Source organism: Rhizobium tibeticum (assembly GCF_900110205.1).
Taxonomy (GTDB): Bacteria; Pseudomonadota; Alphaproteobacteria; order Rhizobiales; family Rhizobiaceae; genus Rhizobium; species Rhizobium tibeticum.
Genome location: NZ_FOCV01000014.1, coordinates 1 through 57,671 on the forward strand (window position 1 = coordinate 1; position 57,671 = coordinate 57,671).

The 57,671-nt window shown below is 60.6% G+C and carries 47 protein-coding genes and 1 riboswitch (1 of these 48 running past the window's edge); of the genes, 18 read left to right on the forward strand and 29 right to left on the reverse strand.

Annotated features, from left to right (window positions below; all coding sequences use genetic code 11):
- Positions 1–187: 187 nt before the first annotated feature.
- From BSG20_RS16570 to BSG20_RS16615, 10 genes are all read right to left on the reverse strand, one after another.
- The gene (locus BSG20_RS16570; protein WP_072376975.1) at positions 188–1,012 is read right to left on the reverse strand and encodes an inositol monophosphatase family protein; all 825 of its coding nucleotides are present in this window, start codon (positions 1,010–1,012) and stop codon (positions 188–190) included.
- Positions 1,013–1,040: 28 nt separating this feature from the next.
- A complete protein-coding gene (ttcA, locus tag BSG20_RS16575) occupies positions 1,041–1,925 on the reverse strand; it encodes a tRNA 2-thiocytidine(32) synthetase TtcA (protein ID WP_072376973.1) in 885 nt (294 codons plus the stop codon).
- 58 nt (positions 1,926–1,983) lie between these two features.
- The gene (locus BSG20_RS16580) at positions 1,984–2,913 is read right to left on the reverse strand and encodes a glutaminase (RefSeq protein WP_072377009.1); all 930 of its coding nucleotides are present in this window, start codon (positions 2,911–2,913) and stop codon (positions 1,984–1,986) included.
- A 75-nt stretch (positions 2,914–2,988) separates the two neighbouring features.
- Entirely contained in the window at positions 2,989–3,606 is a 618-nt protein-coding gene (gene rpsD, locus BSG20_RS16585) for a 30S ribosomal protein S4 (protein WP_024312755.1), read from the reverse strand.
- Between the two features lie 273 nt (positions 3,607–3,879).
- A complete protein-coding gene (locus BSG20_RS16590) occupies positions 3,880–5,394 on the reverse strand; it encodes a helicase HerA domain-containing protein (protein WP_072377007.1) in 1,515 nt (504 codons plus the stop codon).
- A gap of 91 nt (positions 5,395–5,485) precedes the next feature.
- Positions 5,486–6,613 (reverse strand): MFS transporter, encoded by a 1,128-nt coding sequence (locus tag BSG20_RS16595; protein ID WP_072377005.1) that lies wholly within the window; start codon positions 6,611–6,613, stop codon positions 5,486–5,488.
- A 114-nt stretch (positions 6,614–6,727) separates the two neighbouring features.
- Positions 6,728–7,528 carry a glutamate racemase gene (murI, locus tag BSG20_RS16600; RefSeq protein ID WP_072376971.1) on the reverse strand — a complete coding sequence of 267 codons (801 nt, stop codon included), beginning with the start codon at positions 7,526–7,528 and terminating at the stop codon, positions 6,728–6,730.
- Positions 7,509–8,339, reverse strand: coding sequence for an RNA methyltransferase (locus BSG20_RS16605; protein WP_072376969.1), 831 nt, complete (start codon positions 8,337–8,339; stop codon positions 7,509–7,511). Before BSG20_RS16605 ends, murI begins: the two co-directional genes overlap by 20 nt.
- 57 nt (positions 8,340–8,396) lie before the next feature.
- A complete protein-coding gene (locus tag BSG20_RS16610; protein WP_083539928.1) occupies positions 8,397–10,382 on the reverse strand; it encodes an FUSC family protein in 1,986 nt (661 codons plus the stop codon).
- 149 nt (positions 10,383–10,531) lie between these two features.
- On the reverse strand, positions 10,532–11,062 hold the full coding sequence (locus BSG20_RS16615) for a hypothetical protein (protein ID WP_072376967.1): 531 nt from the start codon (positions 11,060–11,062) through the stop codon (positions 10,532–10,534).
- Between the two features lie 189 nt (positions 11,063–11,251).
- Here BSG20_RS16615 and BSG20_RS16620 point away from each other — a divergent pair, with 189 nt between their 5' ends.
- The 3 genes from BSG20_RS16620 (at position 11,252) to BSG20_RS16630 (ending at position 13,718) form a co-directional block, all read left to right on the forward strand.
- Entirely contained in the window at positions 11,252–12,463 is a 1,212-nt protein-coding gene (locus BSG20_RS16620; protein WP_072376965.1) for an NADP-dependent isocitrate dehydrogenase, read from the forward strand.
- Between the two features lie 80 nt (positions 12,464–12,543).
- Entirely contained in the window at positions 12,544–12,990 is a 447-nt protein-coding gene (locus tag BSG20_RS16625) for a GNAT family N-acetyltransferase (RefSeq protein ID WP_072376963.1), read from the forward strand.
- Positions 12,991–13,097: 107 nt separating this feature from the next.
- Positions 13,098–13,718, forward strand: a complete 621-nt coding sequence (locus BSG20_RS16630) for a glutathione S-transferase family protein (protein WP_072376961.1) — start codon at positions 13,098–13,100, stop codon at positions 13,716–13,718.
- An 11-nt stretch (positions 13,719–13,729) separates the two neighbouring features.
- Here BSG20_RS16630 and BSG20_RS16635 read toward each other — a convergent pair whose 3' ends face one another.
- The 3 genes from BSG20_RS16635 to recA form a co-directional block, all read right to left on the reverse strand.
- Complete coding sequence (locus tag BSG20_RS16635; protein WP_072376959.1) at positions 13,730–14,581, reverse strand: AraC family transcriptional regulator; 852 nt, start codon at positions 14,579–14,581, stop codon at positions 13,730–13,732.
- A gap of 140 nt (positions 14,582–14,721) precedes the next feature.
- A complete protein-coding gene (gene alaS / locus BSG20_RS16640) occupies positions 14,722–17,382 on the reverse strand; it encodes an alanine--tRNA ligase (protein WP_072376957.1) in 2,661 nt (886 codons plus the stop codon).
- A 153-nt stretch (positions 17,383–17,535) separates the two neighbouring features.
- Entirely contained in the window at positions 17,536–18,621 is a 1,086-nt protein-coding gene (gene recA / locus BSG20_RS16645) for a recombinase RecA (RefSeq protein WP_024312766.1), read from the reverse strand.
- A gap of 241 nt (positions 18,622–18,862) precedes the next feature.
- On the opposite strand from recA, the gene BSG20_RS16650 reads away from it, so the two are divergent.
- Positions 18,863–19,807, forward strand: coding sequence for a carbohydrate kinase family protein (locus BSG20_RS16650; protein WP_072377002.1), 945 nt, complete (start codon positions 18,863–18,865; stop codon positions 19,805–19,807).
- A 28-nt stretch (positions 19,808–19,835) separates the two neighbouring features.
- Complete coding sequence (locus tag BSG20_RS16655; RefSeq protein ID WP_072376955.1) at positions 19,836–20,762, forward strand: pseudouridine-5'-phosphate glycosidase; 927 nt, start codon at positions 19,836–19,838, stop codon at positions 20,760–20,762.
- 30 nt (positions 20,763–20,792) lie between these two features.
- On the opposite strand, the gene cckA is transcribed toward BSG20_RS16655, so the two are convergent.
- The gene (gene cckA / locus BSG20_RS16660; protein WP_072376953.1) at positions 20,793–23,393 is read right to left on the reverse strand and encodes a cell cycle histidine kinase CckA; all 2,601 of its coding nucleotides are present in this window, start codon (positions 23,391–23,393) and stop codon (positions 20,793–20,795) included.
- A gap of 287 nt (positions 23,394–23,680) precedes the next feature.
- On the opposite strand from cckA, the gene BSG20_RS16665 reads away from it, so the two are divergent.
- A complete protein-coding gene (locus tag BSG20_RS16665) occupies positions 23,681–24,694 on the forward strand; it encodes a flagellar biosynthetic protein FliO (RefSeq protein WP_072376951.1) in 1,014 nt (337 codons plus the stop codon).
- A gap of 71 nt (positions 24,695–24,765) precedes the next feature.
- Here BSG20_RS16665 and dksA read toward each other — a convergent pair whose 3' ends face one another.
- Positions 24,766–25,185: an RNA polymerase-binding protein DksA gene (gene dksA, locus BSG20_RS16670; RefSeq protein ID WP_024312771.1), complete on the reverse strand. Its 420-nt coding sequence runs from the start codon at positions 25,183–25,185 to the stop codon at positions 24,766–24,768.
- A 272-nt stretch (positions 25,186–25,457) separates the two neighbouring features.
- Between dksA and BSG20_RS16675 the strand changes: the two genes are divergently transcribed.
- From BSG20_RS16675 to BSG20_RS16690, 4 genes are all read left to right on the forward strand, one after another.
- Complete coding sequence (locus tag BSG20_RS16675) at positions 25,458–25,955, forward strand: SixA phosphatase family protein (RefSeq protein ID WP_072376949.1); 498 nt, start codon at positions 25,458–25,460, stop codon at positions 25,953–25,955.
- A gap of 78 nt (positions 25,956–26,033) precedes the next feature.
- The gene (locus BSG20_RS16680) at positions 26,034–27,509 is read left to right on the forward strand and encodes a YcjX family GTP-binding protein (protein WP_072376947.1); all 1,476 of its coding nucleotides are present in this window, start codon (positions 26,034–26,036) and stop codon (positions 27,507–27,509) included.
- Positions 27,506–28,585, forward strand: a complete 1,080-nt coding sequence (locus BSG20_RS16685) for a YcjF family protein (RefSeq protein ID WP_072376945.1) — start codon at positions 27,506–27,508, stop codon at positions 28,583–28,585. Before BSG20_RS16680 ends, BSG20_RS16685 begins: the two co-directional genes overlap by 4 nt.
- A 209-nt stretch (positions 28,586–28,794) precedes the next feature.
- Complete coding sequence (locus BSG20_RS16690; protein WP_024312775.1) at positions 28,795–29,346, forward strand: hypothetical protein; 552 nt, start codon at positions 28,795–28,797, stop codon at positions 29,344–29,346.
- 52 nt (positions 29,347–29,398) lie between these two features.
- Here the strand turns inward: BSG20_RS16690 and folK are convergent, their stop codons facing one another.
- From folK to folP, 3 genes are read right to left on the reverse strand one after another with little or no spacing between them, the layout of a single operon-like run.
- Complete coding sequence (gene folK / locus BSG20_RS16695; RefSeq protein ID WP_072376943.1) at positions 29,399–29,917, reverse strand: 2-amino-4-hydroxy-6-hydroxymethyldihydropteridine diphosphokinase; 519 nt, start codon at positions 29,915–29,917, stop codon at positions 29,399–29,401.
- Positions 29,910–30,278, reverse strand: coding sequence for a dihydroneopterin aldolase (folB, locus tag BSG20_RS16700; RefSeq protein WP_024312777.1), 369 nt, complete (start codon positions 30,276–30,278; stop codon positions 29,910–29,912). The genes folK and folB overlap by 8 nt, the downstream gene beginning before the upstream one ends.
- Positions 30,275–31,141, reverse strand: coding sequence for a dihydropteroate synthase (gene folP / locus BSG20_RS16705; RefSeq protein ID WP_072376941.1), 867 nt, complete (start codon positions 31,139–31,141; stop codon positions 30,275–30,277). Before folP ends, folB begins: the two co-directional genes overlap by 4 nt.
- A 98-nt stretch (positions 31,142–31,239) precedes the next feature.
- On the opposite strand from folP, the gene BSG20_RS16710 reads away from it, so the two are divergent.
- A complete protein-coding gene (locus BSG20_RS16710; RefSeq protein WP_072376939.1) occupies positions 31,240–31,866 on the forward strand; it encodes a DUF922 domain-containing Zn-dependent protease in 627 nt (208 codons plus the stop codon).
- Between the two features lie 292 nt (positions 31,867–32,158).
- Here the strand turns inward: BSG20_RS16710 and BSG20_RS16715 are convergent, their stop codons facing one another.
- Both BSG20_RS16715 and BSG20_RS16720 read right to left on the reverse strand, forming a co-directional pair.
- Positions 32,159–32,479, reverse strand: a complete 321-nt coding sequence (locus tag BSG20_RS16715; RefSeq protein WP_024312780.1) for a 2Fe-2S iron-sulfur cluster-binding protein — start codon at positions 32,477–32,479, stop codon at positions 32,159–32,161.
- A gap of 197 nt (positions 32,480–32,676) precedes the next feature.
- A complete protein-coding gene (locus BSG20_RS16720; RefSeq protein ID WP_024312781.1) occupies positions 32,677–33,045 on the reverse strand; it encodes an Hpt domain-containing protein in 369 nt (122 codons plus the stop codon).
- 466 nt (positions 33,046–33,511) lie between these two features.
- Between BSG20_RS16720 and BSG20_RS16725 the strand changes: the two genes are divergently transcribed.
- Positions 33,512–40,000 (forward strand): apolipoprotein A-IV repeat region-like domain-containing protein, encoded by a 6,489-nt coding sequence (locus BSG20_RS16725; RefSeq protein ID WP_072376937.1) that lies wholly within the window; start codon positions 33,512–33,514, stop codon positions 39,998–40,000.
- A gap of 165 nt (positions 40,001–40,165) precedes the next feature.
- Here the strand turns inward: BSG20_RS16725 and BSG20_RS16730 are convergent, their stop codons facing one another.
- The 4 genes from BSG20_RS16730 to BSG20_RS16745 are packed head-to-tail and all read right to left on the reverse strand — an operon-like array spanning position 40,166 to position 44,201.
- Positions 40,166–40,774 (reverse strand): ABC-type transport auxiliary lipoprotein family protein, encoded by a 609-nt coding sequence (locus tag BSG20_RS16730; protein ID WP_072376935.1) that lies wholly within the window; start codon positions 40,772–40,774, stop codon positions 40,166–40,168.
- A 22-nt stretch (positions 40,775–40,796) separates the two neighbouring features.
- Positions 40,797–42,167 carry an MlaD family protein gene (locus BSG20_RS16735; protein ID WP_072376933.1) on the reverse strand — a complete coding sequence of 457 codons (1,371 nt, stop codon included), beginning with the start codon at positions 42,165–42,167 and terminating at the stop codon, positions 40,797–40,799.
- 9 nt (positions 42,168–42,176) lie between these two features.
- Positions 42,177–43,022, reverse strand: a complete 846-nt coding sequence (locus BSG20_RS16740; RefSeq protein WP_024312785.1) for an ABC transporter ATP-binding protein — start codon at positions 43,020–43,022, stop codon at positions 42,177–42,179.
- Between the two features lie 9 nt (positions 43,023–43,031).
- Positions 43,032–44,201, reverse strand: coding sequence for an MlaE family lipid ABC transporter permease subunit (locus BSG20_RS16745; protein ID WP_177309850.1), 1,170 nt, complete (start codon positions 44,199–44,201; stop codon positions 43,032–43,034).
- A gap of 99 nt (positions 44,202–44,300) precedes the next feature.
- On the opposite strand from BSG20_RS16745, the gene dgcA reads away from it, so the two are divergent.
- A complete protein-coding gene (gene dgcA, locus BSG20_RS16750) occupies positions 44,301–45,284 on the forward strand; it encodes an N-acetyl-D-Glu racemase DgcA (RefSeq protein ID WP_072376929.1) in 984 nt (327 codons plus the stop codon).
- Here the strand turns inward: dgcA and BSG20_RS16755 are convergent.
- Together BSG20_RS16755 and BSG20_RS16760 are read right to left on the reverse strand one after the other, a co-directional pair.
- Positions 45,236–46,456, reverse strand: a complete 1,221-nt coding sequence (locus tag BSG20_RS16755) for an MFS transporter (protein WP_072376927.1) — start codon at positions 46,454–46,456, stop codon at positions 45,236–45,238. The genes dgcA and BSG20_RS16755 overlap by 49 nt on opposite strands.
- Before the next feature lie 161 nt (positions 46,457–46,617).
- Complete coding sequence (locus BSG20_RS16760; protein ID WP_072376925.1) at positions 46,618–47,424, reverse strand: UDP-2,3-diacylglucosamine diphosphatase; 807 nt, start codon at positions 47,422–47,424, stop codon at positions 46,618–46,620.
- A gap of 245 nt (positions 47,425–47,669) precedes the next feature.
- On the opposite strand from BSG20_RS16760, the gene BSG20_RS16765 reads away from it, so the two are divergent.
- Positions 47,670–49,982 carry an NADP-dependent malic enzyme gene (locus BSG20_RS16765; RefSeq protein WP_072376923.1) on the forward strand — a complete coding sequence of 771 codons (2,313 nt, stop codon included), beginning with the start codon at positions 47,670–47,672 and terminating at the stop codon, positions 49,980–49,982.
- A gap of 130 nt (positions 49,983–50,112) precedes the next feature.
- The gene (locus tag BSG20_RS16770) at positions 50,113–51,198 is read left to right on the forward strand and encodes a DUF2865 domain-containing protein (RefSeq protein ID WP_072377000.1); all 1,086 of its coding nucleotides are present in this window, start codon (positions 50,113–50,115) and stop codon (positions 51,196–51,198) included.
- 6 nt (positions 51,199–51,204) lie between these two features.
- On the opposite strand, the gene bluB is transcribed toward BSG20_RS16770, so the two are convergent.
- Positions 51,205–51,894, reverse strand: coding sequence for a 5,6-dimethylbenzimidazole synthase (bluB, locus tag BSG20_RS16775; protein ID WP_072376921.1), 690 nt, complete (start codon positions 51,892–51,894; stop codon positions 51,205–51,207).
- A 40-nt stretch (positions 51,895–51,934) separates the two neighbouring features.
- Positions 51,935–52,116, reverse strand: a riboswitch (cobalamin riboswitch).
- Between the two features lie 25 nt (positions 52,117–52,141).
- The gene (locus tag BSG20_RS16780; protein ID WP_072376919.1) at positions 52,142–52,975 is read right to left on the reverse strand and encodes a TolB family protein; all 834 of its coding nucleotides are present in this window, start codon (positions 52,973–52,975) and stop codon (positions 52,142–52,144) included.
- 214 nt (positions 52,976–53,189) lie between these two features.
- Here BSG20_RS16780 and BSG20_RS16785 point away from each other — a divergent pair, with 214 nt between their 5' ends.
- The 3 genes from BSG20_RS16785 to BSG20_RS16795 all read left to right on the forward strand — a co-directional run bounded on the left by BSG20_RS16785 (position 53,190) and on the right by BSG20_RS16795 (position 56,731).
- On the forward strand, positions 53,190–55,118 hold the full coding sequence (locus tag BSG20_RS16785; RefSeq protein WP_072376917.1) for an LTA synthase family protein: 1,929 nt from the start codon (positions 53,190–53,192) through the stop codon (positions 55,116–55,118).
- Positions 55,119–55,199: 81 nt separating this feature from the next.
- Positions 55,200–55,724, forward strand: a complete 525-nt coding sequence (locus tag BSG20_RS16790) for a DUF1003 domain-containing protein (RefSeq protein WP_072376915.1) — start codon at positions 55,200–55,202, stop codon at positions 55,722–55,724.
- 131 nt (positions 55,725–55,855) lie between these two features.
- The gene (locus BSG20_RS16795) at positions 55,856–56,731 is read left to right on the forward strand and encodes a hypothetical protein (protein WP_072376913.1); all 876 of its coding nucleotides are present in this window, start codon (positions 55,856–55,858) and stop codon (positions 56,729–56,731) included.
- Between the two features lie 149 nt (positions 56,732–56,880).
- On the opposite strand, the gene BSG20_RS16800 is transcribed toward BSG20_RS16795, so the two are convergent.
- A protein-coding gene (locus BSG20_RS16800; RefSeq protein WP_072376998.1) for a class II 3-deoxy-7-phosphoheptulonate synthase crosses the window boundary here: on the reverse strand, positions 56,881–57,671 show its 3' portion. 583 nt of this gene lie beyond the right edge of the window; only the last 791 of its 1,374 coding nucleotides appear in the window; the start codon falls outside the window, past its right edge; the stop codon is at positions 56,881–56,883.

Genomic DNA, 57,671 nt, shown 5'->3' on the forward strand with positions numbered 1-57,671 from the left:
TACATCAACATGGACGATCTACGGGAGCACAAAAAGCTCGCTATGCGCCAAGCCGCATGACCGCTCAATTTGCTGAACTTGACGCACATAACCTGAGTGCCTCAGGCGGAAACCGAGGCGCGAGGTGAGCGGCCCGCGCGAAGACCTATTCCCCATTCAGGAGCCCGATTGTTCGGCGGGCTTTTTGTCAGACTGTGAAGACCTCACGCCGCAGGAGTTCCCAGCTCGCCCTGTCAGGCGTAATCAGCAAGCCCCCGGTGATGTGATGCGGCAGATACGGCGAACCGTCAAAACGGGCCGCATAGGCCCCGGCCTCGATACTGAGAAGCGTGCCAGCAAGATGATCCCAGGGCATCAGCTTGTTATACATGAGATAGTGCACGTGGCCGCCTGCAAAGGCTCGATATTCGTGGGCTGCGCAACGGTAGTTGGCGAGGAACCGGACCTTCGCCAGATTGGCAAGGATTTGGCCACGTTTGGGCTTTGGCAGGAAGCCGGTCGACGCCATGCCGACCATCTGGTCCAGCGCGACGGGCGCAGCGACAGAGAGTCGTTCTGTTTCGCCGCCGGGACGCCGAAGCCATGCGCCGCCGCCCTTCTCTGCGATCGCCCAATCGTCACCCATCGGGTCGTAGATGATGCCGGCGACCGTTTCGCCCCTGGCCACGACCGACGCCATGACGCCAAAGGCCGGAATCCCGGATGCGAAGTTGAACGTCCCATCGACGGGGTCCACGACAACAGCAAGGTCGGCGCCTTCGAGCTTGCCGAGTAGCGCGGGATCGGCAGCAACTGACTCCTCGCCGACGAACACAGCGTCCGGCCAAAGCGCGGCCGCCTCCGCCTTGATCATCCGCTCCGCCTGCAGATCGGCCTCCGTGACCAGATCGGTTGCCTCGCTCTTGGCGCGGACGTCATCGCTCCCAAGTCGGCGGAAACGCGGCACGATCTCCGCCTTCGCCGCCCGCCGGAGGAGATCGGCAAGCGTCGTGGTATCTATCGTGGAACTCATGGAATTTCCTTCTTGACGTGAGCGCCGATTACGAACTTTTCGGCGCGGTCTGCCCGGCCATCAGGCCGGCGAAATCGAAAAGTTTGGGATCGAGCAGATGCGACGGGTTCACATGGGCAAGTGCTCGCAGCATGGTATCCTTGCGGCCCGGCATCCGGCGTTCGATATCGGCCAGCATATCCTTCATCGCATTGCGCTGTAGCCCGTCTTGCGAGCCACAGAGGTCACAAGGAATGATCGGAAACTGCATTGCCGCGGCAAACTTCGCCATGTCGTCTTCGGCGCAGTAGGCGAGCGGGCGCAGAACCATCAGGTTGCCCTCGTCGTTGAGCAGTTTGGCTGGCATCGAGGCCAGCCGCCCACCATGGAAGAAATTCATGAAGAAGGTTTCGAGGATATCCTCGCGGTGGTGGCCGAGCACCAATGCGTCGCACCCCTCCTCCTTGGCGATCCGGTAGAGATTGCCGCGGCGCAGGCGCGAACAGAGCGAGCAATAGGTCGCCCCTTCTGGAACCTTCTCCTTCACGATCGAATAGGTGTCGCGATACTCGATACGGTGCTTGACGCCGATCCTCGTGAGATAGTCGGGCAGGATATGCTTTGGAAAGTTCGGCTGCCCCTGATCGAGATTGCAGGCGATCAACTCAACCGGCAACAGGCCGCGCCATTGCAGGTCGAGCAGCAGCGCCAGCAGCCCATAGGAATCCTTGCCGCCAGAAAGACCGATCAGCCAGCGCTGTTGGCCTCTGAGCATGCCGAAGTCGACGAACGCCTGCCTGATCTGGCGCAGCAGACGCTTCCGCAGCTTGTTGAACGAGACCGAGACCGGCGCATCGGCAAACAGCGCATGCACGATGCCGCCCTCGTCTGCCGCTGTCTCCAGCTCGTCTGCAATATTGGCTGCGATGTTCATATCTTCGTCCAATCAGAGTCTGATCTGCTCTAGCAGAAAGCCACGACGCAACACAGCATCAATCGCCGAAAACCGACCATCCGGTGCGAGCCGCAAGCATCTCAAGCGCAACAGCGCCGAGCTGCGAGTTCCCAACCTTGTTCAGCCCCGGAGACCAGACCGCCATCGATGCAATCCCGGGAGCAACGGCGAAGATGCCGCCGCCAACGCCGCTCTTGCCGGGCAGACCAACGTGATAGGCGAAGTCGCCCGATCCGTCGTAGTGACCGCAGGTGAGCATCAGGGCGTTAATACGCCGCGCACGCTTCGGCGACACCACCGACAGACCCGCCACGGGGTTGCTGCCGCGTGCCGCCAGAAAGAGGCCCGCCTTGGCAAGCTGCTCGCACGTCATCGACAGCGCGCATTGGTGAAAATACACACCGAGCACGTGTTCGACCGGGTGCTCGAGATTGCCATAGGCTTTCATGAAATTGGCGAGCGCGAAGTTCCGGAAGCCCGTATGCGTTTCCGATTTCGCAACCCGACCGTCGATGGTGACCCCGTCGTCGTCCGAGAGGTAGCGCACAAAGCGCAGCAGCTCGCCGATCGCCTCGCGTGGCGCATGCCCTGATATGACCACATCGGTCACCGCGATCGCGCCGGCGTTGATGAAGGGATTGCGCGGAATGCCGGATTCCTCCTCGAGCTGTACGATCGAGTTGAACGCCGAACCAGAAGGCTCGCGGCCGACGCGCTTCCACAGCTGCTCGCCAACCTTGCCCAGCGCCAGCGTCAGCATGAAAACCTTGGATATGCTCTGGATCGAAAACGGAACGGCGCTATCGCCGACACTGTAGATCTTGCCGTCGACCGTCGTCACGGTCAGCCCGAACTGGTTCGGATCAACCTTGGCCAGATCGGGAATGTAATCCGCCACCCTGCCCTCGCCGATCCTCGGCTTGAGTTCGGTATAGATCCCGTCGAGGATCGCCTGCAAATCCGTCATGATCATCCCGCTCCAGATAACAAAAAAGCCGCCCCGAGAGGCGGCTTTTCCGTATGCGAAAACGCCTCTCGCTGATTAGCGAGAATAGAATTCGACCACCAGATGCGGTTCCATGACGACCGGATACGGTACGTCGCCGAGAGCCGGAACACGAGCGAAGGTAGCAACCATCTTGTTGTGGTCGGCTTCGATGTAGTCCGGAACGTCGCGCTCAGCCAGGCCAACCGATTCCAGAACGGAAACGAGCTGCTTCGACTTCTGACGAACTTCGATGACGTCGCCAGCCTTGCAACGGTAAGAACCGATGTTGACGCGGACGCCGTTCACGGTCACGTGGCCGTGGTTCACGAACTGGCGGGCAGCGAAAACGGTCGGAACGAACTTGGCGCGATAGACGATCGCGTCCAGACGGGACTCCAGAAGACCGATCAGGTTTTCAGAGGTGTCACCCTTGCGGCGGGCGGCTTCAGCGAAGATTGCACGGAACTGCTTTTCGCGCAGGTCACCGTAGTAGCCCTTGAGCTTCTGCTTGGCGCGCAGCTGCACACCGAAGTCAGACAGCTTGCCCTTGCGGCGCTGACCATGCTGGCCCGGGCCGTATTCGCGGCGGTTCACCGGGGACTTCGGACGGCCCCAGATGTTTTCGCCCATACGGCGGTCAATCTTGTACTTAGACGATTCGCGCTTGCTCATCGTATTTCCTTTCAGAAAGTTAGAACGGTCTGTTGCCAAACCGCGTGAAGGAAACACGCCCTCCTTTGATCTTCTTTCGAGGATCCGACAGGATCATCCCATTACGCGAACAGGACAAATCCACGGGACATGTCAAATGAAACACCGGACATCTCTGCCCGGTGCTGGCCCGGTCTTTAGGGGGAAGTCGCTGGAATGTCAATCACAATTCACGTCTGGCCCGACCCAAGCGTTCGCTCTTCGCCGCAGAACGGCTCTGCCTCGATCGCAGCGTTATTCTGCAGCAGAGGGAACGTCGTCCATATCAGCCGCATTTGCAACGCCTGGCGCCGTCTGGCAGTTGATGTCGGGAAACGCGACGATACGCTTGCCCGAAAAGTCGGTATGCACGACGACGATGCCCTGCTCTTCAAAATATCCGAGTAGGCGTCTGGCCCGCCGTGCCGAATGGGTGCCGTAGGCGCGTGCAATCCGGGCGTCCGAGGGGCACGATTCGCCGCAGACGGCGGCCTTCGCCAGCATCAGGAAGACGCCCTGGAGATCATCGGTAACACCGGTAGAGAGCGACAGCGCCGTCGCCCACGCCTCCGTCTCCGCCGTTGCCGCGTCCACGCCGGAGCGCGAAATCGCAACTCGACGCCTGAACTCCGGCAAGGACATCGGCGGACCGGGAACCCGGCGCATACGAAGTCGCACGAGGAACTCCTGGTAAAGCACGGAATCCGTTCGGAATCCCGAGTCCGGATCGTCCAGAATCTCGTGAAGCACGGCTGTCAGGCGCTCCTCTCGCTCCTGCGCCGACAGCTCAGGCTGTGGCACACGCGTCTCCGAGGGTGGAGCCGAGGCAGCAGGCGCTGAACGCGCCAATTCGGCCAGAATATCAGTTGTAGGCCGCGGCGCAGGCGGGGCGCGACGGACGATCGGACGCTGGAATTCTTCTGGATCCGGCGTGAAGATCAGGTCTTCGACGTCTTGCGGCGCATCCGGCAGCGGCATGAGCTTGGGACTCGACGAACGCGCGGATGTTTCAACATTGCCGATCTGGATCGGTAGCGGACGGCGCGACAGCGCCGGTCCCAGCGCGACGAAGTTTCCGCGCTTCAAGTCACGGAACATTTCCGCCTGCCGGCGGTCCATGCCGAGCAGGTCGGCCGCCCGTGCCATATCAATATCGAGGAAGGTGCGGCCCATCAGGAAGTTCGAAGCTTCTGCTGCCACGTTCTTGGCGAGCTTCGCGAGGCGCTGCGTCGCGATCACCCCGGCAAGACCGCGTTTGCGGCCACGGCACATCAGGTTCGTCATTGCACCGAGCGACATCTTGCGGGCGTCTTCCGAGACGTCGCCGCCGACCGAAGGCGCAAACATCTGAGCCTCGTCGACAACGACGAGAACCGGATACCAGTATTCGCGGTCGGCATCGAACATGCCGTTGAGGAAAGCGGCGGCGGCTCGCATCTGCTGCTCGATATCAAGCCCTTCGAGTGTCAGGACACAGGAGACGCGATGCTGGCGGATACGGTTGGCAATGCCGGCCAATTCTGCTTCGGTCCGCTCGCCGTCGACGACGACATGGCCGAACTTATCCGACAGCGTGACGAAATCACCTTCAGGATCGATGATGACCTGCTGCACCCACTGCGCGGATTGCTCCAGCAGGCGGCGGAGCAGATGCGACTTGCCGGAGCCGGAATTACCCTGCACCAGAAGACGGGTAGCCAGAAGCTCCTCGATATCGAGCGTGGCCGGATTCCCCCCCGACGCCGATCCCATATCGATACCAACCTGCAATGTCACATTCCTCTTTCAATCGAACACGGCGTGCTAGCAGGTTTGAGCGTGTCTTTGGCGACACGGTCGCACAAACCCACAGGAGAAAACGTCAGAACCGCACCGTGAGCATGCGCGTGAACGCAAGGCTGATGGCGAGCGGAACAATCAACACCGCTAGCCCTACGCGCAGACCCGACACCTCGGCGATGAAACCGATTAGCGGCGGCCCGATCAAAAAGCCCGTAAGGGCCATAAAGGACAGGATGGCGACATTGGCTGCCGCGGGTCGATCCTTGAGGCTCGCCGCCGCCGTGACGGCCAGGGGAAAGCCGACCGACACACCAATGCCGACCAGCCCAAAGCCAGCCAGCGTCACCAGGCCATGCCAGGCAAAGACGACGATCAGCATGCCCACAAGAGCAGCTGCCCCGCAGCCCCTGGCCAGTAAAATCGCGCCAAAACGCTGCTTCAGATGGTCGCCGCTGAAGCGCCCGGCGGCCACCATCGAGGCGAAGATCGTATATCCGATGCCGGTCATCATACCGTCGGTCTTGAAAACGTCTTTGAGATAGACAGCCGACCAGTCGGCAATCGCCCCTTCGGTCATGGTAATCCCGAAGACGAAGGCGCAGATGCCGAGGAGCGCGCTGCTCGGCAACTTGAACGGCGCATGCGGCGGAGCCGACCCAGCTTCGCGATCCGGCGGCAGGCGGAGGCTTGCCAGGACAGCAAACGGCAAAACGACGAAGGCCGCCGCCATGATCGCCCATTCGGGTGGCGTTGCCATGGCCACCATCGTCGAACCCAGCAAGCTGCCAGCCATGATACCAAGGCTCCAGAACCCATGGCAGCGGTTCATGATGATCAAGCCGGTATCCTTTTCGGCGCGATCCGCCTCGACATTCAGCCCCAACTCCAGCGTCGACATCGCGACGCCAAGCAGCGCCAGCGCAATGAAGAGCTCTACCGGCGTACGGGAGAAGGCCGGTAGGCAGACAATCACCGAAAAGACGAAGAAGCCAGCTATGACAGTGGTCTTGCCGCCGATATGTGACACCACTCGTCCGGCGACGGGCAGCGTTGAGAGAATACCGACCGGCATTCCGAGCAAGGCCAGCGCAAGATCGGCCGGCCCGAGTTCCATACGGGCCTGGATTTCAGGAATGCGCGGCAACCAGCTGCCGAACGCAATCGGCTGCAGAAAAAAGATAGCCATGACACGATTTTGGAAGGACATGCGGAGCCTGGCGGGATCGATGCGAATCACAACCCCCAGTCTGCGCAGTCGCTTGGCTTTGCGATAGCCCTTATTGCATCAAGACCAGATTGGTGTTGGCGCCGGCGCCGAACGTCAAGCCCTGAGCCCAAATCCCTGCATCAGCCGCCGCGTCGCAAAATCGGGATTGCCCGAAGTGAATACCGCAAAGTCGAAATTGTCGGAGTGCACAGCATCGGCGACCTGCGGTACCAGACTGCGGGCGCGCCGCGCAATCGCCTCCGCCGGGTCCAGCCAATCGACCGGCCAGGGTGCGAGCCGCCGGAAGACGTTGGCCATGAAGGGATAGTGCGTGCAGGCAAGCACCACAATGTCGGTCTTGCGACCGTCCTTCTCCACGAAACACTGGTCGATCTCGGACAGCACGACCTCGTCGGATACGGCATCGCCGCGGATATAGGCCTCCGCCATGCGCGCCAGGTTTTCGGAGCCAACAAGGCGTACATGGCATTGCTGCGCGAACGACTGTATCAGATCGCGCGTATAGGCGCGCTTGACCGTCCCTGGCGTCGCCAGCACCGAGACGAGCCCTGAGCGCGTCCGCTCTGCCGCTGGCTTGATCGCCGGTACAGTACCGACAAAGGTCATCTCAGGAAAGGCCGCGCGCAGATCGGCGCCAACCAGCGTGAACGCGGTGTTGCAGGCGATGATGCAGACCTCTGGGTCATGCTCGGCAAGCAGCCTGGCAAAAAGGCTGATGATCCGTTCTTTCAGCGCCTGCTCTTCCCAGCCGCCATAGGGAAAGCCGGCATCGTCGGCGATGTAGATAAAACCGCGCTCCGGCATCAGCACGCGCGCCTCACGCAGCACGGTCAGCCCCCCGATGCCGGAATCGAAGACCAGAACCGGTTTCAGCTCATTCGCCGCTGGGGTCATCGTTCGGCTGTTCCTTGGCATCTGCAGGTGGTCGGCTGCCGCGCGGATACTTCCGCGAGAAGCGGTCGAGGGAGGAGATCACGCCGCGCAACACGCTGATTTCTTGCTCCGTGAAGGCGCGGCGGGACAGGACTGCACGCAGATTGTCGACCATTTTGGGCTTTTTCCCGGCAGGGTGGAAATAATTGCGGGCCTCCAGTGCCTCTTCCAACTGGTCGTAAAGACCGAACAATTGCTCCTTGGTCGATTGCGTCTGCGACATCGCCTGGAAAGGAACGGTTCCGATATCTTCCATGCCCGACTTCATCCACTCATAGGACATCAGCAACACGGCCTGCGCGATATTCAGCGAGGCGAAAGCGGGATTAACCGGGAAAGTGACGATCTCATCGGCAAGCGCGACCTCCTCATTGGTCAAACCCCACCGCTCGCGGCCGAACAGGACTCCGGTGCCCTCGCCTGCGCGGAATTTCGCCCGTAACGTCTCTGCGGCCACGACAGGCGAACGCACTGGTTTGAAACCGTCCCGCTCGCGCGCCGTCGTCGCATAGACGAAGTTCAAGTCGGCGATCGCCTGTTCCAGCGTCTCGAAGACCTTCGTGCCTTCGATCACATGATCTGCCTTCGAGGCGGCGGCCTGAGCCTTGTCGTTCGGCCAGCCGTCACGCGGGTTGACGAGCCTGAGTTCCGCGAGGCCGAAGTTCGCCATGGCGCGCGCCACCATTCCGATGTTCTCTCCCATCTGGGGTTCGACGAGAATGATAACCGGACCTTCTGTGAGAAGTTGCCGCTCGCTGTTCGTGCCTGCCATGACGCTCGATCCTCTTGTTACGGGCGGAATAGCCAAGCCGGGCCAAAACGGCAAGGGTCAAGCGTTCGGGTAGAGCCTGTCCAAAGTCGAAGTAATCATCTCTATGCCCAGGCGCGCGCCGGCATGTGACAATGCCAAGTGCCGTGCCGGCGCACTGCTAGTCTTTCGGTCGACGAAAAAACACTGCGACTGACGCCCTGCCAGAAGCGTCAGGCGTTGGCGCTCTGCGTCAATCAGCTTAATGCTCTCGGCATCGCACGCTGGGCCCCCGTAGTCTTTGGCCATGATCCGCGCCCAATAGGTCGCCGCGAGAAAGATTGCCAGCGTCTGCCTGGTGTGTCCCGGTCTGGTGACCACTGACCAGGTCGAACCGAGAGGACGTGCTGCAGCCGTCAGATCGCCGTAGGCAGCGTCTAGCTTTTGCGAAAGAGCGATCAGCAAATCTGTCGCTTCCCTCGCAGCCGCGGCCGAAAGCAGCTCCTCCAGCGCGGCAAACCATTTGCCTAGCGCGACATCGAGCGCCACCCGCGTTCGCGCCGGAAAGACGACGAAGGCAACGAACGTGCCCGCCGCCGCCCCAAGCATCGTTTCTTCGATACGAAGCATGAGCAGGTCGACCGTCAGCGTCCCGATCATCCCGTAGACCAGGCAGAGCGCGATTGAGACGAAGACGGTCATCGTCGCGTAGGACGTCTGCAGGAAATAGAACGCGAGGAAAATGGCAACCGTCGTGATTGCCAGCGCAGCTACCACATGCGGCGTGAGAACCGTCGCCAAGACCAGCCCCATCGCAATCCCAAAGAGCGTCCCAACGGAACGCTGCAGGGCCTTCATCGCAGTGTCGCCACGGGAGTTCGTGTTGGTGAACACCAGGAAGGAAGCGAGCACGGCCCAAAACCAGCGCTCGCGCGATAGCATCAAGCCGAACGCCATGGCGATCGCGGATGCGAGCGTTACCTGCAGCGCCGAACGGATCAGGGGATTGGCCAGCGAAAAGTCGATCTTGGCAGGGGCGCCAACCGTTTCTGTCACGGCAGCGACCTCGGCAAATCCGGTCGAGTAGCCCTTTTCGATCGTGCGCGCGAGCAGCGCGCGGGCCTCACCGAGGCGGATCAATGCCTGGCTCGTCTCAGCTTGCAATTCATCGGGCGTCACCGGCGTCCTGGGGATGGGATCTCCCTCGATGATGGCGTGAACGAGAGCAAACGGCGGCACGCTTTGCGAACTGAGTACAATCGCGCTCTCGGCGGCAAGGTGAGCGTCGAACAGGCGGATAGCCAACTCGGCGGCAGGCTCCGTGCCGGCATCGAACACTCCCGTCGGTGGTCGCGGAATGAAGCCCTCCGCCATGAGCACGACTTCCTTCAGGCGCTCCTCGAGCTGGCGCAGTTCCTGCGCATCTTTGTCCGTCATTCGTCCCACGGACGCGAGCGCCGCGATCTTGAATAGAATCTGGTTGATGCGGCCGCGCACGCTTTCCAGCGAACGCAAGAGATCCCGACGCCAATCATCGGGAAGCACGAGAGAACGCACAACATGCCCGATCAGCGCCGGAGCGACCGGTCCGATCGCAATCAGCGGAAGCTCTGCAATGGACGGGCGGAAGTAAGCACCTATGAAATAGGATGTGAAGGCGAACATGCCAATCGCATGCCCTCGCGGGCCGAACACCCGTCCGGCCGCGGCAAGAAAGATGATGAGCAGGAAGGCCGCGTCTGAGACATAGCGATTTGCTTCCAGCGCCGCGGCAAGGCCAACAACGCAGACACTCGCCGCGCAACCAAATAAACGCGTCACAAGCTGCGGCGTGCTGCCCTTGTCTTTTACCGCGACGGCGCCTTCGATCGACAAGACAATGCCGAGACCGTAGGCGGCCGTCGGCAGCGGAAACAGCAGATGGTGGATTGCAAGCAGCGCCCCAAATGAAAGCGCTATCGTCAGCGTTACACGCGACGCCATTCGCAGACGCGACAGCGCCGGGTCGTGGGCGAGCAACCAGTCACGAAAGTCAAACCCGGAAAGCAAGCTGCTCTGGCCCCTCATTCGCGCCCCTCAAGACAGCCCTGATAGAGGGAGTTTTCGACAAGCACCAATGGACGGGTTCGCCGTCCCTCCACGTAACCCTTACTCGACGGTGAGAACCTAGCGCACCGACCATCGCGCAAAAGTGCGGCCCCGAGTTATCCGTGCGATCACTGGCCCTTGGCGATCTGCACCATGGTGTTCTTGAGCGAATTCGGTGGTTGCCCAGGGTCACCCTCGGTGACGATGTCATCGATCACAGGCTTGCCGGCCTCGTCGAGCATCTCGAACCGAACGGTGGTCACGGCCTGCTTGTCCGATCCGTCATCCATGCATGTCGCCTTCTTGAAAGTGACAATCACCTCCGTCGCTCCTTCAGCGCCCGGCTTCGGCGTATAAGTCAAATCCTCGAGAGGGCATGCATCCTCGCCATTGACGATCACGTCGTAGTCGAAAGGCGACACCCCGTCTTCGTCGGCAGCCGGGTTTTGGATCGCGGCCTGGTATTTGGTCACGAAGTCCTTGCTATACAGCCTAGAAAGCTTGCTTGCATCGAAGATGTCGATCCAGTCGCTATCTGCACCCGACCAGTTCTTGATCGTTGCATCCATGATCTCCTTGACCGGTGCCGTAACATCGGCGGCAAGGGTCAGTGCGGTCGAGCCGAGAAGGACCGCTAGGGCAAGAGAAATCTTCTTCATGACGAATATCCGGGCCAATGGTTTTCGCGGCGGAGACTAGCCATTTTCGTCGGCTTGGCAATGGCCGCAAAAACGCCGCCCCCCTCCCGCTTCCGGCTTTGCACTCCCGGCGCACAATGCTATAGCGCTCGGGATTTGATATCACCCACCCGGGACGCCCGTCCCTTCTAAGCTTAACGAGGCAGATACATGAAGAAGATCAAGGTCGCCAATCCCGTCGCCGATCTCGACGGCGATGAAATGACTCGCATCATTTGGCAGCTCATCAAGGATAAGCTGATCCATCCGTATCTTGACCTCGACATCGACTACTTCGACCTCTCCGTCGAAAACCGCGACGCCACCAACGACCAGGTCACGATCGACGCCGCCAACGCCATCAAGAAGCACGGCGTCGGCATCAAGTGCGCGACGATCACGCCCGACGAAGACCGCGTCAAGGAATTCAACCTCAAGCAGATGTGGAAGAGCCCGAACGGCACGATCCGCAACATCCTCGGCGGCGTCATCTTCCGCGAGCCGATCATCTGCCAGAACGTTCCGCGCCTCGTTCCGGGCTGGACCAAGCCGATCGTCGTCGGCCGTCACGCTTTCGGCGACCAGTACCGAGCCACCGATTTCAAATTCCCCGGCAAGGGCAAGCTGACCATCAAGTTCGTCGGTGAAGACGGCCAGGTCATCGAAAAGGACGTCTTCGACGCCCCGGGCGCCGGCGTGGCCATGGCCATGTACAACCTCGACGAGTCGATCCGCGAGTTCGCCCGCGCCTCGATGATGTACGGCCTGATGCGCAAGTGGCCGGTCTACCTGTCGACCAAGAACACGATCCTCAAGGCATACGACGGTCGCTTCAAGGACATCTTCGAAGAAGTCTACCAGACCGAATTCAAGGATCAGTTTAAGGAGGTCGGCATCACCTACGAACACCGGCTGATCGACGACATGGTCGCATCCGCTCTGAAGTGGTCCGGCGGCTACGTCTGGGCGTGCAAGAACTATGACGGCGACGTCCAGTCCGACACGGTCGCACAGGGCTTCGGCTCGCTTGGCCTGATGACCTCGGTTTTGCTCACCCCGGATGGCAAGACCGTCGAAGCCGAAGCCGCACACGGCACGGTTACCCGCCACTACCGACAGCACCAGAAGGGCCAGGAAACCTCGACGAACTCGATCGCCTCGATCTTCGCCTGGACGCGTGGCCTCGCGCACCGCGCCAAGCTCGACGACAATGGCGAACTCGCAAAGTTTGCGGCCACGCTCGAAAAGGTCTGCGTCGACACAGTCGAAGCCGGCTTCATGACCAAGGATTTGGCGCTGCTCATCGGCCCCGATCAGCCTTGGCTGTCGACCACCGCCTTCCTCGATAAGATCGACGAGAACCTGCAGAAGGCCATGGCATAAGCCATCAGCGATATGCAAACGGTGCGGCGGGGATTTCCCCGCCGTTTTCGTTTCAGCCACATCAAAGGGGAACACGAACAATGACCACAACGATCCGTGCGCTACAACCATCCGACCGCGCCGCCTGGGAGCCGCTTTGGGCCGGCTATCAACGCTTCTACGAGGTCGTCATTGCGCCAGAGACGACGGATCTGACCTGGGGTCGCTTTCAGGACCCCGCCGAGGACATGCACGCGCTCGGCGCGTTCGACGATAGCGGCCGCCTCGTCGGCATAGTCCACGCAATCCTCCATCGCTCGACCTGGTTGCCAAAGTGGACCTGCTATCTGCAGGATCTCTATGTCGACGACACGCAGCGCGGTCTCGGCACCGGCGCGTCTCTCATCGACGCCGTCGCCGATCTCGCCCGTGAACATGGTGCCGGTCGACTCTACTGGATGACACACGAAACAAACGCAACGGCGCGAAAACTCTACGACAGGATCGCCGAGCGATCTGGCTTCATCCAATATCGCAAGGCGCTCTAAATAGTTGCGGACTTTGCGCTGGACCTCTCTGTCCTATCTCCCTGGTGGCCGGGCTTGATACGCTATGTTCGGATCCAAGGAACGTAAAAAGAAATGAGGAGGAGTGCATGACAGACGAACTGGTATTCTATACGAACCCCATGTCGCGTGGTCGCATCGCCCGCTGGATGCTGGAGGAGACAGGCGTACCGTACAAAACAGAGATCATGACCTTTGGCGGAACCATGAAGTCGCCGGAATACCTTGCTGTCAACCCGATGGGCAAGGTTCCCGCGGTCCGGCATGGCAAGACGATCGTCACCGAGTGCGCGGCAATCTGCGCCTACCTCGCTGACACCTTCCCCGAGGCAGACCTTGCTCCAAAGCCGGATGAACGCGGCAGCTACTATCGCTGGATGTTCTTTACCGCCGGACCGCTCGAAGCCGCAACCACCAACAAGGCATTGGGCTTTGAAACGCCTCCCGACAAAGCCCGGATGGCGGGATATGGCAGCTTCGCCGATGTGATGAACACGCTGGAGCACGCCGTCAGTACCACGCCCTACGTTGCCGGAGATCGCTTCACGGCAGCCGACGTGTACGTCGGCTCGCATATTGGCTGGGGCCTGGGCTTTGGCACCATCGAGAAGCGGCAGGCCTTTGTCGATTATCTCGGCCGAGTCACCGATCGCCCGGCCCATAAGCGCGCCGTCGCAATCGATGACGAGGCCATGAAGATCGCCCAGTAGCGACCAGAGGCTCAGGCAAGCGGCATGTGGATGTCAGTCAAAAGCTCGGTCGGCGGCACATCGCGTGGGTTGTTGAGATACTCCTCGAACATCACACTGTCGCGAAGCTGCCGGCCTGAAGCGGGCAACCATTCCGCATAGAGCCACTGGTAAGCCTTATGCATGTCAGCATAGGGGCCTTTGTGACGCAGCACCGCATATTCCCCGCCGTCCAGCACGCGGCGTTCGAACGGCGCCGCGGCGGTAATATCGCCGTCGGTGGTCACACATGCGACCGACCGCAGGTTTTCGGCCAGCACAATGTCGGGATCGTCGAGATAGACACCGATCATGCGCATCGTAGGCTTGGCAAGCCCACGCGCATAGAGCGTACCGAACAAGGTCTCGAACGCCTGGCTGATGCGCATGTACGAGCCGACATGCGGCACGCCAAGCAATTGAATTGGTTCAATCTTCCGTAAGGTGACGTCAAACATGGCTGCAGTCTTTCCGTTGGGTGAGGGATCAAAGGCTTTGTGGCTTCCCTCTTTCCGGTATTGCGCCGGCGGCATGCCGTAGACCGATTTGAAGATACGGTTGAAGGACTGGAGGTTGGGATAGCCCGATCGCTTTGCGATTTCCCCGACAGAAAGACCGGTGCGCACGATGTCGCCGGCGGCGCGATGCAGCCGCAGTCGCTTGACGGTCGCCGCAAGCGTTTCGCCGTGAACCGCCCGATAGATCCTGTGCCAGTGGTAACTCGACATGCAGGCGATGTCGGCAAGTCTGTCCATGTCGAGCTCTTCGTCGAGATGATCATGGATATAGGCCGATACCCGTCGCAGACGGTGCTCGTACAGTGCCCATGCCGTTTCGCCATTCATGTCTGAACCTCGTGCAAGTCGATCGGCTGCAGAACACCATACTGCGATTTGACAAATCCTGCGGACTTTGACGGTTCCGCCAATGAAAAGGCGGGGACCTGCCCCGCCTTCTAAAGAGTTTCGTGCGAACGTCAGTTCGCTCAGCTTGCCAGCGCGACCGCCACAGCCTCGATCGCCTCGTCAGCCTTGGCCCCATCCGGGCCGCCCGCCTGCGCCATATCGGGACGACCGCCGCCGCCCTTGCCGCCCAGAGCAGCCGACGCGACGCGAACCAGATCGACAGCGCTGAACCGGCCCGTCAAGTCCGGGGTCACTGCAACGACTGCGCTTGCTTTGCCGTCTTCGGCAACGCCGATCAGAGCGACGACGCCGGAACCGAGGCTCGCCTTGCCGTCATCCGCGAGACCCTTGAGATCTTTGGGATCCACGCCCGAGATCGCCTTGCCGAGGAATTTCACACCGGCGACATCACGGACCGCATCGGCAGAATCGCCCTGCCCGCCGCCCATCGCAAGCTTGCGCTTGGCTTCGGCCAGTTCGCGCTCCAGCTTGCGGCGTTCATCCATCAGCACCTCGACACGAGCAAGGACGTCGGCAGGCTGCACCTTGAGCGACGTCGCAAGCGATTTGACGCGCTCGTCCTGTTCCGCCAGGTATTCGCGCGCGGACTCGCCGGTGACCGCCTCGATACGGCGCACGCCAGCGCCAACCGCGCTTTCGCCCAGAACGCGGATCAGCCCGATCTGACCAGTCGCGCCGACATGCGTGCCGCCGCAAAGCTCGATCGAATAAGGCTTGCCCGCCTTGGCGCCGCGCACGCCCTGGCCCATGGCGACGACGCGAACTTCGTCGCCGTATTTTTCGCCGAACAACGCCATGGCGCCCTCGGCAATCGCGTCATCGACGCTCATCAGGCGGGTCGTGACCGGCGAATTCTGCAACACGATCTCGTTCGCCATGTCTTCGACGACCTTTAGCTCGTCCGCAGTCATCGGCTTCGGATGCGAAACGTCGAAGCGCAGGCGCTCGGGCGCGACCAAAGAGCCTTTCTGGGCGACATGGGTACCGAGCACTTCGCGCAGCGCCTCGTGCAGTAAGTGCGTGGCGGAGTGGTTGGCGCGCAGGCGCGAGCGGCGCGAATGGTCGACCGTCAACGCCACCGCATCGCCTGCCTTCACGGTACCTTCGACGACGCAGCCGATGTGGACAAAGACGCCCTCGCCCCTCTTCTGTGTATCCGTGATCTCGATCTTGGCCGTATCAGAGGTAATGACGCCAGTATCGCCCATCTGGCCGCCGGACTCGCCGTAGAACGGCGTCTGGTTGACGACGATCTGAACCTTGTCCCCGGCCGACGCAGACGCGACCGACGCACCGTCCGTCACAAGGGCCTGAACAACGCCTTCTGCGGTCTCGGTATCGTAGCCGAGAAACTCCGACGCGCCGTGTTTTTCCTTGAGTTCAAACCAGATCGTCTCGGTAGCCTTGTCGCCGGAGCCAGCCCAATGCGAGCGCGCTTCGGCTTTCTGACGTTCCATCGCGTCGGTGAAGCCCGATATGTCGACGCCGATTTCGCGGGCGCGAAGTGCATCCTGCGTCAGGTCGAGCGGGAAGCCATAGGTGTCGTAGAGCTTGAACGCCGTCTCGCCATCCAGCATGTCACCCTTGCCGAGCGTCGTCGTGGCATCGGACAGTAGCGAAAGGCCACGCTCCAGGGTCTTGCGGAAGCGGGTTTCCTCAAGCTTGAGCGTCTCGGAGATCAGCGATTCCGCACGGACCAGCTCCGGATATGCACGCCCCATCTCCTGAACGAGCGCCGGGAGCAGCTTCCAGATTAACGGTTCCCGGGCGCCGAGCAGCTCGGCATGCCGCATCGCGCGGCGCATGATGCGACGAAGCACATAGCCGCGACCTTCGTTCGAGGGCAACACGCCATCGGCAATCAGGAACGCTGAGGAACGCAGGTGGTCGGCAATGACGCGGTGGCTTGCACGCCGCTCGCCCTCTGCCCTTACGCCTGTCACTTCTTCCGAAGCCTCAATCAGAGCCCGGAACAGGTCGATGTCGTAGTTGTCATGCTTGCCCTGCAGAACAGCGGCAACGCGCTCCAGCCCCATTCCCGTGTCGATCGACGGACGCGGAAGGTCGATGCGCTCATCCTTCGTGACCTGCTCGTACTGCATGAAGACGAGGTTCCAAATCTCGATGAAGCGGTCGCCGTCTTCTTCCGGCGAGCCGGGAGGGCCACCCCAGATATGATCGCCGTGGTCATAGAAGATTTCCGAGCAAGGGCCGCACGGGCCGGTATCGCCCATCGCCCAGAAATTGTCGCTGGTCGGGATGCGGATGATCTTCTCGTCCGGCAGACCCGCAATTTTCTTCCAGAGGTTAAAGGCCTGGTCGTCCGTATGGTAGACGGTGACCAACAACCGCTTGGCGTCGATCGCAAATTCCTTGGTGATCAGGTTCCAGGCGAGCTCGATCGCCTGCTCCTTGAAGTAGTCGCCAAAAGAGAAATTGCCGAGCATCTCGAAGAAGGTGTGATGGCGCGCGGTGTAGCCGACATTATCGAGGTCGTTATGCTTGCCGCCGGCACGGACGCACTTCTGGGCTGTCGAGGCGGTCTTGTACAGACGCTGCTCCAGGCCGGTGAAAACGTTCTTGAACTGCACCATGCCTGCATTGGTGAACATCAGCGTCGGATCGTTGCGTGGCACCAATGGGCTCGACGGAACGATTTCATGGCCGTTCTTCTTGAAGTAGTCGAGGAAGGTCGACCGGATATCATTCACACCGCTCATGCTATGCCCTTCAATGCTGCCAATAGGCAGGTCAAATCTTAAATCCAGTGGCTTTTATCGCTCGCATTAACCACTGTCCAGCAGACAAACAAAACCGGCCGCATTCTGATCGAGAATGCGGCCGGTTTCGAACTGTTCGGAACCTGTTGGGAACTATCCCTCGACGTCGTCCCCATCATTTGCATCAGGCCCGCCATTCTGCAGGAAGCGGTCGGCGATCAGTCCAGCATTCTGACGAAGCGATGCTTCGATCTCGCGTAGGACCTCCGGATTGTCGCGCAGGAAAATCTTCGCGTTTTCGCGACCCTGACCGAGGCGCTGACTGTTATAGGAGAACCAGGCACCCGATTTCTCGACGATACCGGCCTTCACGCCGAGGTCGACCAACTCGCCGGTCTTGGACACGCCTTCGCCATACATGATGTCGAATTCGACCTGCTTGAAGGGAGGCGCCATCTTGTTCTTGACGACCTTGACGCGCGTCTGGTTGCCGATCACCTCTTCGCGTTCCTTGACCGCGCCGATACGGCGAATGTCGAGACGAACGGAAGCATAAAACTTCAGCGCGTTACCGCCGGTCGTCGTTTCCGGCGAGCCGAACATAACGCCGATCTTCATGCGGATCTGGTTGATGAAGATGACCATGGTCTTCGACTTCGAAATCGAAGCCGTCAGCTTGCGCAGCGCCTGGCTCATCAGTCGTGCCTGAAGGCCCGGCAGGCTATCGCCCATTTCACCTTCGATTTCAGCGCGCGGCGTCAGCGCAGCCACGGAGTCGACAACGAGCACGTCGATGGCGCCGGAGCGCACCAGCGTATCGGTAATCTCGAGCGCCTGCTCGCCGGTATCCGGCTGGGAGATCAGAAGGTTCTGCAGATCGACGCCAAGCTTGCGGGCATAGACCGGATCGAGCGCGTGTTCGGCGTCGACAAAGGCGCAGATGCCGCCCTTTTTCTGGCTTTCCGCAATCGTCTGCAGTGCCAGCGTCGTCTTGCCCGAGCTTTCCGGCCCGTAAATCTCGATGATGCGTCCCTTCGGCAGTCCGCCGATACCGAGCGCAATATCGAGCCCAAGAGAGCCGGTCGAGACCGTCTCGATCTCGACCACGCTCTCGTTCGAGCCCAGCTTCATGATAGAGCCCTTGCCGAACGACCGCTCGATCTGTGAGAGTGCCGCTTCAAGTGCCTTGCTTTTGTCCACCGATTTGTCCTCTACAAGCCGCAATGTATTCTGTGACATTCGATCCACCTTTAGGTTATTGAAGCCGCTCAAGCAATGTCGCCGCCGATCTCGATTTTGTACCGTATTTGTTCTCATGGCGCAAGCGGGGTGCAAATATTTGAAAGAAAAAGGTAAAATGGCCTGTGTTCTACATTTGTTTTAGTAATGGAAAGCAACGGCTTAGAGATAGGGCGCTCACCGCCAACCCGACGGCGGCGGCGGGACGATTCGTATCTTTCCGGCGATGCAGGACGATGAAATGAAGCAGAAGATTCTTGTCCTCGGCGGCGCACACCTCGACCGGCGCGGACGCATTTCCGGCGCCACGGTGGCCGGCGCCAGCAATCCGGGCTCATGGTTCGAGGAGCCAGGCGGCGGCGGCTTCAATGCGGCGCGCAACCTTGCCCGGCTGGGCTTCGACGTGACGATGATCTCGCCCCGTGGCGGCGATCCAGTCGGCGAGATGGTCAGCGAGGCAGCCGATTTCGCAGGTGTTCACGATCGCCCCTTCGTTTTCTTGGATCGGAAGACGCCGACTTATACTGCCATCATCGAGAACGACGGAAACCTGGTGATTGCCCTTGCCGACATGGATCTCTACCGCATGTTCATGCCGCGCCGGCTCTCGATCCGTGCCGTCCGCGACGCCTTTGCCGCGGCTGATTTCATCCTCTTCGATGCCAACCTGCCGGCAGACACCCTGGCGTCGATCGTCGAGCGCGCCAAAGCGCTCGGCAAGGCGGTGGGCGCGATCGCAATATCCCCGGCGAAGGCAATCAAGCTGAAGCCGTGCATTCAAGGAATAGACTATCTTTTCCTCAACGAGGCAGAGGCCGCGGCGCTGACGGGCGAACGCCCCAACGATCCGGCGCACTGGCCATCACTGCTGGGTGACATCGGTTTGCATGGCGGCGTCGTCACGCGCGGCCAGCGCGAACTGATCGCCTTTGCCGATCGCCGCGTCGTTGCCCTGCAGCCGGCAAACATCGAAGGCGTCGCAGATGTCACAGGCGCCGGCGACTCGCTTGCGGCCGGCGTTATTTCCGGATTGATGCGCGGGATTCCCTTGGCCGATGCCGTTCGGGAGGGCGCTGCTGCCGCAGCTCTTACGGTACAGTCTCCGCACGCCGTCAATGAAAACCTCTCCCCGGATTTGGTCAGGGAGACACTTTCGCTTGTTCCACCGGCGAGAATTTTGCATTGAAGGCAATACCGACGAAATGGAAGAGACAATGACGAAACCGATCTCCCCCCTCCTGCCGATCGCCTATTCCAAAGAGGTCGCAAGCGCCAAGCAGCGCGGCGCGCCGATTGTGGCGCTCGAATCGACCATCATCACGCATGGCATGCCCTACCCCGGCAACATCGAGATGGCCCGCAGCGTCGAGGCGCTCATTCGTGAGGAGGGTGCCGTCCCGGCCACCATCGCAGTCATTCACGGTACGCTGCACATCGGCCTCGAAGCCGATCAACTGGAGCAGCTGGCGCAGGCCAAGGATGTCCTGAAGGTCTCGCGCGCCGACCTCGCCTTTGCGATCGCCGAGCGCCGTCACGGCGCAACGACCGTGGCAGCTACGATGATCGCCGCAGAGCGTGCCGGCATCAAGGTCTTCGCCACCGGTGGCATCGGTGGCGTCCACCGCGGTGCCGAGGAAACCTTCGATGTCTCCGCTGACCTCGAGGAACTTGGCCGCACCGGCGTCATCGTCGTTTGCGCCGGCGCCAAGGCAATCCTCGACATTCCGAAGACCCTGGAAGTGCTCGAGACCGCGGGCGTGCCTGTTGTCACCTATGAAAGCGAGGAATTCCCCGCCTTCTGGTCGCGCGCCTCCGGATTGCGCAGTCCGCTCACGCTCAACAGCCCGGCCGCAATCGCCAACTTCCAGACGGTGCGCGAGCAGCTCGGTATCGACGGAGGCATGCTGATTGCCAACCCCGTGCCGGAGGCAGACGAGATCCCGCGGGAAGAAATGGAGATCTACATCGAGCGGGCGCTCGACAGCGCCGAACGCGACGAAATCAGCGGCAAGGAGGTCACTCCTTACCTGCTCAGCACCATCTTTGATCTGACCGACGGCCAGAGCCTTAAGACCAACATCGCGCTGGTGGAAAACAATGCCCGACTGGCGGCAGAAATTGCCGTCGCGCTCGCAGGATAGTCGTTTGAAAAAGGGGCGCCGCGGCGCCCCTTAACTGTCGAGCGTCTCCTTGACGACGACAGCAAGCTGCTTCAGGGAGAACGGCTTCGGCAGGAAGCCGAACTTGGAATCCGGCGGCAGGTTGCGCGCGAATGCATCTTCGGCATAGCCCGAAACGAAGATGAACTTCAGGTCCGGATAGGTCTTGCGCAGTTCGCGCAGCAGCGATGGACCATCCATCTCCGGCATGACCACATCCGAGACGACGATGTCGACCTTGCCCTCGAGCTCGTCCATGATATCGAGCGCCTCGACGCCAGAGCCGGCCTCGTAAACCGTATAGCCGCGGGTCTCGAGCATGCGCTTGCCGCCCCGGCGTACTGCTTCCTCATCCTCGACGAGCAGAATGACGGCAGATCCCGTCAGATCCTCGGGTTGCTCCGACGGTGTCGGCGCCTGTTCAGCGGGCGCGCCCATGGCGGGCGTGACAGCGTCAGCTTCCGCGGCAACAGCCAGCTCGACCATGTGGCGCGGCAGGAAGACGCGGAAAGTCGTACCCTTGCCGACTTCCGACTCCGGCTGAATGTAGCCGCCCGACTGCTTGACGATGCCGTAGACCATCGCGAGACCAAGGCCCGTTCCCTTGCCCACCTCCTTCGTCGTGAAGAAGGGCTCGAAGATCTTGTCCATGATCTCGGGCGCGATGCCGGTCCCGTTGTCTGAAACCTCGATGAGAACCATGTCCTCGTGCGGCATGTAGGAGTAATTGAATGCTGCCACCTCCTCCGCCGTTGCGTTCTTCGTGCGAAGTGTCAGCTTGCCGCCCTGCGGCATGGCATCGCGCGCGTTGACGCAGAGGTTGATAAGCACCTGCTCGAACTGCGACAGGTCGGTCTTAACAGGCCAGAGATCGCGGCCGTACTCGACGTCAAGCTTCACATTCGTGCCGGAAAGCAGGCGGTCGACCAGCATCCTGAGGTCGCCGACGACATCGGTCAGATTGAGCACCGTTGGCCGCATCGTCTGCTTGCGCGAGAACGCCAGCAGTTGCCGAACGAGCACGGCGGCACGATTGGCGTTGCGCTTGATTTCCATCAGGTCGGCAAAGCCAGGGTCGGCCGGTCGCGCCTGCAGCAGCAAATGATCGGACGACAGCAAAATGGCCGTCAGAACGTTGTTGAAGTCGTGCGCGATGCCGCCGGCGAGGGTGCCGACGGCGTTCATCTTCTGCGTCTGCGCCATCTGCGCCTCGAGCGCCTTCTGCTCCGTCACCTCGACGGCATAGACGATCGCGGCCTCTTCCGGCGCCTCATCGCTCTGGTCGATCACCGCATTGACGTAGAAACGGAAATGGCGGGCTTCATCCGTTGGTGTGCGGGAGTCTATTGGAGGGATATCGCCCTGCCGGTCCTTCGCCGCCGCAAGCGCCTGCTGCAGCTTCGACTTGTCACTGTCCTGAACAATGACTTCGAGCAAAGCGCCGTTCTCCACATCATTCCGGGAGACTATCCCGGAAAACAGCTTCAGGAACGGCGCATTGGTGCGCAGGATGCGGCCTTCGCCGTCCACCGAGGCAATCGCCATCGGCGTGTTGTTGAAGAAACGGGTGAACCGCATCGCAGCCGCCGACGCGGACTGATCGCTCTCACCGCTCTTCTGGCGCGTGAGCACAATCGACCGGCTTTCTCCAGGCGCACCATCGCGCATCGACGTCACGCTGTGGACGATCTGCGCCGGCAGGCTCTGACCGTTCATCTTTTTCAGGTCGAGATCGAGCGTCACGGTCTTCTTCAGGCCCGGATCGGCCTGCACCGACTGAATGAGTGCAAGTCCCTCGCCGGCAACGAAATCGCCAATCGTTACCGAACCGGGAACGAATTTGGTGAGATCGATGCCGAGCCATTCCGCCAGTGTTGCGTTGAGATAGAAGATCTCCCCTTTGCGGCCGGCTGAAAAGAACCCGGCCGGTGCGTGGTCGAGATAGTCGATCGCATTCTGTAACTCCTTGAAGAACCGCTCCTGGTCGTCGCGCTCGGAGGTGATGTCGCTGATCTGCCAGATATGCAGCGGCTTGCGCCCGATCTCCTCGCTGTGCAGGCTCCGCGCTTTCAGGCGGTACCAATGCGCTCCGGCACTGTTCGTTGAAGGGCCAAGCGACCGCAACAGGCGGAATTCCTCGCTGCCCTCTCGGCCTTCACGCAGCCCGTTGGAGAGACGATAGAGCGCTTCGTTCGACTCCCTATGCCGCGACAGCAGCGCTTCAAGCGTCTGAACCTCCGTCGACTTGCGGGCACCGGTCAGTTCGCCGTAGGCCGCATTCGCATAAACGATGCGACCCTTCTCGTCAGTTATAAGAGACCCATCGGGGTGGCTGTTCAAGAATGCTCGCGCCAGGCTGTCGGACTGCCGTTGTGGCATGACTTCGATAAAGCCGATCACCGACGACACGAGGAAGAAAATCCCGACCATGGCAAGCACGCCGAGAACGCCGAGTACCATTTCATTGTCCAAAGAACTCTTGAAAACGACAAACGCGGCGGCTGCGCCGATGAGCACAAGCGCAAGCAGGATGATGCGCAAAGCCGTTCCCGTGCGCCCCCCGCGGTCCAAGAGCGGTTCGCTATAATCGTCGGCCTGACGCGGTCTCGTCATCTATTCCCTCGCATGGCCTGCCGGGCTTCACTCGTAACAGCGAGACAAAGCAGGAATCAGGCGTCTTTTCCTTCTTACCAATTTGCGGTCTCTGCAAAAACACTGGTCTCTGTGAAGACTGATTGAATTCACAGCGAAGAGCGCCAATTTCGCCATTAAAATGCGTTGTTAAGAAAGCATGTTCGAATTCCACTTCGGGTTGGCATGACTGGACAAGGCCAACGGGACTTGTCTACGAAGTGGTAAAGTCGCCAGCTGGTTCAAAACCGCGAAGGGAGTAAGCCAATATGTTCGATGATCTCATGGGAGCCTATGGGAGCCGCTTCCTTCTGGCCGCCGGCGGCGTCGGCATAGCTCTATTGCTGCTGATTGTCGTGCTCTGGATCATGCGCAGCCGCGCGCCTTCGCCCTTTGTGCGCGGCGGCCGCAATCGCCAGCCGCGGCTGCAGGTTCTTGATGCGGCGGCTGTCGATGCGCGCAGGCGTCTCGTCCTCGTCCGGCGGGACGACGTCGAGCATCTGATCATGATCGGCGGACCGACCGATGTCGTCATCGAGAGCCGAATTGGCGAGGCTGCCGACGCGGAATCGCCTGAGACGGCGGATCAACCTGCTCGGGCTTCGGCTCCGGCTCCAGTCCCTGTCCCCGTGATGCCGCTGCAGCTCGAGGCGACGTCCGAGGCGCCCGCGCCTGTTCGCATCGCGCCGGCTGAACCACAGAATGCGCCGGTCCGCAGCCACACGCCAGCTGAACCCTACGTGCCCGAACGCGCGCCGATCGAAGCCCGACCCGAGCCGGTAATCGTCGCCACGCCGCCCTCGTCTCCGCCTGTTATCGCCGAACGTGAACGTGCGCCGCGCCCGGCGCCGTCGTTCGAGCCGCGACCGGAACCGCGTCAGGCGCCTGCGCCGATCGAGGCCTCGGTTGCCGCAGACATCCTCGATTCCGCCCGCCAGCGCGTGTTGCCGCAACAGCGCACCGAGCCACAGCTCACCCCGCCCTCCGTCCAGAACACGCCCGCGCCGGTGCAGCCCGCATCGGCATTCGTCGAAGTTGGCACGCTGGCGCCTGCAGTGCAGCCGAGCGACTTCCAGCGCATACTCGAGGAGGAGATGACGAGCACGCTTGCCGCCGAGCGCATCGTGCCGGCACCACAAGCGCCCGCGGCAAGGCCTAGCCCGGCGCCCGGAAACCTGCCTCGCCGTGACCCTGACATGGCCCCGCTCACCGGCGCAGATGCCGCACTTCAGAATGAAGTCGCCCGCATCTTCGGCGAGATGAGCGTCAATCGCGACAAATAGTGGACCGACCGAACAAAGCAAAAGGGCACCGCGGTTTGCGCGGTGCCCTTTTTGTTGTCAGAATGTCGGGCTCATTCGTCCCGGTAGACCTTTTCCCGGCGCTCGTGCCGTTCTTGGGCCTCGATCGAGAGCGTCGCGATCGGTCGAGCGTCAAGCCGCTTGAGGCCGATTGGCTCGCCGGTCTCCTCGCAATAGCCGTAGGTGCCGTCTTCGATGCGTTGCAGTGCTGCGTCGATCTTGGAAATCAGCTTTCTCTGGCGGTCGCGGGCACGCAATTCGATAGCCCGGTCGGTTTCGGACGATGCCCTGTCAGCAAGATCCGGGTGGTTTGCGCTTTCCTCCGCCAGGTGGTCGAGGGTTTCGCGCGCCTCTCTCAGAATATCGTTCCTCCAGGCGACCAGCTTGGCTCTGAAATAAGCCCGCTGATTACCGTTCATGAACTCTTCCTCTTCCGAGGGTACGTAGTTGCTAAGATCGATCTTCTCACTCAACGCGATTCTCCTGAAGAACATCTCATCTGGCGGGTGTATATCGCGAGGACTACCGTTGATTCAAGCCAAATACGCTAGGTAAACAGTTTTTTAAATCTGTCATATTTTTGAGCTAACAGACTATTTTCTCACCACTATTCCGCCGGGCGCATATTCTCCTCCCGGTAACCCCCACTTTCATACCCCTGATTTGGCGGCAACACCTTCCGCTACGGTTGACGCACGGGCCGCTCACCCGCTACTGAAAAAGTCCCTTCGACGTGGATTTTCCTATGGCTGCAATCACGCCTCCGCCCTCCCGGATTTATCTGCTGCGGCACGCCGAAGCCGCTTGGGCAGCACCTGGGCAGCGTGATTTCGACCGCCCCCTGAGCGAGAAAGGCTACGCGGACGCCGAGATCGTCGCCGACAAGGCGGCCGACAAGGGCTATCGGCCGGATCTGCTTCTCAGTTCGACAGCGGCGCGTTGCCGGGACACGGCGGATGCTGTGCACAGGGCTATGGGCTCTACGCTCGATCTTCGATTCGTCGACGAACTTTATAATGCCTCACCGGACATCTACCTCGAGATCATCGATGCGCAAGAAGGGGCCAGCTCGGTGATGCTCGTCGGCCACAACCCGACCATGGAACAAACGCTAGAAGTGCTGATCGGCCACGAGGCGCTTTGTCAGGCACTGCCGAGCGGCTTTCCGGCTGCCGGCCTTGCAGTTCTGGACTATGACAGCAGGTTGGCAGGCTGGCGCCTTGTTGATTTCGTGATCGACTAAGGTCTTTTCGCGGACCGTCTTTTCGCATCGACCTGCGGTTCCTATATGGCTTGTCACGACTAGAACCGGAACTCCGCCTTGCCGCCCAGCCTGACCTCCCTCTCCGATGACGCGCGCATCGCCCTGGACAATCTTGCGGACCGGGCATCGGGCCTGATCAATCCCACTGTGCGCCTTGGCGTCACCGGCCTCTCGCGTTCCGGCAAGACGGTCTTTATTTCCTCTCTGGTCCACAATCTTCTGCACGGCGGCCGCGTGCCGCTCTTCGAGCCCGTGCAGTCCGGTCGTGTGTCGGCGGTGCGGCTTGAGCAGCAACCGGATGATGCCGTGCCGCGCTTCCAATACGAAGATCATATCCGCTCTCTCGTGAAGGATCGCGTATGGCCCGATTCCACCCGGGCGATATCCGAATTGCGCATCACGCTCGAATATCAAAGTGCCAGCGCCTGGAACCGTCTCCTCTCGCCGGGTCGGCTGTCGATCGATATCGTCGATTATCCCGGCGAATGGCTTCTGGACCTGCCTTTGCTCGGAAAGGACTACCGCGCGTTCAGCGAGGAAACGATCGCCTTGGCGGGAACGGGCATACGTGGAGAACTCTCGCGCGATTGGCTGGCCCTCACCCACGCCACGGACGTTAACGCTTCAGCAGACGAAATGCGCGCCCGCGACCTCGCCACGTCTTTTGCCGATTACCTCAAGGCCTGCAAAGCCGACGAACGTTCGCTCTCCACACTTCCGCCTGGACGCTTTCTGCTGCCGGGCGATCTCGATGGCTCGCCCGCGCTCACCTTTGCGCCGCTCACGCCTCCACCGGAAGCCAAACCGCAAAAAGGATCGCTTTGGGCGATGATGGAGCGGCGCTACGAGGCCTATAAATCGGTCGTGGTGAAGCCTTTCTTTCGCGAACATTTCGCCCGCCTCGACAGACAGATTGTGCTCGTCGATGCGCTGCAGGCTATCAACCGCGGCCCGGAGGCAGTTCAGGACCTCGAGCGCGCCCTGACCGACGTTCTGGCGTGCTTTCGTCCGGGCACGAATTCATGGCTGTCGTCATTGCTTGGCCGCCGTATCGATCGCGTACTCGTCGCGGCAACGAAGGCCGACCACCTGCACCATGAAAGCCATGACCGGCTCGACGCCCTCACCCGGCGCCTGGTCGATCGTGCCGTGCACCGCATTGGTATGGCAGGCGCAGGCATTGACGTCATGGCACTTGCCTCGGTCCGGGCCACGCGCGAAGCGACTGTGAAACGCGATGGCCATGAGCTACCGGTTATTGTTGGAACACCGATGGAGGGTGAAACCATCGGCGCAGAATGCTTTGACGGCCTCAAGAAGACGGCGATATTTCCCGGCGATCTGCCGGAAGATCCGCAGAGCCTGTTCGAGCGCATAGAATCTGGAGATCGTGACGTCGCCCTGCCCGATGTCAGTGTCGTACGCTTTCGCCCACCGCACCTTGAAGAGACAGACGGCGGCATAAAGCTTTCGGTCCCGCATATTCGCCTCGACCGTGCCATGCAGTTTCTGTTCGGAGATCGCCTCGCATGATCAAGCCACCATCCGAACATCCCGCACACCGCGCGCCGGCTGCCTTTTCCTATGAGGAGGACGCACCGGCTCGGCCGACGACCGAAACCAAACGTGGCCAGCGAAGACCGGGTAGCTTTACAGACGATATCGTGTTGACCGCTGACGAGGATGATCCTTTCCTCAATCCTGAGAAGGATGTCCCTCCAATTCCAGTCGCGGTCCCGCGCAATCGCGGCACCTCGTTTGCGAAAATCGCAGCGGCCGCGTTTGGCGTTCTCTTTTCGCTTGCCTTCGGCCTTTGGACTGACAGCCTTATCCGCAATCTCTTCAGCCGCGCAGATTGGCTAGGCTATACAGCGCTTGCGGCACTCGCAATCGGCGTGCTGGCGGTGATCACCATCGTTATCCGCGAGACAGCCGGAATGATGCGGCTAACGGCCGTGCAGGCGATCAAGAGCGAAGCCGAGGCCGCCATGGTGGAGACGAAGCCGGCGAAGGCGCGCGCGCTGGTCAAGCGGCTGGAAACCCTGCTCTCCGGCAAGCCCGAGACGGCCAAGGGCCGCGCCACGCTGAAAGGGACAGAGGGTGATATCATCGACGCGCCGCATCTCATCGCCCTTGCGGAACGCGAGCTTCTGGCGCCCCTCGACCGGCAGGCGCGCGCCTTGATCGTCAATGCTTCGAAGCGAGTCTCCATCGTCACCGCCGTCAGCCCGCGTGCCATCGTCGACTTGCTCTACGTGCTTTACGAGGCCGCCCGACTCGTCCGGGCTATGGCGGATCTCTACGGAGGGCGGCCGGGAACGCTCGGCATGATCAGGCTCATGCGAGACGTTTTGGCGCATCTTGCCGTGACCGGCTCGATTGCGGTCGGCGATAGCCTCGTGCAGCAGGTGCTTGGCCATGGGCTGGCGTCGAAGCTGTCGGCACGCCTCGGCGAAGGCGTCATCAACGGCCTGATGACGGCCCGCATCGGAATCGCCGCCATGGACCTTTGCCGTCCCCTTTCGTTCCATGCCCTGAAACGGCCGGGAATCGGCGACTTCATTGGGGACCTCGCGCCATCCATGACATCGCGTGATAAGAATTCCTGAAGATTGAGAGTTTTGTCGTGCTTGCCACGCGCCAAACGACACCCGAAAATACTTGCCATGAATTCAAGGCGCTAGCGCTCCGGTATCGGCCTACGGCGGCTGTGGAACGCGCTGTTGTCAGCGCTTTCAGGCTTGCAGGAAACCAACCGTTAACCATTTTTCGGCAAAACTTGGGACCAGTTAAGCGATGGTGTCGCTAGGGAAAATCCATGTATTCACGCAAGTTTCTTCTTCTTTTCGGACTGGCTGCGGTGGCGTTGTCGCCGGTCGCCGACATGGCTCCTTCCGCAACAGCGGCAACACGTGACAAGGCCTTCTTCGAGTCCGTTGCCGGCGCCTGGAGAGGCCCCGGCGAGATCGTTGCCGGCAAGTACAAAGGCACGAAATTCACCTGCAATCTCGTCGGCGAACCGGTGAGCGCCGGCGGCACGGGCATCAAGCTTGACGGAAGCTGCAGGGTCGGCGTCTTCAAGCAGCCGATGACCGCGCTCATCACCCAGTCTGGCAATTCCTACAAGGGCAAGTTCCTCGATGGCGCCGATGGCAAGGGACTCGACGTCATATCGGGTGCCGTTACCCAGGATACGGTGGTCGTCGGCCTCAACCGTTCCAAGCTTAACGGCGCCATGATCGCCCGCGTCCGCGACGACAAAACCATGAACGTTACCGTTTCGGTCAAGGTCGAAAGCCAGATGATCCCTGTTATCGGCCTGACGCTCACGCGCCAAGTCGACGAAATCACCGTCGGTTCCGTCGAGTAGGTTTTTTGGTGCGGGCCTTTTGAAGCGGCGGACTTTCCGCCGTTTTTCTAGTTCAGGCCGCATGCCACCAGTTGCTGCTGTGATCGGCCACTTCGATCCCCTGCACATCGGCCTTCTCCAACCATTCGCGAACGGGTGCCCCGTGGACAAGCAGCTCCGGAGCAAAGTCGGCAAGTGGCATCAGAACGAAGCCGCGATCCTTCATGCGCGGGTGCGGAAGCTCCAGCCGTGGCGCGGATTGAACGACATCGGCATAGGTCAGAATATCGATGTCGAGCGTCCGCGGCCCCCAGCGCTCGATACGCTCTCGTTTCATCCCCCGTTCGATATCCAGGCAGACATCGAGAAGCGCCTCCGGGCCAAGCGTCGTCTCGACGGCAGCGCAAGCGTTGAAGAAATAGGATTGGTCGGTCTTGCCCCAGGGCGGCGTGCGATAGAGCCGCGATACCGCAACCACCCGGCAGTCGGGTCGCTGGTCAAGCGCTCTGAGAGCGACGGCTATTGCATGAATAGGCTTGCCGAGATTGCCCCCAAGGCCGAGCGTTGCCGTTTGGAAAATGACCTCAGGCAAAGTGTTCGACGCTCACCTGAACGAAATCGAGAACGCCCGGCACCGGTGCGTTCGGCTTGCGGACTGTGATTTTTGCACGCTTGATCTGCGGAAATTTCGAACTGAGCCCCTTGGCGATATCAAGCGCAAGCGCCTCGATCAGATAGCGACGCTTACCCGTGACGATCTCCTCGATCACGGTGAAGGCAATGCCATAGTTGACCGTGTCATTGATGGAATCGCTCTCCAGGGCATCGCCGGCGACGACATCGAGCTCGGCATCCACAAAGAAACGTTGGCCGAGGAACTCCTCTTCGTCATGAACGCCATGGCGGGCAAAGAAGGCGCAGTTCTGAAGCGTAATAGTGTACGTAGTGCTCATGCCAGGTTTCCTTGCTCGCAGCTATGGCTCGCCGCGAGCATAGCATCGGCGATTGCCAAAGCATCCCTGTTGATTGCGACATCGTGTACGCGAAAAATGCTAGCCCCGGCCAGACGCAGCAACGCGCTAGTCGCTGCCGTTCCCGCATCCCGCTCGGCGGCTTGCCTGCCTGTGATGGCGCCGACGAAACGTTTGCGCGAGGTGCCGGCAAGCAGCGGCAATCCCAAGCGGTGCAACTCGCCGAAACGCGCCATCAGCTCCACATTTTCTTCCGTATCCTTGGCAAAGCCGAAGCCCGGGTCGAGCACGATGCGATCCCTCGAAACACCTGCGGCCGAAGCGATTTCTAGCGAGCGTTCGAGGAAGAAAAACTGGTCGGCGATCACATCCGGAAGCTTCTCCCGATCGCGGCCCGTATGCATCAGGCACAGACCTGCGCCGGTATCGGCAACGATCTTCCCGATCTCGCGTTCCTTCTGCAGCCCGAATACGTCGTTGACAATATGGGCCCCTGCGCAGACGGCAAGCCGTGCGGTCTCAGCTCGATAGGTATCGATCGAGATCAGCGCATCGGTCTTGCCGCGCAGTGCCTCGATCACCGGCAACACGCGTGCCTGCTCTTCGGAAGGGCTGACGACATCCGCATCGGGACGTGTCGATTCGCCGCCGATATCGATGATCCCAGCGCCCTCGTTGGCAGCTTGGAGGGCATGCGTCACCGCCGCATCGACGGTCTCGTATCGCCCACCGTCCGAGAAGGAATCCGGCGTCACGTTGACGATTGCCATGATCACGGCACGCGCGCCCAGTCCGATCTCACGACCATGCCCGACGCGCCAGAAACTGCTCCCAAGCCGTGCCAACGGTATTCATCCTATCGATCGAAAAAAAAGCTAGCGATATTGCGCTGGGCGTGGCTATGCCCCAAGCTCCGGCAAACTTCAACATGAGTATCTGCAGAATGCTTTCCGTATCGCGTTATATGCCTCTCCTCCTCGGCTTTTCCATGGCCGTAGCAGCGTGCGGTCCAGCCGCCGCCACCGTGATCGCGACGCGAAGCTACTCCTATTTTGCCATCAAGGGTAAAACCGCCGACCAACTCGATCAGCAACTGAGCGCCAACGGGCCGACCGCAAGCGGTTCGTCGGCTCGCCATCCGGGTGCGACCAAGATCCGCTTCGGCGGCGACGCCACCTATGTCCAGGCGGGAGGGAGATGCCGGGTCGCCAGCGCCAAGGTCACCGTCCACACGCAGATCATCCTGCCCCGCTGGACCAACCGCAAAGGCGCCAGCAAGCAGCTGTCGATGATATGGGATGCACTCTCGAGCGACATCAAGCGGCACGAAGAACGTCATGCCGAGATTGCGCGAAACCAGGCACGCGCAATGGAAAGGCAGATCCTCGCGCTTCCTGCGCAGCCCAGTTGCGAGCGCATGCAGGAATTAGTGACCGACGTTTCGACACGCGGCATCGAGGAACACGACCGGCTGCAGGCCCGATTCGACCGAATCGAAGCCGTCAATTTTCAAAGCCGAATGATGAGACTTCTGAACAATCGGATCAGAATATCCGGCGGCGCAAGATAGCTGATTCTGAAGCTCAAGGCGATCACAGAAGTTTAGCCGCGTAACAAAACTTGTGTGAAACTGCAGTCGCCCCAGTGATTTAGTGGTTATTTCTCAGTCTAGCTAAATCAACCACAACGCGGTAATATTCAGACATTCGAAAGTTCAGGTCCGTAAGCCCGAACTTTCGCTCCTGGGTTCTCCTGGCGCGTTGCGAAGCCGCGGATGATCCTCCCTCGTCCGTAGGTAATGCGCCTACCTCGCCTCGCTCGTCTAGCGGCCAGCGAGGCTTTTTTTTGGGGAATGCAGTGGATCAGGCCTGGCGCTCGGGCACGTGGACGGTAAGCCCATCCAGGGCTGCCTTCATTCTGATCTGACAGGATAGGCGCGACGTCGGACGCACGTCAAACGCGAAATCGAGCATGTCTTCTTCCATGGCTTCAGGCGGACCGACGCGTTCTGTCCACTCGTCGTCGACGTAGACATGACAGGTCGCGCAGGCACAGGCGCCACCGCATTCGGCCTCGATGCCCGGCACCGAATTGCGCACGGCATTTTCCATAACGGTCGATCCCTGATCGACATCAAGATCGAAGCGCGTGCCGTCGAAGGCGACAATGGTCAGTTTGGGCATGATGATTTCCGGTAGTCGTCAATGGGAGGGTCTGGATTTTTCTTCCAACAAATCGTCGAAGCAGTCAACATCGACCGCTCGATGCCTTTCATTCCAGATCGGGAAGCGGCGCGCTTGTCAAAATGCGCCATGCCGACAGTCACAAAAAGACCCGCTGCCCCGAAACGGATCAGCGGGTCTCGTATCTGACCTGCGGCTCAGCGGCAAAGCTTGAGGATAAAGTTCTCGGCTTCGATCACCGCAATGCCGACGGCCGCCATACTGGCAGCGTCGCCGCAATTGCCCTCGAGCGCTTCGGCGGCGGCATGAACGCGGAACGCACCCACGGCGCCGGCGGCGCCCTTGAGGCGGTGTGCCGCAGTCTCGATGATCTTCTCGTCGCCAGATGATATTTCCTGCAGGCAAGCCCGCGCCTGCCGCGCAAACATCTGCAGAACTTCGATTTCCAGGCTCTTGTCGCCCATTGTCTGGTTTGCCAGATGCACCAGATCCACCGGACGCTCCTGCGAAGGACGTGGACCCTTGCAATTATCGGGTGCCGCAAACGCAATACTGACTGCTGCCATGTGCCAATTCTCCCGTCGTCTATCCCGCCGTTCGTTCATGCTGCGGGCGCGGTGTGGCCATCACGTTAAATTTCGGCACATTCAGGGCGGATTTCTCAGGTTATGGTTAACATCCGTTAAACACCCCTAACTCTTTGGTTTTTAAAGGGGCTCTTTTATTAAATGGTGTTAACAAGACATTAATATCAGGGGATTTGACCGGTTGCGTTAATTGTCTAGCAGTCCCGGATGTGTCACTACGATACTACTGGGCGAGCTCTCTGGCACCTGCCTTTGCTCGCCAAGTGGATAATGGTAATGTTTTGATACCGTCTGTATGAAAAAGCAGCTATCCACTCTGAAATGATATGCTTATCCGTCCTCGGCGACTTGGACGGACGGGCTCAGAGGCAAGGTTTTGTTCGGGCTCGGCGGGAAGTCCGGATGCGTTGTTGAACCGGCTGGGATGTAACGAGGCGTAACTTAAATGGCGAACAACAAGTACAACGAGTCGATCGAGGACAAGGCGTTCAAGGCATTGGACGAAGCGCTCCAGATCGACTTCGGAGAAGACGATACGCTGAACGGCAAGACCGACGCCTCGGAGGCCAAATTGTCAGAAACACCAAGTGTCCGCAATCAACAGAGCCAGGTCGACGCAAAGCGCGCCCGCGCCGCCAACACACCTCGCCAGCCCGAGCAGCCGTCGCGCGCCCCGTCCTTCGCCGCCAACGACGCCAACCGCATATCGCCGGCTTCGCTCCTGAAATCCCTGGAGAACGGTTCCAGCCGTTCGGCCATTCGCAATGCAACCATCGTGTCGCTTCTCTGGATTGTCGCCGGCCTTGGCCTCATGGCGCTGCTCTATTCGCCGCAGATCTGGCAGATCCGCTCCATCGCCGATCTGTTGGCACTGCCGGGCGTCATCGCCGGCTTCATCGGCATCATCGTGCCGGTGCTGCTGTTCTACGCCTTCGCAGTCATGATGGCGCGTGCCCAGGACATGCGAAACGCGGCGCGTTCCATGGCCGAAGTGGCACTTCGCCTCTCCGAGCCTGAGACCGTTGCTTCCGAACGCATCATGACCGTTGGCCAGGCGGTTCGCCGCGAAGTCTCGGCGATGAATGAAGGCATTGAGCGGACCATCGCACGCGCTTCGGAACTGGAAACCCTCGTCCATTCCGAGGTCAATGCACTCGAGCGCAGCTACGCCGACAATGAATTGCGCGTGCGCGGTCTCGTGCACGAGCTCGGCTCTGAGCGCGAAGCGATCGTCAATCACGCCGAGCGTATCCGCACGTCGATTGCCGGCGTACACGACCAGCTCAAGGAAGACCTGTCGCTTGCCACGGAAGAGATCGCCGTACGCCTAGCAACCTCGGGCGAAGCCTTCGCCTCGATGATCGACACGCGCGCCGCGGCCATCACCGAGAAGTCGGAGTCGGCGATCCAGTCGCTGGGCACGCTTCTTGCGGCAAAGACGGATTCGCTGCTGCAGACGCTGACGTCCTCAGGATTCGCACTCACCAACGAATTCGACACACGGCTGGATTCCCTCACCTCGAGCCTAAGCGAGCACGGAGATCAGATCCTTCGGCAGTTCGAGACGCGTGCATCGACGATGGACAGCAACGCCGAGAAGCTCAATGCCGCGCTGAACGACCGTGCCCGTCAGCTGAACGAGATCCTGATCGCCCGCACCCGCGAGATCAACGAGAGCCTGACCGGTGGCGAACGCACCATCAGCACCACGCTGGATGACGTCCTCTCCAAGCTCAACAGCGCGCTCGACGAGAAGGGCTCGAGCTTCCGCCAGAGCCTGCAGTCAAGCGCCGACGACACCATCATGGATCTCGATCTGCGCTCCGGCTTCTTCGACGAAAGGCTGCAGGCAACCGTCGCGCAGCTCTCTACCTCGTTCGATGAGCGCGTCGCGGAATTCACCAATGCCTTCGACAAGCGCGCCGGCTCGCTCGACACCAAGCTGATGGAGAGCCTCAACCGCATCAACGACACGATGACCGGCGGTTCGGACTCGCTGAACGGCATCCTGAGCTCGAGCATCGAGCGCCTTGGCGCGTCGCTCACCGACCAGTCCTTCGCACTGGCCACGGCCCTCGCCACCAGCCAGGAAGTCATGGAAAGCTCGCTGGCGGGCAAGGTTTCCGAAGTCACTGAGGCCATCCATACGCATACGACGGGTATGACGTCGGCGCTGAGCCACGCCACCTCCGAAATCTCCCTGGCGCTCGCATCGGGCACGTCGGAACTCCACAACAATCTCGCCGCACGCGCGACGGAATTCCGCGATACGTTGCTGTCCACGACGTCCGATCTGAGCTCTGCCGTCTCCGCGGGAACCGAGCAGATTACCTCGGCCTTTGGCCGTGCCGACGAACTGAATACGATGATCTCCAGGCGCGCAGCCGATATCACCCAGGCGCTTGATTCCGCCCATGAGCGGATCGACGGAGTGATGGCCGATCGCGGCGGTGCGCTGAGCGCTGCCCTCGCAGACACCCAGGACCGTTTCGAGAGTACGCTTGCAAGCCGCTCCGATGCAATCATCAGCGCCGTCTCAGGCAGCCACGAGCGCCTTGCCGACACGCTCGACGACAAGGCCATGACACTCGCTATCTCGCTGGACGAAAGCCAGAACCGCTTTGAGAATACGATCGCCAAGCGTGCCGAAGCGATTGCCGCTTCGATCGCCAGCGGCCACGAAAAGCTTGCCGATACTCTTGATGACAAGGCAATGGCACTCGCCATTTCCCTCAACGAGGGGCAGTCCCGCCTGGCCGACACGCTTGGCCTTCATGTCGATGCCGTCGCAAACCAACTGGCCGGCAGCCACGAAAAGCTTAGCGAAGTGCTGGACGACAAAACGATGGCCTTGGCCATCTCCCTCAATGAAGGCCAGACGCGGCTTACCGACACCCTCGGCCACCATACCGAGACGATCGCGAAGCAGATTGTCGGCGGCCACGAGAAGCTCACGGAGGCTCTCGACGACCGGGCAATGGCTCTTGCCATTTCCCTGAACGAAAGCCAGAGCCGACTTGAAGATACGCTCGGCCACCACGCCGAAACGATCGGCAACTCACTTGCCGGCGGACATGACCGGATCACCGAGGCGCTCGACGACCGCGTCATGGCACTCGCCGCATCGTTGAACGAGGGCCATAGCCGCATTGAAGATGCGCTTGCCCGGCGCGTCGATACCATTGCCAACTCGATTGCGACGGTCCAGGACCGTCTTTCGGATACGCTCGACGAGAAAGCGATGGCGCTCGCTATCTCCTTCGGCGAAAGCCAGAGCCGCTTTGACGATGCCCTGGAAGCGCGCACCAATGCCTTGCTCGACACGGTGGCCGGCGCCGAATCCCGCGTTGCCGGCGCTTTCGTCGACAAGTCGGATGCAATTCGCAGCGCCTACACGCAGAATCAGGAACGCCTCGAGCGTTCGCTGAACGATCATGCATCGACGCTTGCTAGCACGCTCTCGAGCGGTGGAGACCGCATCGATTCGCTGACCGGCAACGCCGCTGCCCGCATCGAATACAGCCTGAGCAATGCGCATCAGCGACTGGAGACACTGCACGGCGATGCTGCATCCCGCATCGAAGGCGGCCTTGCCGCGGCACACGATCGCTTCGAGGCTCTGACCGGCAATGCAGCCACGCGCATCGAAAGTGGTCTGGACTCGGCTCACGAACGTATCCGTTCGACCTTGGCCGATCGCGAACAGTCCATCAACCTCGCGCTCACCGACGCTCACAGCCGTATCAGTGACACTCTCTCCGACCAGGCGACGACGATCGGAGCATCGATCGCCACCAGTGTCGGCATGCTGGAAATGTCGCTGGAAGACCATGAGGTCTCGCTTCGCCAGACGATCGACAACAGTGGCCGGGCCCTTGAAGATCGCCTGCGCGACAGCACCGGCCATATTGCCGGCCGCTTCCAGGAGGCTGCAGGCGAGATCTCGCGCTCGGCAGAAACCTTCTCCTCGCAGCTCGACCAGTCGATCGAAGGCATGACCGGTCGCTTTGCTGAAACCGGGTCGCGTGTCGAGGCCGGCCTTGCCGCCCTCGAAAATCGCATTCGTGACGGCGTCGGCGGCGTAGCCGAGCAGGTCGACGCCGCTGGCGGCCGCCTTTCCGACACATTGGCCGACGGTATTTCGCGTATTGGCGTCCTTGGCGAAGAGGCAACGGGCCGCATTGCAGCTGCGCTCGACGACAGCGCCGTAAAGTTCGCGGAGACGATTGATAGCCGCACGGCCAATCTAACCTCCGGCATCGACACCCGCACGGCGAGCATCGACGAGGCGATGGAGCGGGGCGGTGCCCGCATTGAGGAGCGCCTGTCGACGATGGACCGGGCTCTGACGGTCGGTCTCGATGCCGTCAATCGCACGATCGAGGGCAAGGCTGCCGGCCTCGCCGCTTCGCTGCGCAGCGCCGTCGCCGAGACGACACAGGGCATGGACGACGAAGCCGCCCGTGCGGCCGAAAGCCTCGGCCGAACCGGCCAGCAGTTTGCGGAGGGCCTCGAGGCCAAGAGCAACGAGTTCAGCCGCGCAATCGAAGAACGTTCCGAACGCATCGTCGGCCGGGTCTCTGAAGCCCAGAACCGTTTGGCCGGCCAGGCAGCGGCCGTCGCTCAGACCTTCTCGGAAGCAGGCAACGCGATCATCAACAAGGTTGCGGAAGCGGAGACCCTGGTCAGCGGCCAGGTTGGCGCCATTTCCCGCGCGCTTGGCGACGCCCAGGCGACCTTCGAAAACCACGGCGCGGGCATCCGCACGACGATTTCTGATGCAAGCCAGGAAATCACCTCTACCATGGCAGAGGTCGAACGTGCTCTGGAAGCTCGCGGCAATGCAATCCGTTCAAGCCTCGAGGACCGGACGCGCGAAATCGACTCGACGCTGACCGATGTCGAAAAGGCACTCGAGGCGCGTGGCAGCGCCATCCGTACGACACTCGATGACCGGACCCGCGAACTCAACTCGATGCTTTCCGGCCGCTCTACGGAACTGGCGCGCATTCTCGACGAGACGGCACGACCGCTGATCGATCGTTATGCCGACGCAGGCAAAGAAGCCGCGGCACGCATCACGGCGGCGACCGAGCGCAGCACCGAGCGTCTGCGAAGCGAGAACGAGGCTCTGATCACTGCGATCGCCGCACGCACCGAGAGCGCTTCCTCGGCCGTCGACGCAATGGAGAACAGCCTCCTTGCCAACGTCAACAAGCTGATCGAGCGCCTGTCGGACAACAGCTCCGCCATGGGTCAGATGATGAGCAGTGCAGCCGAAAATCTAGCGGCCGTGGACGGCCGCCTCGGCGATACGACGTCACGTTTCACCGAATCCGCATCGAAGGCCGCCGAGATGGTTTCCGCCTCGACCCGCCTGCTCGAAGGCAAGGTCGATCGCCTGTCCGATATTTCAGGTCAGACGCTTGCCCAGGTCGGTGGCATCATCGGTCGGTTCGATGAGCATTCGAAGGTGCTCGGCCAGGCATCCGGTCTGCTCGCAGCGGCCCAATCGAACCTCGTTTCGACGCTTGAGGATCGCGAAACGGCACTGCAAAACCTCTCCGTTGGTCTCGTCCAGCGCTCGGAGGAAATCGAGAAGACCATGCGATCTCTGGGCGGTATGGTCGAATCCGCCTTCGACCGCGCCGAGCAGCGCTCGAACCAGGTCAGCGGTACGCTGCGCGAGAGCGTGCAGTCCTCCTTCTCCGACATCGGCCGCGTTCTCTCCGAAACCGAAAAGCGTGCGGAGGAAGCAGCAGCGACCATGCGCGCCGCGCTCGTCAAGGCCGGAGAAGACGCCAATGCGACAATCGACGGCGCCTTCGGCAACGCCGAGCGTCGCTCTGGCGAGCTCTCCAACCGGTTACGCGGTGGCCTGACAGCGTCTCTGTCGGAAGTCGAGCGTATGCTCGGCGAGGCAGGTCGCGCATCCGACGGCGCTGCCCAGACCATGCGCGAGTCGCTTCGCGAGGCAGTCGAGGAGGCGGTATCCCGGTTCTCCGGCGCGACCGAGGAGATCCGCCGCTCCGCTGGCGATATCCGCAAGGAACTCGATATGACCCGCAGTGAGCTGAAGCGGGGTGCATTCGACCTTCCGGAAGAAGCAAAGGAAAGCGCCGCTGCCATGCGGCGCGCCGTCGCCGAACAGATCAAGGCGTTGCAGGATATCTCGCACATCGTTGGCCGCTCAACGCAGCAACTGGAAATTTCCGAGCCGGCGCCGCGGGCTGTTGCTCAGCCTCAGCCGGCGCCGCGTCCGGCCCAGCCAGCCGTTACCCAGCAGGCGCCGCAGCCTGCCCCGCCCGCAGCGCCGACCCAGGCACCGGCAGTGACCCCCTCGCCGATCGAAAGCTTCGGCCTGCGCGGTTCGCTGACGCCGCCAGCGCCTGCCGCCGCGACGCCGCAGCGCACACCCGTTGCGGCCCCGGCTCCGGCCTCGCCAGCAACCGGTGGCTGGATCAGCGACCTCCTGCGTGGCGCATCGCGCGAAGAGGCCGCCGAGGAAGCTCCGGCCCGGCAACCGGCCGCCCGCGCCGAGGCTACCGCAGCAGCACCGGCCCGCACAGCCGATAGCCGCAACCCGCGCCATGTCGTCGAGTCCCTGAACTCGCTTTCCGTCGATATCGCCCGTGCGATCGATCACGACGCGTCGGTCGATCTGTGGCGTCGCTATCAGCGTGGCGAGCGGGACGTATTTACGCGCCGCCTCTACACGCTGAAGGGCCAGCAGACCTTCGACGAGATCAAGCGCAAGTACGATCGAGAGCCGGAGTTCCGCACCGCTGTCGATCGCTACATCGCCGATTTCGAGAAGCTTCTTGCCGATGTTTCCCGCGGAGATCGCGACAAGACGATCACCCAGTCCTATCTGACCTCGGATACGGGCAAGGTCTACACGATGCTTGCTCATGCCGCAGGACGATTGGGCTAGCGGGCCCTAGGCAAAAAAGAAATGGCCGCCAAAAGGCGGCCATTGTCGTATCGGGGTCATTGTTTGCAGTCGCATTTCATTGAAGTCTCGGATGCGGTTTCCACCGCGCGTGCGGCCCCAGTCGGGAGTGACCTGCGCCACCTTCCCCCTACCCGGCATGGACGATCAAATAGACTGCAGCGTCCAGTTGACGATCTCAGCAGTTACATTTGCGAACGCGCGATCGAGGCCCTTCACAAGACCATCGTTCGATCCGCCGGCAGGCACCTCTTGTCTGAACACTTTCTGAGTCCTCACGGAACCATTGCGGTCATTCAGGATCTTGGCTGAAATCTCAACCACCGCGCGGCTGCCGGCGGTCGTGTCGATCTCGAAGGAGCGGATATCCGTCACGAGCTGATAATCGATCGCGAGCCCCTGGCCGGGGACGCCGACGCCGCCGAGCTTGCCGGAGTTCTCATAGGCTTCGACCAGTTTCGCCTGCACGATGCGTGGCAGCTTGTCGCCCCATTGCGCCTTGGAAAGGTACTGTATTTGCGAAGGAGCCACCCGAATGACGATCTGTTCGCTATCGATCGCCTTCAGCGCGGTCGGTTGCTGCACCAGGATCTGCCGCCCTTTTGCCGCCGGTCCACTGCCGGTCACCGACGCTGAGAGATCGTAGGTGTCGTTCTTCGCAGCCGTCCCGCAGCCTGCAAGGCCTGCCAATAGCGGCAGCGCGATCGCGGTTATCGATATCCACGAACGACGCTGCAACACATCCGATACGGCCATATGCGCTCCCCTAATATCCCTGTTAACGCCGCGTCCGGCCGTCATATTGCTTTACCGTGTCCCCGCCGAAAATCAGCCGCTGCGGATTGCGGTCGAAATCGCTGATCGTATTGCTAAGATTCTGTATGGTCGAGCGCGTGTCGTTGATGAGCGACTGCATATCGCGCAGCCCACCGCTGGAAAACTTCTGCAGATTGTCCGCAATCGGACCAATCCGCGAGTTGAGGTTGTCGGCGACCTTCTTGAACGAGGTGAGCGTGTCACGCGCCTGCGCAAACAGCGACTGCGTATTGTCCGTTCCGAGCAGCGCATCCAGCTTGATCAGAATACCGTCGACGCGCGTCGAGGCCGAGTTCAGCTTGTTCGCCATCTGCGAAACGTTTTGGATCGTCTGATCAATGTCCTTCTGCCGCGCCGAAACCGTGTTCGCGACGTCCTTGATCGATGCGACAGCGGTGCGCGCATCCTTGGTTGCCTGCGAGATGTCGTCTACGGATCCCTTGACCTTCGCCGGATCGATCTGCGCTACCAGAGTATCCACCCGATCGAGTGTCGCCTGCGCCTTCTTGCCGAGGTCATTGTAGGTCGTCGCCGTTTCCTGAAACTTCTCGATCGCTCCCTTGAAGTTGCCTGAAGCATCGGCAACGTCGCGGCTGACTTTCTCGGCATTGCTGAGAATGGTATCGATCTTCTTCGCATCGACGGCTTTCACCAGCGCCTCGACCGCCTCCAGCGTCGAGTCGACACGGCCTGAGACCTTGCGAACCGTATCGGACAGCTGTCCGACACTTTGCAGGAACGAGTCGATGTTGCCGGAGTTCTTGGCCAACGCGTCGGAGAACGTCTCGGCATTCTGCAATGTCTTGGTCAGCGGCCCACGCGCATCCTTCACAAACCCCTGAACCTGCCCGATGGCATCGTTTGCGCGGTCGAGAATCTTATCTGCCGTCGCCAGAAGGTTCGTCACGCTCGACTGGTCTGCGATGATAACCGCTCGCTTCCCGGTGTCGATCGACTGTTGAAGGATGTTCTTTTCGCCGATCTTGCCCCCCGAAAGTTCGATATAGGCAGCACCCGTCAGACCCTGGATTTCAAGGATCGCCTTCGTCGAAGGATAGATCGGCGCATCGACGCGGACTTCGGTGAACGCCAGCGAGAAGCTCGGATCGTCCGCATCGATCGACAGCGACTTGACCGAACCGACCTGAATGCCGTTGAACCGCACCGGCGAGCCGACGCTCAAGCCGTTCGCCGAGCCCGGGATACGGACGATCAGTTCGGCCATGGGCCCGCCACGCCCGTATTCGGCCATCCAGTAGACGAAGCCGAACGCCGCCGCGATGACAAGCACCGTGAAAAAGCCGACAATCGTGTAGTTCGCTTTTGTTTCCATCGTATCCGCTCACTTCCCGCGGCTATCTTGCGCCAGGCTGTCCTTGCCGGCGTGGCCACTCTGCGGCACGATCGAACGCGCCCGCTTGCCCTTGAAATAAGCCTGAACCCATGGATCGTCGAAGGCCAGCATGTCGTCGATCGTTCCCTCGACCATGACCCGCTTCTTGCCAAGCACAGCAATGCGGTCGCAAACCGAGAAGAGGCTGTCGAGGTCGTGGGTGACCATGTAGACGGTCAGGCCGAGCGTGTCTCTGAGCCTTGCAATGAGCTCATCGAACTCCGCAGCACCGATCGGATCGAGGCCCGAAGTCGGCTCGTCGAGGAACACCAGTTCAGGGTCGAGCGCCAAGGCGCGCGCCAGCGCCGCACGCTTGATCATACCGCCCGAAAGCTCCGACGGGTATTTGTCGGCAGCATCCGCCGCGAGGCCGACCAGCCGGATTTTGAGTTGAGCCAGTTCGTCCATCAGCGATTGCGGAAGATCCAGATACTCGCGCATAGGCACCTGGATGTTTTCCTTTACCGTCAGCGAGGAGAACAAGGCTCCTTGCTGAAAGAGCACCCCGAGACGCATGTCGAGCGCATTGCGCTGCGGCTCGTCCAGTTCGTCAAAATCCTGACCAAGGATTTTGATGTTGCCGGAACGGCGCGGCAGCAGCCTAAGCACCGTCCGCATCAAGACCGACTTGCCTGTCCCCGACGCGCCGACAAAACCCAGTATCTCGCCGCGATAGATATCGAGGTTCAGATTGTCGAGAACGACCTTCGACCCGAAACCGACGGTCACGCCGCGCGCCGACAGCACGACATCCCGTCCTTCATCGTTTCTGGTCTCTGCCTGCTGTCCGTCCACGTACGATCCCTAGAAATTGATGGCCGCATAAAACATGGCAAAAAGCCCGTCCATGAGGATAACGACGAAGATCGCCTTCACCACCGCCGCCGTGACGTGCTGGCCAAGCGACTCAGCACTACCGCCTACCTTTAAGCCCTCGACCGCCGCAACGATACCAATAACCAGCGCCATGAATGGTGCCTTGATCATCCCCGACAGAACCGTCGATAGCGTGATCGCCTCGTGCAGGCGCGCGATGAAATTCGCGAAGGTAATGCCCGAATAGCCCCACGCCACGACCGCAGCGCCAAAGAGCGACGCGAAATTCGCAATGACAGTCAGCAGCGGCAATGCCACCGTGAGCGCAACCAGACGCGGGAAGATGAGCACTCCAACAGGATTGAGCCCCATCACCTTCAGCGCATCCACCTCCTCGCGCATCTTCATCGAGCCGATTTCGGCGGTGATGGCGCTGCCGGACCGGCCGGCGATCATGATAGCTGTCAGAAGCACCCCGATTTCGCGAAGCTGCAGGATGCCGACGAGGTCGACGACGAAGACCTCGGCACCGAAATAGCGCAGCTGAAAGGCGCCCTGCTGCGCGATGATCGCGCCGATCAGGAACGACATCAGCAAGATGATCGGCACCGCACGCACGCCCATGTGGTCGATCTGATTAACGATCGACGCCGGCGATACGCCGCTGCCGCGCCCGAATTTCATCTGCGCGCCGCGGACAGCGGAGCCGAGGATATACATCGCCGCCGCGAGGTTATTCCAGATATCGAAGGTAATCTTGCCGATCGGCGCGAAGATCCGCTCCGTCCAGCTTGGGCTTCGCTGCGGCTCCTGTTCGGGCTGCGGCGGCTCCTCGGAGAACTCCGCGATCATTTCGTCGATATGCGCGTTGCTGCCTTCGAAGCGTACGGTGCTACCGGCGCCTTCTACCTGCTTCTTCAGCCGGCAGAGCAACCAGACCCCCGCCGTGTCGATATCCGTCACGCCGGAAAGGTCGAGCGTCACCTCACCCTTTCGGCCGGCTGTGAGTTTCTCGAAGTCGCGCAGAATGAGATGCAGGTTGGCACTTCGCCAATTCCCCTCAATATGAACGAGCTGTCCCGAGCCATGGGTCTGCTCGTCCACATGCAGTGAGGCGGCGTTACGGGTTTCGGACTTCAAAACGCTTGTGTCTTTCAAGGCTTACGGCGACATTGCCGACTCGCGAACTAGTGGTTCGCCGCTTCGGATCAATATACCCAAGCCACACCAAATTTCCATGCGCGCAGGATTGCAAATATGCCACGGTCACTTGAAATTCAGACGGAATCCTTCCCCATTTCCGGCGCATTTACGATCTCGCGCGGCGCCAAAACGTCGGCGGACGTGATCCTCTGCACAATCCGGGAACGCGGCATGGTCGGCCGGGGAGAATGCGTTCCCTATCGCCGCTATGGCGAGACGATGGAAAGTGTCGCCGCACAGATCGACGCTGCGGGACCGCTGATCGAGGGTGGCCTGACGCGCCAGGAACTGCAGCGTGCAATGCCGCCCGGAGCCGCACGCAATGCGGTGGACTGCGCTCTCTGGGACCTCGAAGCGAAGAGCTCGGGCAACGCTGTCATCAACAGCCTGGGACTGGCGGGGCCGCAACCGCTGACGACGGCCTTTACGATCTCGCTCGGCGAACCTGATGTCATGGCAGCCCAGGCGCGTGCGTACGCCGGTCGGGCGCTGCTGAAGGTCAAGGTCGGCACCGGCGACGACGAAAGGCGCATCCGCGCGGTTCGCGATGCTGCCCCTGATGCGGCCATCATCCTTGATGCCAACGAAGGCTGGCCGGAGGAAACGCTGGAGCACCATCTTCGCATCGCTGCCGAGGCGGGTGTCGCCTTGGTCGAACAGCCGCTGCCGGCAGGCAGGGACGAACTCCTGGCCGAGATCCGTCGTCCGCTGCTCGTCTGTGCGGACGAGAGCGTACATCATACCGGCGACCTCGCGAGCCTTCGCGACCGCTACGACGCGATCAACATCAAGCTCGACAAGACTGGCGGCCTCACCGAGGCGCTTGCGATGAAGAAAGAGGCGCAACGCCTTGATTTCAAGATCATGGTTGGCTGCATGGTCGGCACGTCCCTGGCTATGGCGCCAGCCGTATTGTTGGGGCAGGATGCCGAGTTCGTCGACCTCGACGGGCCGCTACTCCTTGCTCGCGACCGCGAACCTGGGTTGCGTTACGCAGCCTCCCTCGTTTGGCCGCCGGAAACAACGCTTTGGGGCTGAAGATAATAGGCCGCGATTACGAGGCCCAGCCCGGTTAGGGCAACCAGCGCCATGACATAGTAGCTTGCGAGGCCGAGCCACGCGTAGACGTAGCCGGAAGCAATCGTCATTAGCCCCATGAACATGCCGTTGTAGAAGAAATAGGCGCCTTGTGCCGACGACTCCTGGGTCTCCTGCACCGAGGCGACGATCCGTCTCTGTACACCCGTATGCACGAAGGCATAGGTGCAGGAATGCATGCACTGGAGCAGAAGGAAGCCCCAGAAATCCCAATGCATCGGAAACAGGATCCAGCGACACACGCTGACCGCCGCACCGAAGCGAATGAGCGTCCAGGCGCTGAATCGGCGAGCCAGCCGACGAGACAGAAAAAACACCGTCACTTCGGCCGCGACGCCGGCACTCCAAAGGACGGCAATCTGCGTGCCGGAGAAGCCGAGATCGCGCCAGTAGAGCGACGCGAACGCCTGAAGGACCGCGTGGCTCGACTGTTGGATTGCGACGCCGATCAGCAAAGCGAGCAGATGAGGCTGCCGTAGCGAACTCCCGGTCGCCGCCGAGATATCGACCGGTGTGCCACGCCTGCGCGTCGGGCCGATTCGTGGGCAGTAGATCGCCATCACCACCGTTGTCACGAAGCCAAATGTCATGACCGGCAACACCATCTCGCCGCCCCAACGCCCGATCAATTGCCCGCCGATCAGGGTGGAGACGATGAACGCCACCGAACCCCATACCCGCATCGAACCGTAGTCCAGGCCCCAGCGCCGGACACCGGAGATCACGATCGACTCGACGACCGGGACGTAACAGGCAAAGGTTGCTCCCTGGATCGTGTAGACGATCAGCACCGGCCAGAATGTGTTGGTCCAGTAGAGTGCGATCGCCGTTAGCAGCGATAGGCAGCCAGAAAACAGCAACACATCCGCCCGTTCCTTCATCCGGTCGGCATACATCGCGACAATAGGGGCGACGAGGACTCGCACGACCATCGGCACGGCGAGAATGACGCCGATCTCATGGTCGTTGAACTGGTGCAGCGCAAGCCACATCGGGAAGAACGGCAAGGCCACGCCATTGACGAGCAAAGGCGCACAGTACGACAAGGCACTGAGCAGCCGAAAGCGCGGCGGTGCCTCCTCACTTGCCGGAGGATTTTGAGCGGGAATCATCGGTGGACCTGCAGGAAACTGAACGTTGCCTAACACATCAACCTAAAGGCGACTATGGCAAGAAATTGCCCATCTGAAACGTTTCAAAAAATAAACAAGGCCTGTCGCAAATACACAACGGGCTAAATTGATGCACAGAAATGGGGAGCGAAAGGCCGGGCTTAAGCGGCCTGCTGCGCGACTTCCTTTTCACGATGGCCGATCGCCATCGGGATCGGCTGCATGCCACTCGTTGCACGCCACTCGATCAATTCAAACGTGCCGTCCTGATGCTCGGCAATCGCCGTGCAGCTTTCGACCCAGTCGCCGGTATTGATGTAACGGATGCCGTCCATGTCCTCCATCACCGCGTGGTGGATATGGCCACAGATCACGCCGTCGGCACCGTGCTTACGGGCTTCTTCAGCGACGACACGCTGGAACTCGCCGATGAAGTTGACTGCGTGTTTGACCTGCAGCTTGGCCCATGCGGAAAACGACCAATAGGGCATGCCCATGCGGCGGCGGATGGCTGCTAGGCCGACATTGATCATGATCGCCATGTCGTAGGCCCAGTCACCGAGATAGGCGAGCAGGCGCGCATTGCGCACGACGACGTCGAACTCGTCGCCATGCAGCACGAGGTATTTTTTTCCGTCGGCCGCTTCGTGCATCATCCGTTCAGCGACCTCGATGCCGCCGAAATGGGTGCCTGGAAAGTCGCGAAGGAATTCGTCGTGATTGCCCGGGATATAGATGACCCGCGTGCCCTTGCGCGCCTTGCGCAGCAGCTTCTGGACAACGTCGTTGCAATCCTGCGGCCAGTACCAGCTACGCTTTAGCCGCCAGCCGTCGATGATATCGCCGACAAGAAAGATGGTATCCGCCTCGTGATGCTTGAGAAAGTCGAGCAGGAAGTCAACTTTCGCGGCCTTGGAGCCGAGATGCACATCGGAAATGAAAAGCGTACGGAAGTGCCGCGTATCCATATTGTCCCTCACAAGCATCCTGCTCGTGTCCCATCGTTCACCTCCCTCTCCAAAACCAGAGTCGTGTTTCAGGAAGATGACATGCTGCTGTCCCTTTGGATTTTCCCAGTTTGGGTGGACCTGCGCTGACGTCACGGCAGATTTGCGTTGTTTTCGCATTTCGGACGGAAATTCCGACTGTTCCGTCATGCCGTTTGATGTATTGAAAACACTCCAAGACAGCATGCGGCAGCTCGGAGGCGACGATGGATCATCAGGAAAAGTCCAAGACGGAAAAGAATTTGGCAGGTGGAAGCCTCGACGAGCAAGCGCTCTACTTTCACCGCTATCCCCGTCCGGGCAAGCTCGAAATCCAGGCGATCAAACCGCTCGGCAACCAGCGCGACTTGGCGCTCGCCTATTCCCCGGGTGTTGCAGCACCATGCCTGGCGATCCGCGATAATCCCGAAACGGCCGCCGACTACACCTCGCGCGCCAATCTGGTTGCAGTCATTTCCAACGGCACGGCCGTTCTCGGCCTCGGCAATATCGGTCCGCTTGCCTCAAAGCCAGTCATGGAAGGCAAGGCCGTCCTTTTCAAGAAATTCGCAAACATCGACGTCTTCGACATCGAAGTCGAGGCACCGAGTGTCGATCAGATGGTCTCCACCGTCGCCTCGCTCGAGCCGACCTTCGGCGGCATCAATCTCGAGGATATCAAGGCGCCGGAATGTTTCGAGATCGAGCGTCGGCTCCGCGAGACCATGAAGATCCCGGTTTTCCACGATGACCAGCATGGTACCGCCATCATCGTCGCTGCCGCTATCCTCAATGGCCTGGAACTGGCGAACAAGAAGATTGACGAGGTCAAAATCGTTGCCTCAGGCGCCGGCGCGGCAGCACTTGCTTGCCTCAACCTCCTCGTCACGCTGGGTGCCAAGCGGGAAAATATCTGGGTCCACGACATCGAAGGTCTCGTCTACGAAGGCCGCGCCGAATTGATGGACGAGTGGAAAAGCGTCTATGCCCAGAAGAGCGACACGCGCACGCTCGCCGAAAACATCGGCGGCGCCGACGTCTTCCTTGGCCTTTCCGCCGCCGGCGTGCTGAAGCCGGAATTGCTCGCGCAGATGGCCGAAAACCCGCTGATCATGGCGCTCGCCAACCCGACGCCGGAGATCATGCCCGATCTCGCCCGCGCTGCCCGCCCCGATGCGATGATCTGCACCGGTCGTTCCGACTTCCCGAACCAGGTGAACAACGTTCTCTGCTTCCCCTACATTTTCCGCGGGGCGCTCGATTGCGGCGCAGTGACGATCAACGAAGAAATGAAGATGGCCGCCGTGCGCGCCATTGCCGCCCTTGCACGCGAGGAACCATCTGATGTCGCAGCCCGCGCTTATTCGGGCGAGACACCGGTCTTCGGTCCGAACTATCTGATCCCCTCGCCCTTCGATCCGCGCCTGATCCTGCGCATTGCCCCGGCAGTTGCGAGAGCCGCTGCCGAGAGCGGTGTCGCGTTGCGTCCGATCATCGATTTTGACGCCTATCTCGATCAGCTCAATCGCTTCGTCTTCCGGTCCGGCTTCATCATGAAACCGATCTTTGCGGCGGCCAAGAACGCCGAGCGCAAGCGGGTTATCTTCTCCGAAGGCGAGGATGAGCGCGTCCTGCGTGCCGCACAGGTCCTGCTCGAAGAAGGCATTGCCGAGCCGATTCTGATCGGCCGTCCATCGGTCATCGAAACCCGCCTGCAGCGTTACGGTCTGCGCATCCGCCCGCTTGCAGATTTCGACGTGATCAATCCGGAAGACGATCCGCGCTTCCGCGAATACGTCGATCTTTACTTCTCGCTGGTCGGACGGCGTGGCGTCATTCCGGAAGCGGCCCGCACGATCGTGCGTACGAACACGACGGTCATTGGCGCTTTGGCGCTAAAGCGCGGTGAAGCTGATGCGCTCATCTGTGGCCTGGAAGGCCGCTACGAGAAGCATCTGCGCGATGTCCGCCAGATCATCGGCAAGAGGCAAGACGTTTGCGACTTCTCGGCGCTCAGCCTGCTGATCTCGCAACGCGGTGCTACTTTCTTCACCGACACCTACGTTACATTCAATCCGAGCGCCGAAGAGATTGCCGAGTCCGCAATACTCGCCGCAGAGGAAATCAAGCGCTTCGGCATCACGCCGCGCGCTGCCCTCGTATCCCACTCGAACTTCGGTTCGCGTGAATCCGAGAGCGCGACGAAGATGCGCGCTGCGCTTCAGCTGGTGCGCGAGGCTGCGCCGGAACTGGAAGTCGACGGGGAAATGCACGGCGAAAGCGCAATCTCCGACGCCCTGCGCAAGCGCGTCATGCCCGATACGACACTGCATGACGAAGCCAACCTGCTGGTCTTTCCGAATCTCGATGCGGCCAACATCACATTGGGCGTTGTAAAGTCGATGATCGATGGACTGCATGTCGGGCCGATCCTGCTTGGCGCGGCACTGCCGGCGCACATCCTGGCGCCTTCGGTGACCTCCCGCGGCGTGGTCAACATGGCCGCCCTCGCCGTCGTCGAGGCTTCACAGCCAGCGTGATTTGCGGCAGATCGAGAAAATGCGTTAAGGTTCCGACTGCAGCTTGTTGCGACAAGCGGGCTAGCAATGAAGGCGCGGCAGGACGCCGCGCCTGATGACCCTGGTATTTGCTCACCGATGGGACGATGCCTTGAAGCGCTGGATTCTGTCACTCACAGCCGCCCTTGCTCTGACCGGGCCGACCCATGCCCAGATGCCGGCGATCTGTGGCGACCTGCGCGGCCGCCTCGCCGACCTGCCGCAGATCATCGGCAGCACGCCCGAAGTGCGCAAATATGCCAGCGCCATAGCCGAACAAAACCTTGAACTTCGCAAACTCCGGAGCGATCTGCGCCAAAACGGCTGCACGAGCGGCAGCATGGTCGTGATCGGCGATGATGACGGATACTGTGGCGAACTCGAGCGCGCCGAAGCCAAGATGGTCGACAACATCCGTTATCTGCAGCAGCGTCGCGACGAACTGCGCGGCAAGAGTGAGGATGTGCGCATGAGGAACGAGCTTCTTGCAGCGCTCGACGATAATGGCTGCAACGAGGAGCAGTGGCCCGCTGACACCGGCCAAGGATATGCGCCTCCACCCAGCATCGAAGATCAGGCGTTGCGGAACGACACGTTCATTCCCTTGGGTGGCGATCCAAGCCAGCGTCGTTATGGTCTCCCGGGCATGTCGCCGCTCTCTCATCTGAACACCGTATGCGTGCGAAGCTGTGACGGCGGCTTCTTTCCATTGAGCTCGAACGCAACATCCCAAGACTTTGCCCGCGACGCCGACACCTGCTCGAAGATGTGTCCCGGCATCGAAACCGAGCTCTTCTATCATGACGTCTCCAGCACCGAGACATCGCAGATGATCTCCGCGACGACAGGCGCTCCTTACACCGCCATGCCGAATGCGTTCGCTTACAAGAACCGCAAGCCCGGCGAAAAATCGTCCTGCAGTTGCGATCTGAACGCTTACTACGAGCGGATGCGAAAAAACCAATCGATCAGCCAACCGCCACAACAGGGATCGATCACAACGATCGAAACCAAGAATCCCGAGATGGAGAGCCATGCCGTCGCACCGGCCGCGCCGCAGCCTCAGGTGCCGGACAGGCCCTATGATCCGGCAGGCAGCAAGGTGCGCCAGATCGGCCCGCAGTTCCTTGCCGGCGACCAAGGCACGATCGACCTCAAGAACCCGGCAAAGCCAGGCCCCCAGCCGCAGCAACAATAGGCTGCATCATTCCGTTGAATTGCCCCAAAGATCCATGAAGACAAGCTCCTCGAGCGGCAGGCGCTGGCGCCATCCTTTGACCGCCAGCTCCGGCTGTTGATAGAGCTGATCGACGTAACCGACGCAGAGCCAGGCAACGATCTCGACCCGCTCCGGAACGCCGAGAATCCTTTTGATATCGGACTCGTGAAAGATGCTCACCCAGCCGACCCCCACGCCTTCGGCGCGGGCTGCGAGCCACAGATTCTGTACGGCGCAGACCGTGGAGTAGGAATCCATTCGTGGGTTGTGCGTTCGGCCAAGAACGACATCGCCGCAGCGATTGGGATCACAGGTGACGCAAATGCTGAGCGGTGCGGCTCGGATGCCCTCCAGCTTCAGCGACCGGTAGAGCTGCTGTCGCTCCCCCTGAAACATCTCGCCGGCCTCGCGGTTGGCGTAGTCGAACGCCTGCCACACCGCCTCCTTCACCTGCTGATCGCGCACCAGAATGAAATTCCAAGGCTGCATGAACCCGACGGACGGCGCGTGATGCGCAGCCGACAAAAGCCTGATGATGACGTCATCCGGTATGGGGTCCGGGAGAAATTCCGAACGTACGTCACGACGCGTCAAGATCGCCTTGTATACGGCGTCACGCTCCTCTGTCGAAAAGGCTGCGGCTCCCGACAGGGAGCCTGAATTGTCTGGTCGCATCGTCAATCCCCAACAACACAACCGCCCGCCGTCCACGCGGGTCAGTCTATGATGTCGGGCCGGTCTTCTGACTTGGCGTCATCCAGCTGCCGCGCCTTCCCGATACTGGACCAGTGGCTTGTTGCGGCAGTCGTCAGCTTTACAGCGTTGGGCACGTTTCGGTCTTTCACCGAATTCCCGATTCTCCCGCCTGAGACGGGCACCCGACGGAGGGTCTATGCCGCGAAACATCTGTCGATGCAATCCTTCATGCTGAGATCGGGTAGTACCGCACATAGGCGAACTCATCGCCCGACGGCGACCAATTCGGCACGTTGATCGTTCCCTGCCCACCAAAGAGTTTGAAGAGCGTCGTCAGGTTGCCGCCATCCATATCCATCAGCCGCAGACGAACATCGAGATCGCGCGGGTGGTCGAAGACGTCGGGGTCGTAGGAGAGGATCAGGACCTTGTCGTTGTTGGGCGACGGATGAGCAAACCAATTGCCGTAGTTGTCGCTGGTGATCTGTTCGAGGCCGGTTCCATCCGGATGAATGCGCCAGATCTGCATGAGGCCCGTGCGGCTGGAATTGAAGTAGATCCACTGGCCGTCGGCTGAATAATCTGGCCCGTCGTTGCGCCCCTCGCCGCGTGTCAACCGTTTTTCTTCGCCGCCGTCTACGGAAATCGTGTAGATGTCGAATAGGTCGTCGCGGATGCCGCAATAGGCGAGATCCTTCCCGTCGGGCGACCAGCCGTGCCAATAGGACGGCTGATTTTGCGTCACCAGACGCGGCGCGCCGCCTTCTGCCGGAAGCACATAGATCGTCGATTTCCCGAACTCGGTCTTGTCGGAAATGACGATCTGACGGCCGTCAGGCGAGATTCCGTGATCGTTGTTGCAGGCCGCGGCAAAGCCGGTATCGACTTTCTCGACCTTGCCCGAACCGTCAAGCGCCAGGCGGTAGAGAAGCCCGTCACCGTTCAGCAGAAGATAGTCTCCATCCGGCGAAAAGTTTGGCGCTTCCACCAGTTGCGTGGTTTGCCAGACAACGCGCGTCTGGCCTGTTTTGATGTTGTAGATCTCGATGGAACTTCTCAATCTGAATCCTCCTGACATCGAATTCGCCAGACCTACGACGGCTCCCCGCTCAGGACAAGCAAGTGAACCGAATTGGGCATCCGCGGACGGCGCCCGTTGGGCGAGCGGCGCTTTATCCACCGATCACAAATGCGGGAAACATAGCGGTTCATCTAGCGTTCATGACGAAGGTGTGACAGTTCGATGAAGCTTTTATGACGTTGGAGTTTCTTAGTTGATCGCGTTGGTAATGAGGTCCGCAGCGGCAGCGCGTTTCGCGTCGCTTTCCACTGGGGTCAGGGGAAGCGTCCAATCGCCAGCTTTACGCGCTGCGCTCGGAATTTGCCTTTCGGCCCTGATTGCACTCTTCGCCACCGTAGCGGTCGAAATAATCGCCCGTGACGGGCTCGCCGATGTGCGCGAATTCCTGACATCGCCGGTACGCCCCGGCATGACAACGGTCGTGATGTTGACCGTCCTGATGCTCTCGCTGGACGCTGCCCTGGGAAGACGATTCATTTCGGCGTTGATCGTTCTGCCGCTGGTGCTCGTTCCCGCCATCGTCTCCAGCCAGAAGCAGCATTATCTCACGGACCCCCTATACCCATCCGACGTCCTTTTTGGGCGCCAGATCATGGAGTTGCTTCCCGTGATGGCGCGTGACCGGCCGTGGACAGCGGTTACCATGGTCGTTGGCATCGTTCTTTCCGCGGGCGCGATGGCCGTCCTCTGGCATTTTGCTTGGCGCCGCTGTCCGCGGCTCTCGAGGACTTCCCAACTGCGTCAACTCTGTATCGGCTTACCTGTTATCGCGGCTTTTGGCGCGTTGATGGATTATTCCAAATACTCCTACATACGCGATCGCCTTCAGGTCGTGCCGATGATGTGGGATCAGAAGGAAAACTACCGCAGCAACGGCTTCATCCTCGCCTTCATCTTCAACATTCCGATGGCCGACGTGGCAGCGCCGGTCGGCTTCGGTACGCAGGCGCTTGATGCTATTCCGACCCGCAACTACGGCTATCTCAGCGGCCCGCGCGAAAAGCCCGACGTGATCATGCTGATGAGTGAATCCTTCTGGGATCCGACCCGGCTGAAGACTCTCACCCTGTCGCCGGATCCCATGCCGACTATCAGGGCCGAGCAGTCGGGCCATGTCTTCTCACCCGAGTTTGGCGGCATGACCGCCAACGTCGAATTCGAGGCACTGACGGGCTTCTCGAATGCCTTCCTGCCCTATGGCAGCATTCCCTACCAGCAGTATATTCGCAGCAACATCCCCTCGCTTGCGACGTTCTTCCGCGGCGAAGGCTATGCCGCGCGGTCTCTGCATCCATTCAGCGGCTGGTTCTGGAACCGCAACGAAGTCTACAAGGACTTCGGTTTCGAGCAGTTCCGCTCTGAAGAAACCATGCCTCCGATGGAAAAGAGGGGCCTCTTCGCTTCGGACGAGTCCCTTATGAAGGAGATCATGAACGAGGCCGACGGTATTGATCGTCCGTTCTTCTTCTTTGGTGTCACTCTGCAGGGACATGGTCCCTACGAGCCGAACCGTTACGTACACAACACCGTCGACATCAAGGGCAACCTGAACGATGCGGACCGGGCAACGCTGGCCACCTATACGCAAGGGATCAAGGAAGCCGACGACAGCCTCAAGATGCTGATGAATTGGGCCGACAAGCGCGATCGCGAGACGATCATCGTCCTCTGGGGCGATCACCTTCCGCCGCTCGGCAACGTCTACATGGCGACCGGCTACATGCCCGACCAGGTTGCAACGCGCAAGGCATCGGTCAGCGTCATGAAGCAGGAGCACGAGACGCCGCTCGTCATCTGGTCCAACAAGAAAGGCAGCAAGAAGGATGTGGGTACGATCAGCCCGTCGCTCCTTCCCTACCATCTTCTAAAGTTCGCCGGCTTCGAGCATCCCTACTACACGGGCTTTCTCGGCCGCGTGCAGAAGAAGTACAGCGTCATCGATCGCTATCAGCTGATAGCGCGCGACAACACGCCGTCGCCCGATTGGGTTTTGAAACCGAAGAGCCTCGATCCTCTCGTACGGGACTATCGATACCTCCAGCACGACATCATGTTCGGCAAGGCTCAGACGCTCGATCGCTTCTTCCCACAGCATGCGTGGCTGTATGCGCAAGGCACGTAAAAGAGCGGCACAAGCCCGCATTGCAATTTGAAAACATTACGGAATACTGGCGCCCGAGCGATCTAGCATTCGGAGTCGGCCATGCATAACCTATCGGACCTCATCCACCATCACTTCGACAAACCTGCTGATGAACTCGGCGAAATCGAGAAGCGCGTTCTCGCAAAAGCCCATGAGCGCAAAATAATCTCGACGGACATTAACGCGGCCTTGCAGGCGGAATCGTCCGCTGGAGAGCGCCTGGCGGATTCGATTGCCCGCATCGGCGGCTCTTGGTCGTTCATTGTCGCCTTCTTCCTGTTCCTGGCCTTCTGGTGTGTCGTAAATACCGTCGTCCTGTTCACCCGCGCCTTCGATCCCTATCCCTTTATCTTTCTCAATCTCGTGCTCTCGATGCTTGCCGCAATCCAGGCTCCCATCATCATGATGTCGCAGAACCGGCAAGCAGAGCGCGATCGCTTCGAGGCGGCGAAAGACTACGAAGTCAATCTCAAAGCAGAACTCGAGGTTCTCTCCCTGCATCAGAAGATAGACATGCGGGTGCTCACCGAAATTGCAGCATTGCGCGAAGACATCGAGCGACTGAACCAGCGCCTGCCAAGTTGACGAAATGATCCCGGGCCGTAGAATTTAACTATACCGAGCAATTAACAACTTGCTCACCAAGTTCCGCATTGAAACACCGTCACAAATGTAAGAGGAGCAACTGAAACCAATTCTATCCGACCGCGAAGACGATGTTCACTTGCCGACTGCATACGCGCGATGAAATCCTTTATCACCCCTTGTTTCTGTCGATCGAGCGTCAGATCGCGCTTCATCTTATCGGCATTCACAAACGCGCTCCTCGTCTTGCCCGCCTCGCCGCCTCGCACCAAAAGTGGCTGCTGACGCAGACGCTGTTTGCCATGCATACCGGACGCGATCGAGGCAATCCCGTTTCAGGGCTTACGGCTGGTCGCATGATGCAGGTCGCCAAGGAGTTTGACCTCGCCAGCAAGAATACGGCAGCCTCGTTCCTTGCCGAACTCATCGCCTACAAATTTCTGCGGGATGCTCCTGATGAAACGCCCGATCGGCGCCTGCGTCGCCTCGAGACGACCGAGGTCAGCGAGGAAGCCATGGCCTCGTGGTTCCTGGGGCATATGGCCTGTCTTGATCAGCTCGACGACGGCAATCGTGCCAGTCTAACCGCGGACGAGCCCCGGCTGTTTCATCTCGCGCAGCCGCGTGCTGCACGCGCCCTCATAAAGGAGCCGATCTGGAAGGAGCCACGGAGCAGTATTGGCCACTTCCTCTGGTCCGATGTCGGCGGCCTCGTGCTACACGATCTGGTCAGCCGCCTCCCCGACGATGCGCGGGAGCACAAGCGCGTCCTGCTAGTGGGCGTGAGTATCAGCGAACTCGCAAATGAGTTCGGCATCTCCCTCACCAATGTGAAGCGGATGTTCAAGCGCGCCGAAACGGATAACCTGCTTGGCTGGGAAAGCCCTCGCAACCGCGGTGCGCTCTGGCTTTCCCGGACATTCATCGAAGACTATTTCCACTGGCAATCCGCAAAGTTCGCCGAACTGGACAGCGCGATCCACTGGGCCGCCAGTCAGATCCGCTAGCACACTACCCAACAGCGACCCGGGTTGGAGACGCTCGGCATCAAGTCCGGCGAAGCCGAGTAGACACTACCGACGCCCGGCCCACGTCTGTCCTAGTCCAATAAAAAAGCCCGGCGTCGGCCGGGCTCCTTTTCTTCCGTCTTGTTTGATCAGCCGTTGACGGCCATCCGCTTTTCGTCGCGGCCGCCCTTCATGCGCTCGGCCAGCAGGAAGGCAAGCTCCAGCGCCTGGTCGGCGTTGAGACGCGGGTCGCAATGCGTGTGGTAGCGATCGTGCAGATCCTCTGCCGTCACTGCACGGGCGCCGCCGGTGCATTCTGTGACATCCTTGCCGGTCATCTCGATGTGGATGCCGCCGGGATGCGAGCCCTCGGCGCGATGGATCTGGAAGAAGCTTTCGACTTCCGATAGGATCCGCTCGAACGGACGTGTCTTGTAGCTGTTGAGCGTGATCGTGTTGCCATGCATCGGATCGCAGGACCAAACGACCTTGCGGCCTTCGCGTTCGACCGCACGGATGAGGCGCGGCAGATGATCGGCGACCTTGTCGTGTCCAAAGCGGCAGATCAGTGTCAGCCGGCCCGCTTCGTTCTGCGGATTGAGGATATCGATCAGGTTCAGGAGGTCGTCCGCCTGCAGCGACGGACCGCACTTGAGGCCGATCGGGTTTTTGATGCCACGGCAATATTCGACATGCGCGTGATCAGCCTGACGGGTGCGGTCGCCGATCCAGATCATGTGACCGGAGGTCGCGTACCAGTCGCCGGACGTCGAGTCGACGCGCGTCAGCGCTTCTTCATAGCCAAGCAGCAGCGCTTCATGGCTCGTGAAGAAATCCGTCTCGCGTAGGCTCGGATTGTTTTCCGAGGTGATGCCGATCGCCTTCATGAAGTCCATGGTTTCGCTGATGCGGCCGGCAAGCTTGCGGTAACGCTCGCCCT

Coding starts and splice junctions, on each gene's coding strand:
- BSG20_RS16570 (WP_072376975.1), bottom strand. CDS start 1,012: ATGAGTTCCACGATAGATACCACGACGCTTGCCGATCTCCTCCGGCGG.
- ttcA (WP_072376973.1), bottom strand. CDS start 1,925: ATGAACATCGCAGCCAATATTGCAGACGAGCTGGAGACAGCGGCAGAC.
- BSG20_RS16580 (WP_072377009.1), bottom strand. CDS start 2,913: ATGACGGATTTGCAGGCGATCCTCGACGGGATCTATACCGAACTCAAG.
- rpsD (WP_024312755.1), bottom strand. CDS start 3,606: ATGAGCAAGCGCGAATCGTCTAAGTACAAGATTGACCGCCGTATGGGC.
- BSG20_RS16595 (WP_072377005.1), bottom strand. CDS start 6,613: ATGTCCTTCCAAAATCGTGTCATGGCTATCTTTTTTCTGCAGCCGATT.
- murI (WP_072376971.1), bottom strand. CDS start 7,528: ATGACCCCAGCGGCGAATGAGCTGAAACCGGTTCTGGTCTTCGATTCC.
- BSG20_RS16605 (WP_072376969.1), bottom strand. CDS start 8,339: ATGGCAGGCACGAACAGCGAGCGGCAACTTCTCACAGAAGGTCCGGTT.
- BSG20_RS16610 (WP_083539928.1), bottom strand. CDS start 10,382: ATGAGGGGCCAGAGCAGCTTGCTTTCCGGGTTTGACTTTCGTGACTGG.
- BSG20_RS16615 (WP_072376967.1), bottom strand. CDS start 11,062: ATGAAGAAGATTTCTCTTGCCCTAGCGGTCCTTCTCGGCTCGACCGCA.
- BSG20_RS16620 (WP_072376965.1), top strand. CDS start 11,252: ATGAAGAAGATCAAGGTCGCCAATCCCGTCGCCGATCTCGACGGCGAT.
- BSG20_RS16625 (WP_072376963.1), top strand. CDS start 12,544: ATGACCACAACGATCCGTGCGCTACAACCATCCGACCGCGCCGCCTGG.
- BSG20_RS16630 (WP_072376961.1), top strand. CDS start 13,098: ATGACAGACGAACTGGTATTCTATACGAACCCCATGTCGCGTGGTCGC.
- BSG20_RS16635 (WP_072376959.1), bottom strand. CDS start 14,581: ATGAATGGCGAAACGGCATGGGCACTGTACGAGCACCGTCTGCGACGG.
- alaS (WP_072376957.1), bottom strand. CDS start 17,382: ATGAGCGGTGTGAATGATATCCGGTCGACCTTCCTCGACTACTTCAAG.
- recA (WP_024312766.1), bottom strand. CDS start 18,621: ATGTCACAGAATACATTGCGGCTTGTAGAGGACAAATCGGTGGACAAA.
- BSG20_RS16650 (WP_072377002.1), top strand. CDS start 18,863: ATGAAGCAGAAGATTCTTGTCCTCGGCGGCGCACACCTCGACCGGCGC.
- BSG20_RS16655 (WP_072376955.1), top strand. CDS start 19,836: ATGACGAAACCGATCTCCCCCCTCCTGCCGATCGCCTATTCCAAAGAG.
- cckA (WP_072376953.1), bottom strand. CDS start 23,393: ATGACGAGACCGCGTCAGGCCGACGATTATAGCGAACCGCTCTTGGAC.
- BSG20_RS16665 (WP_072376951.1), top strand. CDS start 23,681: ATGTTCGATGATCTCATGGGAGCCTATGGGAGCCGCTTCCTTCTGGCC.
- BSG20_RS16675 (WP_072376949.1), top strand. CDS start 25,458: ATGGCTGCAATCACGCCTCCGCCCTCCCGGATTTATCTGCTGCGGCAC.
- BSG20_RS16685 (WP_072376945.1), top strand. CDS start 27,506: ATGATCAAGCCACCATCCGAACATCCCGCACACCGCGCGCCGGCTGCC.
- BSG20_RS16690 (WP_024312775.1), top strand. CDS start 28,795: ATGTATTCACGCAAGTTTCTTCTTCTTTTCGGACTGGCTGCGGTGGCG.
- folB (WP_024312777.1), bottom strand. CDS start 30,278: ATGAGCACTACGTACACTATTACGCTTCAGAACTGCGCCTTCTTTGCC.
- BSG20_RS16710 (WP_072376939.1), top strand. CDS start 31,240: ATGCTTTCCGTATCGCGTTATATGCCTCTCCTCCTCGGCTTTTCCATG.
- BSG20_RS16715 (WP_024312780.1), bottom strand. CDS start 32,479: ATGCCCAAACTGACCATTGTCGCCTTCGACGGCACGCGCTTCGATCTT.
- BSG20_RS16720 (WP_024312781.1), bottom strand. CDS start 33,045: ATGGCAGCAGTCAGTATTGCGTTTGCGGCACCCGATAATTGCAAGGGT.
- BSG20_RS16725 (WP_072376937.1), top strand. CDS start 33,512: ATGGCGAACAACAAGTACAACGAGTCGATCGAGGACAAGGCGTTCAAG.
- BSG20_RS16730 (WP_072376935.1), bottom strand. CDS start 40,774: ATGGCCGTATCGGATGTGTTGCAGCGTCGTTCGTGGATATCGATAACC.
- BSG20_RS16735 (WP_072376933.1), bottom strand. CDS start 42,167: ATGGAAACAAAAGCGAACTACACGATTGTCGGCTTTTTCACGGTGCTT.
- dgcA (WP_072376929.1), top strand. CDS start 44,301: ATGCCACGGTCACTTGAAATTCAGACGGAATCCTTCCCCATTTCCGGC.
- BSG20_RS16755 (WP_072376927.1), bottom strand. CDS start 46,456: ATGATTCCCGCTCAAAATCCTCCGGCAAGTGAGGAGGCACCGCCGCGC.
- BSG20_RS16760 (WP_072376925.1), bottom strand. CDS start 47,424: ATGGATACGCGGCACTTCCGTACGCTTTTCATTTCCGATGTGCATCTC.
- BSG20_RS16765 (WP_072376923.1), top strand. CDS start 47,670: ATGGATCATCAGGAAAAGTCCAAGACGGAAAAGAATTTGGCAGGTGGA.
- bluB (WP_072376921.1), bottom strand. CDS start 51,894: ATGCGACCAGACAATTCAGGCTCCCTGTCGGGAGCCGCAGCCTTTTCG.
- BSG20_RS16790 (WP_072376915.1), top strand. CDS start 55,200: ATGCATAACCTATCGGACCTCATCCACCATCACTTCGACAAACCTGCT.
- BSG20_RS16795 (WP_072376913.1), top strand. CDS start 55,856: ATGTTCACTTGCCGACTGCATACGCGCGATGAAATCCTTTATCACCCC.